Source organism: uncultured Senegalimassilia sp. (genome assembly GCF_934636665.1).
GTDB lineage: Bacteria > Actinomycetota > Coriobacteriia > Coriobacteriales > Eggerthellaceae > Senegalimassilia.
Window position 1 is genome coordinate 1 of the sequence record NZ_CAKUAT010000010.1, and the last position, 57,671, is coordinate 57,671.

Annotated in this window: 47 protein-coding genes; 7 read left to right on the top strand and 40 right to left on the bottom strand. The window is 63.6% G+C overall.

Annotated elements, in window-relative coordinates; all coding sequences use genetic code 11:
* The 4 genes from Q0G75_RS09350 to Q0G75_RS05210 form a co-directional block, all read right to left on the bottom strand.
* Positions 1-155: FAD-dependent oxidoreductase (locus Q0G75_RS09350; RefSeq protein ID WP_365900342.1), on the bottom strand; the 155-nt coding region annotated here is incomplete at its 3' end.
* A 207-nt stretch (positions 156-362) separates the two neighbouring features.
* The gene (locus Q0G75_RS05200) at positions 363-1,244 is read right to left on the bottom strand and encodes an electron transfer flavoprotein subunit alpha/FixB family protein (RefSeq protein WP_294415489.1); all 882 of its coding nucleotides are present in this window, start codon (positions 1,242-1,244) and stop codon (positions 363-365) included.
* Between the two features lie 22 nt (positions 1,245-1,266).
* Positions 1,267-2,010: a hypothetical protein gene (locus tag Q0G75_RS05205; protein WP_294415487.1), complete on the bottom strand. Its 744-nt coding sequence runs from the start codon at positions 2,008-2,010 to the stop codon at positions 1,267-1,269.
* Between the two features lie 126 nt (positions 2,011-2,136).
* Positions 2,137-3,291 (bottom strand): acyl-CoA dehydrogenase family protein, encoded by a 1,155-nt coding sequence (locus tag Q0G75_RS05210; RefSeq protein WP_294415485.1) that lies wholly within the window; start codon positions 3,289-3,291, stop codon positions 2,137-2,139.
* Between the two features lie 377 nt (positions 3,292-3,668).
* Between Q0G75_RS05210 and Q0G75_RS05215 the strand changes: the two genes are divergently transcribed.
* Positions 3,669-4,322: a TetR family transcriptional regulator gene (locus Q0G75_RS05215; RefSeq protein WP_294415483.1), complete on the top strand. Its 654-nt coding sequence runs from the start codon at positions 3,669-3,671 to the stop codon at positions 4,320-4,322.
* 189 nt (positions 4,323-4,511) lie between these two features.
* Here Q0G75_RS05215 and Q0G75_RS05220 read toward each other — a convergent pair whose 3' ends face one another.
* The 6 genes from Q0G75_RS05220 to ilvD form a co-directional block, all read right to left on the bottom strand.
* Entirely contained in the window at positions 4,512-6,044 is a 1,533-nt protein-coding gene (locus Q0G75_RS05220; protein WP_294415481.1) for a 2-isopropylmalate synthase, read from the bottom strand.
* Positions 6,045-6,484: 440 nt separating this feature from the next.
* A complete protein-coding gene (gene serA / locus Q0G75_RS05225) occupies positions 6,485-8,068 on the bottom strand; it encodes a phosphoglycerate dehydrogenase (protein ID WP_294415479.1) in 1,584 nt (527 codons plus the stop codon).
* A 404-nt stretch (positions 8,069-8,472) separates the two neighbouring features.
* On the bottom strand, positions 8,473-9,480 hold the full coding sequence (gene ilvC, locus Q0G75_RS05230) for a ketol-acid reductoisomerase (RefSeq protein WP_294415477.1): 1,008 nt from the start codon (positions 9,478-9,480) through the stop codon (positions 8,473-8,475).
* A gap of 178 nt (positions 9,481-9,658) precedes the next feature.
* A complete protein-coding gene (ilvN, locus tag Q0G75_RS05235; RefSeq protein WP_042434435.1) occupies positions 9,659-10,144 on the bottom strand; it encodes an acetolactate synthase small subunit in 486 nt (161 codons plus the stop codon).
* Positions 10,141-12,105 (bottom strand): biosynthetic-type acetolactate synthase large subunit, encoded by a 1,965-nt coding sequence (ilvB, locus tag Q0G75_RS05240; RefSeq protein WP_365910768.1) that lies wholly within the window; start codon positions 12,103-12,105, stop codon positions 10,141-10,143. The genes ilvN and ilvB overlap by 4 nt, the downstream gene beginning before the upstream one ends.
* Positions 12,102-13,778 (bottom strand): dihydroxy-acid dehydratase, encoded by a 1,677-nt coding sequence (gene ilvD, locus Q0G75_RS05245; RefSeq protein WP_294415475.1) that lies wholly within the window; start codon positions 13,776-13,778, stop codon positions 12,102-12,104. The genes ilvB and ilvD overlap by 4 nt, the downstream gene beginning before the upstream one ends.
* A 477-nt stretch (positions 13,779-14,255) precedes the next feature.
* Between ilvD and Q0G75_RS05250 the strand changes: the two genes are divergently transcribed.
* Complete coding sequence (locus tag Q0G75_RS05250) at positions 14,256-14,840, top strand: gamma carbonic anhydrase family protein (protein WP_294415474.1); 585 nt, start codon at positions 14,256-14,258, stop codon at positions 14,838-14,840.
* 329 nt (positions 14,841-15,169) lie between these two features.
* On the opposite strand, the gene Q0G75_RS05255 is transcribed toward Q0G75_RS05250, so the two are convergent.
* The 6 genes from Q0G75_RS05255 to trxA form a co-directional block, all read right to left on the bottom strand.
* Positions 15,170-16,261, bottom strand: a complete 1,092-nt coding sequence (locus tag Q0G75_RS05255) for a HemK/PrmC family methyltransferase (RefSeq protein WP_294415472.1) — start codon at positions 16,259-16,261, stop codon at positions 15,170-15,172.
* A 230-nt stretch (positions 16,262-16,491) separates the two neighbouring features.
* Positions 16,492-17,550 carry a peptide chain release factor 1 gene (gene prfA / locus Q0G75_RS05260; RefSeq protein WP_294415493.1) on the bottom strand — a complete coding sequence of 353 codons (1,059 nt, stop codon included), beginning with the start codon at positions 17,548-17,550 and terminating at the stop codon, positions 16,492-16,494.
* Between the two features lie 126 nt (positions 17,551-17,676).
* Positions 17,677-18,804, bottom strand: coding sequence for a thioredoxin-disulfide reductase (gene trxB, locus Q0G75_RS05265; RefSeq protein WP_294415470.1), 1,128 nt, complete (start codon positions 18,802-18,804; stop codon positions 17,677-17,679).
* 64 nt (positions 18,805-18,868) lie between these two features.
* Complete coding sequence (locus Q0G75_RS05270; protein WP_294415468.1) at positions 18,869-19,204, bottom strand: hypothetical protein; 336 nt, start codon at positions 19,202-19,204, stop codon at positions 18,869-18,871.
* A gap of 180 nt (positions 19,205-19,384) precedes the next feature.
* On the bottom strand, positions 19,385-20,692 hold the full coding sequence (locus Q0G75_RS05275; RefSeq protein WP_294415467.1) for an MATE family efflux transporter: 1,308 nt from the start codon (positions 20,690-20,692) through the stop codon (positions 19,385-19,387).
* Positions 20,693-21,038: 346 nt separating this feature from the next.
* Complete coding sequence (gene trxA / locus Q0G75_RS05280; RefSeq protein WP_294415465.1) at positions 21,039-21,350, bottom strand: thioredoxin; 312 nt, start codon at positions 21,348-21,350, stop codon at positions 21,039-21,041.
* A 246-nt stretch (positions 21,351-21,596) separates the two neighbouring features.
* On the opposite strand from trxA, the gene Q0G75_RS05285 reads away from it, so the two are divergent.
* Together Q0G75_RS05285 and Q0G75_RS05290 are read left to right on the top strand one after the other, a co-directional pair.
* Complete coding sequence (locus tag Q0G75_RS05285; protein ID WP_294415463.1) at positions 21,597-22,694, top strand: patatin family protein; 1,098 nt, start codon at positions 21,597-21,599, stop codon at positions 22,692-22,694.
* 36 nt (positions 22,695-22,730) lie between these two features.
* Complete coding sequence (locus tag Q0G75_RS05290) at positions 22,731-24,377, top strand: cation:proton antiporter (protein WP_294415462.1); 1,647 nt, start codon at positions 22,731-22,733, stop codon at positions 24,375-24,377.
* 247 nt (positions 24,378-24,624) lie between these two features.
* Here Q0G75_RS05290 and panF read toward each other — a convergent pair whose 3' ends face one another.
* The 8 genes from panF to Q0G75_RS05330 form a co-directional block, all read right to left on the bottom strand.
* Positions 24,625-26,112, bottom strand: coding sequence for a sodium/pantothenate symporter (panF, locus tag Q0G75_RS05295; RefSeq protein ID WP_294415460.1), 1,488 nt, complete (start codon positions 26,110-26,112; stop codon positions 24,625-24,627).
* A gap of 3 nt (positions 26,113-26,115) precedes the next feature.
* Positions 26,116-26,511 (bottom strand): YhdT family protein, encoded by a 396-nt coding sequence (locus Q0G75_RS05300; RefSeq protein ID WP_294415458.1) that lies wholly within the window; start codon positions 26,509-26,511, stop codon positions 26,116-26,118.
* Between the two features lie 226 nt (positions 26,512-26,737).
* On the bottom strand, positions 26,738-27,814 hold the full coding sequence (locus Q0G75_RS05305) for a methyltransferase domain-containing protein (protein ID WP_294415456.1): 1,077 nt from the start codon (positions 27,812-27,814) through the stop codon (positions 26,738-26,740).
* A 119-nt stretch (positions 27,815-27,933) separates the two neighbouring features.
* The gene (gene thrS / locus Q0G75_RS05310) at positions 27,934-29,826 is read right to left on the bottom strand and encodes a threonine--tRNA ligase (RefSeq protein WP_294415454.1); all 1,893 of its coding nucleotides are present in this window, start codon (positions 29,824-29,826) and stop codon (positions 27,934-27,936) included.
* 263 nt (positions 29,827-30,089) lie between these two features.
* Complete coding sequence (locus Q0G75_RS05315) at positions 30,090-30,587, bottom strand: zinc ribbon domain-containing protein (RefSeq protein WP_294415452.1); 498 nt, start codon at positions 30,585-30,587, stop codon at positions 30,090-30,092.
* A gap of 395 nt (positions 30,588-30,982) precedes the next feature.
* On the bottom strand, positions 30,983-31,324 hold the full coding sequence (locus tag Q0G75_RS05320; RefSeq protein WP_294415449.1) for an AzlD domain-containing protein: 342 nt from the start codon (positions 31,322-31,324) through the stop codon (positions 30,983-30,985).
* The gene (locus tag Q0G75_RS05325) at positions 31,321-32,073 is read right to left on the bottom strand and encodes an AzlC family ABC transporter permease (protein WP_294415448.1); all 753 of its coding nucleotides are present in this window, start codon (positions 32,071-32,073) and stop codon (positions 31,321-31,323) included. Before Q0G75_RS05325 ends, Q0G75_RS05320 begins: the two co-directional genes overlap by 4 nt.
* Positions 32,074-32,165: 92 nt before the next feature.
* Complete coding sequence (locus tag Q0G75_RS05330) at positions 32,166-33,209, bottom strand: deoxyguanosinetriphosphate triphosphohydrolase (RefSeq protein ID WP_294415446.1); 1,044 nt, start codon at positions 33,207-33,209, stop codon at positions 32,166-32,168.
* A 172-nt stretch (positions 33,210-33,381) separates the two neighbouring features.
* Between Q0G75_RS05330 and Q0G75_RS05335 the strand changes: the two genes are divergently transcribed.
* Positions 33,382-34,374 (top strand): MarR family transcriptional regulator, encoded by a 993-nt coding sequence (locus Q0G75_RS05335; protein ID WP_294415444.1) that lies wholly within the window; start codon positions 33,382-33,384, stop codon positions 34,372-34,374.
* Between the two features lie 11 nt (positions 34,375-34,385).
* On the opposite strand, the gene Q0G75_RS05340 is transcribed toward Q0G75_RS05335, so the two are convergent.
* Positions 34,386-35,918: a helix-turn-helix transcriptional regulator gene (locus tag Q0G75_RS05340; RefSeq protein WP_294415442.1), complete on the bottom strand. Its 1,533-nt coding sequence runs from the start codon at positions 35,916-35,918 to the stop codon at positions 34,386-34,388.
* Positions 35,919-36,237: 319 nt separating this feature from the next.
* Here Q0G75_RS05340 and Q0G75_RS05345 point away from each other — a divergent pair, with 319 nt between their 5' ends.
* Both Q0G75_RS05345 and Q0G75_RS05350 read left to right on the top strand, forming a co-directional pair.
* A complete protein-coding gene (locus Q0G75_RS05345; protein ID WP_294415440.1) occupies positions 36,238-37,890 on the top strand; it encodes an FAD-binding protein in 1,653 nt (550 codons plus the stop codon).
* 145 nt (positions 37,891-38,035) lie between these two features.
* Entirely contained in the window at positions 38,036-38,722 is a 687-nt protein-coding gene (locus Q0G75_RS05350; protein ID WP_294415438.1) for a cytochrome c3 family protein, read from the top strand.
* A gap of 360 nt (positions 38,723-39,082) precedes the next feature.
* Here the strand turns inward: Q0G75_RS05350 and ppdK are convergent, their stop codons facing one another.
* From ppdK to rnc, 15 genes are all read right to left on the bottom strand, one after another.
* Positions 39,083-41,809 (bottom strand): pyruvate, phosphate dikinase, encoded by a 2,727-nt coding sequence (ppdK, locus tag Q0G75_RS05355; RefSeq protein ID WP_294415437.1) that lies wholly within the window; start codon positions 41,807-41,809, stop codon positions 39,083-39,085.
* Between the two features lie 47 nt (positions 41,810-41,856).
* Entirely contained in the window at positions 41,857-42,750 is an 894-nt protein-coding gene (locus Q0G75_RS05360; protein WP_294415435.1) for a pyruvate, water dikinase regulatory protein, read from the bottom strand.
* 154 nt (positions 42,751-42,904) lie between these two features.
* Positions 42,905-44,992 carry a glycine--tRNA ligase subunit beta gene (glyS, locus tag Q0G75_RS05365; RefSeq protein WP_294415434.1) on the bottom strand — a complete coding sequence of 696 codons (2,088 nt, stop codon included), beginning with the start codon at positions 44,990-44,992 and terminating at the stop codon, positions 42,905-42,907.
* A 2-nt stretch (positions 44,993-44,994) separates the two neighbouring features.
* Positions 44,995-45,945: a glycine--tRNA ligase subunit alpha gene (gene glyQ / locus Q0G75_RS05370; protein WP_294415432.1), complete on the bottom strand. Its 951-nt coding sequence runs from the start codon at positions 45,943-45,945 to the stop codon at positions 44,995-44,997.
* 65 nt (positions 45,946-46,010) lie between these two features.
* Positions 46,011-46,577, bottom strand: a complete 567-nt coding sequence (gene lepB, locus Q0G75_RS05375; protein ID WP_294415430.1) for a signal peptidase I — start codon at positions 46,575-46,577, stop codon at positions 46,011-46,013.
* 81 nt (positions 46,578-46,658) lie between these two features.
* Complete coding sequence (gene trmD, locus Q0G75_RS05380; RefSeq protein ID WP_294415429.1) at positions 46,659-47,534, bottom strand: tRNA (guanosine(37)-N1)-methyltransferase TrmD; 876 nt, start codon at positions 47,532-47,534, stop codon at positions 46,659-46,661.
* 15 nt (positions 47,535-47,549) lie between these two features.
* The gene (locus tag Q0G75_RS05385) at positions 47,550-47,912 is read right to left on the bottom strand and encodes a hypothetical protein (RefSeq protein ID WP_294380487.1); all 363 of its coding nucleotides are present in this window, start codon (positions 47,910-47,912) and stop codon (positions 47,550-47,552) included.
* 158 nt (positions 47,913-48,070) lie between these two features.
* Positions 48,071-48,325, bottom strand: a complete 255-nt coding sequence (locus Q0G75_RS05390) for a KH domain-containing protein (RefSeq protein ID WP_294415427.1) — start codon at positions 48,323-48,325, stop codon at positions 48,071-48,073.
* Positions 48,326-48,329: 4 nt separating this feature from the next.
* Positions 48,330-48,572 (bottom strand): 30S ribosomal protein S16, encoded by a 243-nt coding sequence (rpsP, locus tag Q0G75_RS05395; protein ID WP_042434499.1) that lies wholly within the window; start codon positions 48,570-48,572, stop codon positions 48,330-48,332.
* Positions 48,573-48,759: 187 nt separating this feature from the next.
* Positions 48,760-49,266: an N-acetyltransferase gene (locus Q0G75_RS05400; protein ID WP_042434501.1), complete on the bottom strand. Its 507-nt coding sequence runs from the start codon at positions 49,264-49,266 to the stop codon at positions 48,760-48,762.
* Positions 49,267-49,543: 277 nt separating this feature from the next.
* A complete protein-coding gene (gene ffh / locus Q0G75_RS05405; protein WP_294415425.1) occupies positions 49,544-50,956 on the bottom strand; it encodes a signal recognition particle protein in 1,413 nt (470 codons plus the stop codon).
* Positions 50,957-51,118: 162 nt separating this feature from the next.
* A complete protein-coding gene (locus Q0G75_RS05410; protein WP_294415424.1) occupies positions 51,119-52,126 on the bottom strand; it encodes an MBL fold metallo-hydrolase in 1,008 nt (335 codons plus the stop codon).
* A gap of 5 nt (positions 52,127-52,131) precedes the next feature.
* The gene (gene ftsY / locus Q0G75_RS05415; RefSeq protein WP_294415422.1) at positions 52,132-53,055 is read right to left on the bottom strand and encodes a signal recognition particle-docking protein FtsY; all 924 of its coding nucleotides are present in this window, start codon (positions 53,053-53,055) and stop codon (positions 52,132-52,134) included.
* A gap of 196 nt (positions 53,056-53,251) precedes the next feature.
* Positions 53,252-56,821, bottom strand: a complete 3,570-nt coding sequence (smc, locus tag Q0G75_RS05420; RefSeq protein WP_294415420.1) for a chromosome segregation protein SMC — start codon at positions 56,819-56,821, stop codon at positions 53,252-53,254.
* A gap of 3 nt (positions 56,822-56,824) precedes the next feature.
* Complete coding sequence (rnc, locus tag Q0G75_RS05425; RefSeq protein WP_042434513.1) at positions 56,825-57,670, bottom strand: ribonuclease III; 846 nt, start codon at positions 57,668-57,670, stop codon at positions 56,825-56,827.
* Position 57,671: the final 1 nt, after the last annotated feature.

Below are 57,671 nucleotides of genomic sequence, written 5' to 3' on the forward strand. Positions count from 1 at the left end.
TAGATGCGGCCGCCGGTCATGTTCTTGGCGCCGGCGAAGTTGCCGCGCTCGACGACCAGGACGGACTTGCCGGCGGATGCGGCCACGTAAGCCGCCACACCGCCCGCGCAGCCAGATCCCACGACGATGATGTCGAAATCAGCTTCAGCCACCATTCGTCCTTTCTAACGTGTTCTCGTCTTGGGTGACCCGCTTAAGCAGCGGATCGGTCGATGATCGGCGCGGGCGCCCGGCGCCTCAGGACGCCGGACGATCGAAGCAAGGCGCAAACCTTGAATCGATACCTGCAACCGGATGGGACGCCCGGCGCCCGCGCAGCATCGAGAAGAAGCCCGCCCTTGAAGGACGGGCTTTCAAACCTGTTACAGAGCCGCGGTCAGCGCAGGCAGGATCTCGTTGAGATCGCCGACGATGCCGAAGTCGCACTGCTTGAAGATCGGGGCGTTCTTGTCCTTGTTCACCGCGATGACGGTAGCGGAACGGTTGGCGCCGACCATGTGCTGCATCTGGCCGGAGATGCCGGCAGCGATGTAGAGCTTCGGGGTGACGGTGATACCGGACACGCCGACGTAGAGCTCGGTGGGCAGCCAGTTGACGCCCTCGGTCAGAGGACGGGAGCAAGCGATGGCGCCGCCCAGCTTGTCAGCCAGGTCGCGAGCCTTCTGCAGGTCCTCCTCAGCGGCGAAGCCACGGCCGGCGGACACGACGACGTCGGCCTTGGTCGGGTCGGCAGCGGTCTTCTGACGCTCGACGTTGCCGGTGACCTTGGCAGCACGCTCGGGGGCAACCCAGGCCACGTCCTCGGCAGCGCCGGCACCGGCGGCCTTGGAAGCATCGCACACGCCAGCGGCGACGATGTAGACCTGCTTGTCGCCAGCAGCCTTCTGCACGCGCTCGGCGACGCCGCCGAAGTACGTGCCGCGGCCGCCCTCGACGGTCAGCTCGACGGTGGCGCCAGCAGCGGCGGTGCCCAGCTTGGCGGCCAGACGGCCGGCGATGACCTTGCCGCGGCGGGTAGCCTCGACCAGCACCACGTCGGCAGCGTTAGCGGCGTCGACCAGCGCGTAAGCGGCGTCGTCGACCAGCGCGCCAGCCGGCACGGCAACGTTCAGGACCTTGTCGGAAGCACCCTCGACGGCGCCGCCGAAGCAAACCAGGGACACCTCGTCGGCGCCCAGCTCACGAGCACCGCCAGCCAGCTCACGGGCGACGTCTGCGTGCTCAGCGATAACCAATGCCTTCATATAAGACACCTCACCTTTCCGATTACAGAGCGGCCTTGACAGCGGCGGCCAGCTTCTCGATGGCGCCGTCGTCGGCAGCGTCGACGATCTCCAGCTTACGGGCAACCTGCTCAGGAGCCAGGCACTCAACCGTGGTCAGAGCGGCGGCCGGGGCGTTGTCGGCACCGGCGACGTCCATCGGCTTCTTGCCGGCGGCCAGGATGTCCTTCATGCCCGGGATGCGCGGCTCGGCGACGTCGGGCGTGACGGAGATGACGGCGGGCAGCTCGACCTCGACGACCTCGGTGCAATCCTCGAGGGCGCGGGTCACGACGGCGGTGGAGCCGTTGACCTCGACCTTGGCGGCAGCGGTCACGACAGGCCAGCCGAGCTTCTCGGCCAGCTGCACATCGACCTGCTGCAGGTAGTTGTCAGCGGAACCGTCGCCGCAGATGACGGCGTCGACATCGCCGGCCTTGGCCAGCACGTCGGCCAGGGCGGCAGCCGTGGCGGCTGCGTCCAGGTCGGCCAGAGCCTCGTCAGCGGCCATGTACAGATGACCCATGCCGCGAGCCATGACGTCCTTCTTGAGCTTGGAGTTGTCGATGTCCTTGCCGCCAACGGTGATGGCGACGGCCTCATCGGCCAACTGAGCGCCCAGCTCCAGGGCGTTCTTGTCGTACTCGGAGATGGTCAGCTTCGCCTTGGAGAAGTCCAGCGTGCGGTCGCCCGCAACCTGAACGTCCTGGGCGTCGGGAACGGCCTTGAAAGCCACTGCGATCCTCATGGAATCCGTCCTTTCGTAAGACTTAAACGATACATACAGCCCGTTTGCCACGGGCGTTATGCCACGAATCGAAGATGGGGCGACCGGCATTCCGTTGCACGGACGCCCCTGAACAACAAGCGGTGCTTATTCGGCGTACTTCTTCGCAACCTGACGGCCGGCGATGTAAGCCATGACCTCATGGGTGCCGCCGCCGAACATGTTGCCGCGCATGTCAGCCCACAGACGACCGACGCGGACCTCGGTGGTATAACCCAGACCGGCGTAGATCTGCAGAGCGGAATCGGCGACCTCCCAGCATGCCTTGCAACCGTAGCGCTTCAGCATGGCGGACTCGAGCTGGACGGGCTGATCGTTGTCCATCATCCACAGCGTCTTGTACAGCATGTTGCGGGTGTTCTGGACCTTGATCTCCATGTCGGCGAGCAGCTCCTGGATCATCTGCAGGCGCGTGATCGGCTTGCCGAAGGCGATGCGCTGGTTAGCGTACTTGGCGGCGTCCTCGAGAGCAGCCTGAGCAAGGCCGACCTGCTCGGCGACGATGTAGGAACGCTCGACCTCGAAGTTCTTCATGAGCATCATGAAGCCCTTGCCCGGCTCGCCCATGCGCTGGTCCTCGGTCAGGACGACGTCGTCCAGGTACACCTCGCAGAACGGGATGCACTGCTGGCCGATCTTGTGCAGCGGAGCGGTGGAGACGCCGGGGGTGTCCATCTTGACGAACCACAGGGACATGTTGCCGTTGTCGTGGCTGGGATCCTCGTCCTTGGCGACGACGATGGTGTAGGGCAGCTTCTCGCCCATGGTCACCCAGGTCTTCTGGCCGGACAGCTTGTAGGTGCCGTCAGCCTGCTTCTTGGCGACCGTGGTCATGGAGCGGTTGTCGGAACCGGCGCCGGGCTCGGAGATGGAGAGGGAAGCGATCGGCCAGCCGGTGTCCATGTAGTGGTCCATGGCTTCCTGCTTCTGGGCCTCGGTGCCGAACTCCATGATGTCGAACATGGACAGGGAGTTCTGGTACAGGATGTGCATGCAGCCGCTCTTCTGGTACAGACGCTCGATCATCAGGCCGATGGTCACGCGATCCATGGGGATTCCACCGTACTCCTCGGGAATGCCCATCAAACCGAAACCAGCGTCGCGATAAGCCTCGGCGATCTCCTGCGGCATGCCGTGATCCTCGTACATCTTCTTCACGACGTCCTCGGTGAAGTAGCGCTCGCAGAACTCATCCACGCTCTCGAGCAGCATCTGCTGCTCATCGGTCAAATTGAAGTCCATCTTATCTCCTTGGCTCGAGTTTTGCCGGACCTCCGGGATTTACCCGGTTTCCTTGAGCTGAACTATACGCGCTTGCAAAACAGCCGGAACCGGTCACTATGCCGGTTTTGAGTGATTTTTCGCCAATTTGGGCTGTCATAGCGAATACCTATTGAATCATGGGTTGATTGATAACTTCCGTTCATAATTTCGCTGACCTGCGGTTTTACAGAATATTTAAAACTTTTTACTCGAAACATCGCACAAAGGTACGCTATTTCTTAATCCCCCCATTTGTTGCCTGTTGTCCATCTGATGTATACTGCAAACCAGCTAGAGAGAACGCATAAAAGGCCTATCGGCGCTTTGGCGGTTGCTTCGAAGAAAGGATGCACACCATGGGTTCGTTAGACACTATGGGGCTTTTGGGGAACTCGTTCATTGAGCTGGCAGAGCATCAGCCAATAGAGAAGATCTCGGTTTCCGACATCGTCGCAGCATCCGGGAAGAACCGTAAAACGTTCTACTATCATTTCGAAAGCAAGGAGCACCTGATCCGATGGGTGTTCCGACGCGATCTTGCCGATGTGCTGAAAGCCAATGTCGCCGACGACGACCTGCTCTTCGAGCCCGAAAGCGACGATTCCTTCCCTTCCCTGCCTTATTACGTGCATAAGAAGGTAGGCGTGCGCAGCTTGGACGGGTCGGTGTTCTTCGACATGCTGGCCGAGTGCTTTCAGTATCGCCGCTCATTCTATGCCAAAACGCTGCGCATGAGCGGACCCGACAGCCTGCAAGCCTATCTGTATCGACTCTACGTCCCGGCGATGGCGGCGGATATCCGCTTCATCCTGTCGAACCGTTATCTATCGGAAGGGAACGTCCGATTCCTGTCGGAGTTCTATACCGGGGCGATCCTTTCCTATCTCCAGCATAAGGTGTGCGACCCCACTTGCGCCGACCTTGTCGCAGACGTGAAGCCGTTCCAAAACATCGTGCATTCCTCGCTTGAGAGCGAAATCAAAAAACAGCAGCTGCGACGCGTGCTGTGATCGTCGTGAGGCAATTGCAGCGACTCTCGCAATCTGCATCCCATGCGATTCGTTGCAGAAAGCGCTGAACGGCATACGTATGCATGACCTGCTTGTTTCGCCCTGCATACCTCCTCTCAACCGAAACGGCCTGCGAACCATCCGTTCGCAGGCCGTTTTCGTTGCTATAAGCTCATGTTTCGCTGCACCCTATTTCGCGTGCTCCGCCTTGTCGTTCAGAAGGCGGTTCAAGGCGTTCAGGTACGCCTTGGTGGAGGACACGACGATGTCGCCATCGGCGCCGCGGCCCGTGTACACCTCGCCGTCGGGAGCGGTCACGCGGATGGTGACCTCGCCCAGAGCGTCGATGCCGCGCGTGACGGCCTGCACCGAGAACTCGGTCAGGTCGTTGTCCACCTGCACGATCTTGTTGACCGCCTTGTACACGGCGTCGATCGGACCCGTACCGAAATCGCAAGCCGTGACGACCTGGTCTGCGGGGTTGCGCAGCGTGACGGTGGCCGTGGGCTTGAGCGGGAAGCCGCAGGAGATCTGCACGGACTCCAGCGAGTACAGCGCAGCCTCGTTGCGATGGCTCTCGTTCATAAGCGACTCGAGATCCTCGTCGTAGATCTCCTTCTTCTTGTCCGCCAGATCAAGGAAGGCATCGTACATCTTGTCGAGCTTTTCCTTGTCGAGCTCATAGCCGAGCTCCTCCAGACGATGCTTCAAAGCCGCATGGCCCGAACGCGCGGTGAGCACGATCTGGGACTTGCCGGCTCCGACCTCTTCCGGATCGATGATCTCGTAGGTGTCGCGCTTCTTCAGCACGCCGTCCTGATGGATGCCGGAGGAATGCGCGAACGCATTGGCGCCGACGATGGCCTTGTTCACCTGGACGTTGATGCCGGTGATGGACGAAACCAGGCGGGAGGCCTTGAGGAACTCGCGGGTATTGATGTCTGTGTGGGCGTCAAGCTCCTCACCGTGCATCTTGATGCCCATGACCACTTCCTCCATGGCCGTGTTGCCCGCGCGCTCGCCCAAGCCGTTGATGGTGCACTCGATCTGCGAGGCGCCGTTTTCCACGCCGGCCAGCGACAAGGCCGTGGCCATGCCCAGGTCGTTGTGGCAATGGACCGAGACGGTGACGTTCTCGATGCCGCGGACGTTCTCCATGAGGTACCTGATGCGGCGCCCGAACTCGTCGGGCAGGCTGTAGCCGGTGGTATCGGGGATGTTCACGACGGTTGCGCCGGCATCCACGACAGCCTGGATGACCTTCGCGAGGAACGCATAGTCGGCGCGGCCGGCGTCCTCGGCGTAGAACTGGACGTCCTCAACGTAGCTTTTCGCATGCTTGACGGCGGCCACCGCGCGCTCGATGCACTGGTCCTCGGTGATGCGGAGCTTGTCGTGGATATGGCTGGGGCTCACGCCGATGCCCGTGTGGATACGGGGACGCTTGGCGTACTTGAGCGCTTCCGCGGCGCGGTCGATGTCCTTAGCAACGGCACGGGTCAGGCCGACGACGGTGGCGTCATCGCCTGCCAGCTCCGCGATGCGGCGAACGCTCTCGAAATCGCCGGGGCTCGAGATCGGGAAACCTGCTTCGATGACGTCAACGTTCAAACGTAGCAGCTGACGCGCCACAACAAGCTTTTCCTCGGTGTTCATGGAAGCGCCCGGCGATTGCTCGCCGTCGCGCAGCGTTGTGTCGAAAATTGCGATCTTGCGCGTCATTTCCGTTCCTTTCGGCTCTATTTACAAAACGTGAATCATTCTAATACACCTAGCGCAACGGTCGAGTTAAAACTACGTTCAACAAGTTACCCACATGTTAATTCTTGTCCTAATCAAGCGGTTGCGGAACGCCCTTGCGACGTAGAGCACGTTTGCGAGTCGACACGCAAATGATTTTCGAACGCCGAAACGCGAAAAAGCATCGAGCCGATAGGTCGGAGGGTCGCCCGGCAGCCAGGACGCAAGGGAGGCGTTCAGCGAACACCCCCCTTGCATCAGCGGACGCGATAACAAACCGGAACGCAGAGCCCCCCTTTGCCGCCGGAATGCAAGGGAGATCTGCAGCCAACGGAGCAGACCCCCCCCCTTCGGCCGCCTGAACGCAAAAACGCCCGCCGCGACTTCACGCGACGGGCGCATAACGATATGCGGCTGTTCGGCTACAGCTTCACGTACCAGAGGTTCTTCAGGTCCTCAAGGTTCTCGCGCAGCTGGGCCAGCACGCCGTCGTCAAGCTCGCCTTCGACGTTCATGTACACGATGGCCTGGCCTGCCTCGGGGTCGTTGACGATCTGCATGGTGGTGATGTTGATGCCGGCGTCGCCGAGGATGGAGCCGATGGTGCCGACGCGGCCGGGGCGGTCCTCATACTGGAAGATGAGCGCCTGCGGGCCGGGAGCGATATCGACCTTGTAGCCCAAAAGCGAGATGAGGCGCACGTGCTGGTCCTCGCCGGAAAGCGTGCAGCCGATCTCACGGCCATCGGCGACCACCGTCACCGAAGAGGAGTACGCGCCAGCGGACGCGTGCGCGCCGGTGTCCACGCGGATGCCGTGACGACGGGCCACGGCCTCGGCGTTGACGGGCGTGACGACCGTAGCCAGGTTCTTGTAGGAAAGCAGGCCTTGAAGGGTGCCGGCCATAAGGATGGTGGCATCGGCGGGAGCGGCCTTGCCCGATGCGGTGAGCGACAGGCGCTTGGGCACTTCCCCGCCCAGCTGGGCCAACATGCTGCCCATCATCTGGCAGGCGGGCACGTACGGACCCACGGCGTCCATGACCTCGGGCGGCACGGGCGCCATGTTGAGCGCGGTGGGAACGACGCTGCCCTCAAGGCCGGCGGCGATGTAATCGGCGATCTGCACGCCCGCGCGCCTTTGCGCCTCGTAGGTATAGGCGCCCAGATGGGGCGTAAGGATGGCGTTGGGGAACTCGTGCAGCGGGCTTTGCGTGCAGGGCTCTTCCTCGAACACGTCGATGCCCGCGGCGCCGATCTTGCCGGCGGCAAGGAAGTCGGCCAGCGAGTCGACGTTGTAGATGCCGCCGCGCGCCACGTTGACCAGGATGACGCCGTCTTTCATAGCGGCGTACTGCTCGGGGCCGAACATGCCGATGGTCTCGTCGGTCTTCGGCAGATGCACCGTGATGAAATCGGCCAGGGGAAGAAGCTCGTCCATGTTGTCGTAGAGCGCCACGCCCAGCTGCTCGGCGCGCTCGGGGCTGCAGTACGGGTCGTAGCCCACCAGGTGCATGCCGAAGGCGCGGGCGCGCTCGGCCACCAGGCCGCCGATGCGGCCCAGGCCGAAGATGGCCAGCGTCTTCTCATACAGCTCGCTGCCGCAGAACTTGCCGCGGGACCACTCCCCCGCGTGCATGCTGGCGTTTGCCTGGGCGGTGTTGCGTGCGCAGGCCAGCATCAGGCACATGGTCTGCTCGGCGGCCGAGACGATATTGGAGGTGGGGGCGTTGCACACGATGATGCCGGCCTCGGTGGCGGCCTCGACGTCGACGTTGTCCACGCCCACGCCGGCGCGGCCGATGATGCGCAGCTTCGAAGCCGCGGCGATGACCTCGCGCGTGACGTGCGTGGCGGAGCGCACCACGAGCGCATCGTAGTCGGGGATGGCCTCGATGAGCTCATCCGTGGACATCTTCAGCTTGACATCTACCTGCAAGCCTTTTTCCGCAAGGCGGTCCAAACCGGCCTGCGCCAGCTTCTCGGTAACCAGGACCTTCTTCGTCATGCGCAATAACCACCCTTCGTGTTGTGTTCGCATATGCCTTCATACTACACAACGCGCGTCGGCGCGGCGCATCCGAGATGCAAATATCCGGAGAAAGGCCGATAGTCGTAATCGAATGCGCGAAAACCAGATGCGTCGACGGGATGCGCGAGGAGTCCCCGGGGGCAGCCACCCGCTGCATGCAAGGGCGCCCCGAGCAGCAAACCGAAACATGTGCAAAGCGCTTCAAAGCCGCGCCGACGAACGAGCGCGAACTCCGCCTGCACCCATCTATGCTTCGGGACCCCGGCATGGCCGCAAACAGCGAAGGGGCCGGGCGTTATGCCCGGCCCCTTGAGGGAAGCCGATTCGAGTGACGGCCGGTAGCCTTTTATGGCTACGCGGCCAAAGCCGAAGCGTTCGCCTTATTCGGCCTCGTCGGACTTGACCCAGGAGAACATACCGCGGATCTTGGCACCGGTCTGCTCGATCTCGTGGTTGTTGATGGCCTCGCGCTGCTCGAAGAGCCACTTGTGGCCGTTCTTGCAGTCGGCGACGAACTCGCGAGCGAAGTCGCCGTTCTGGATGCGATGCAGGATCTCCTTCATGGCCTCGCGGGACTGCTCGTTGATGACCTTCGGGCCGGCGTAGTACTCGCCGTACTCGGCGGTATTGGAGATGGAGTAGTTCATGAAGTGGATGCCGGACTCGTACATAAGGTCGACGATCATCTTCATCTCATGGTAGCACTCGAAGTAAGCCAGCTCGGGCGGGTAACCGGCCTCAGTCAGGGTCTCGAAACCGGCCTTGACCAGCTCCACCAGACCGCCGCACAGGACTGCCTGCTCGCCGAAGAGGTCCTCCTCGGTCTCCTGGGCGAACGTGGCCTTGATGATGCCGGAACGGGCACCGCCGACGCCCCAGCAGTAGGACATGATGATGTCCCAAGCGTCACCGGTGGCATCCTGGTACACGCAAGCCAGATCCGGCACGCCGGAACCCTCGGTGTACTGACGGCGCACGATGTGGCCCGGGCCCTTCGGGGCGCACATGACGACGTTGACGTCCTCGGGAGCCTTGATGTAGCCGTAGTGGATGTTGAAGCCGTGGGCGAAGGCCAGGGTGTCGCCGGCCTTCAGGTGAGCGGCGATGTGCTGCTCGTAGACCTCGGGCTGCAGCTCGTCGGGAACGAGGATCATGACGACGTCGGCTTCCTCGGCGGCCTGGTCCATGGTGGTGACCTTCAGGCCGGCCTCTTCGGCCTTAGCCCAGCTCTTGGAACCCTCGCGCAGGCCGACGCGCACGTCGACGCCGGAGTCCATAAGGTTCAAGGCATGGGCATGGCCCTGGGAGCCGTAACCGATGATGGCGACCTTCTTGCCCTGGATGATCTTCGGATCGACGTCGTTTTCGTAGTAGATCGTAACAGCCATGGTGGTATTTCCTTTCTTCTTGGCTGATGTACCCGGAAGTATAGCGTGTGCGAAATCGTTTCAGCATGGGGCCGGCAGCGGCGAAACGCGTACGCCGCATACCGCGCTCATACCGATCACGGCATCGCCCACATGCGCAGCCTGCGCTGCCACAACGTATTGCGAGAAGCCATGACGCCTACGACTCCTTCGAGGCACGCGACATGGCGATCTTGCCGGTGCGCGTAATCTCCTTGATGCCGTATGCGCGGAACAGGTCCTCCATGCCCTTGAGCTTCGACTCGTCGCCCGTGGCCTCGATGGTGAGGCTGGAGCGGCCGACGTCGACGATCTTGGCGCGGAACACGTTGGCGATCTCGATGATCTCGTTGCGGCGGTCGGGCGCGGCATTGACCTTGAACAGCACCAGCTCGCGCTCGATGGCCGACGTGTCGGTGAGGTCGGTGATCTTGAACACGCTCACCAGCTTGTTGAGCTGCTTAGTGAGCTGCTCGTAGGCAAGCTCGTCGGCCTTCACGATGATGGTGATGCGCGACATGGTGGGATCCTCGGTGGGACCGACCGACAGCGAATCGATGTTGAAACCGCGGCGCGAGACCATGCCCGTGACGCGCGAGAGCACGCCGGGCTTGTTCTCAACCAAAACGGACAGGATGTGCTTCATCGGGACTCCCCTTCCACGTCCGCGTCCTCGGGCTGCTCGCCCTCGCGCGGTCCTTTGTCTTCGGGATCGCTTTCCCATCGGCCGCCGAACTGCGCATCAATCTTGGCGCAGGGGCTTTTCTCCGGCTCGGGCGCAGGCGCCGGCTGGCCGGGCACGTCGGTGCGCACGGCGCCGACGGCCACGTCGATGGCGCCGAGCACGTCGGACATGGCAGCGCCGGGGGCCACCATCGGGAAGACGTTCTGGTCATCGGGGATGGCCACGTCGAGCAGGAAGGGGCCGTCGCAGGCCAGCATCTCGTCAAGCGCGGCGTCGACCTCCTCGGGGGCCGTGATGCGGCGGGACTTCCAGCTGTAGGCATCGGCGAGCTTGCAGAAGTCGGGGTTGGCCGACAGCTCCGTGAAGCTGTAGCGCTCGTTGTAGAAGAGCTTCTGCCACTGATGCACCATGCCAAGCGCGCGGTTGTCCAGGATGAGCACCTTAACCGGCACGCCGTTGATGGCGGCCGTGGCCATCTCCTGGGAGTTCATCTGGAACGAACCGTCGCCGGCGACGCAGACCACCTGGTCGTCGGGGCAGCCGAAGGCCGCGCCGATGGCCGCCGGGAAACCGAATCCCATGGTGCCCAGGCCGCCGGAGGAGATGAACGTGCGCGGCTTCTCGCGATCGATGAACTGCGCAGCCCACATCTGGTGCTGGCCGACCTCGGTCACCACGATGGAATGCTCGGCGTCAAGCTTGCGCGAAAGCTTCTGCATGACCGTCTCCGGCACGATGCGGCCGGGATCCTCCACCAGGTCGGAGTGGTAGAACGGGTAACGACGGCGCCACTCGGCGATTTGCTCGAGCCACGGGCCGGTGATGGGCTTGGCGCCGGCCTTGGCCACCGCCTCGTTGATGCCGGCGAGCACGCCGCGAAGGTCGCCGACGATGGGGATCTGCACCTTGCGGATCTTGCCGATCTCGGCCGGGTCGATGTCGATATGGATGACTTCGGCGTGCGGGGCGAACTCGGAGAGCTTGCCCGTCACGCGGTCGGAGAAGCGCGCGCCGCATGCGATGATCAGGTCGGACTCGGTCATGGCAAGGTTTGCGTACTTCGAGCCGTGCATGCCCACCGGGCCGATGTTGAGCGGGTTGGAAGCGGGGAACGCGCCCTTGCCCATAAGCGTGGTGACCACGGGCAGCTGCAGCGCATTAGCCAGTTCGACCAGCTCATCGGCGGCACCGGAGCTGACCACGCCGCCGCCGACGTAGAGCACGGGGCGCTCGGCGCGCTGGATGCGCTGGACCGCCGCGCGGATCTGCTTGGCGTTGCCGCGGTAGGTGGGTCGATACGAGGGCAGGTTGACCTTATCGGGATAGTTGAACACCATCTTCTCCGACAGGATATCGGAGGGGATGTCGATCAACACCGGGCCGGGACGGCCGGATGCGGCGATATGGAACGCCTCGCGGAAGGTGGACGTCAGCTCATCGGTGGACTGCAGCAGGAAGGAGTGCTTGACCACGGGCATGGTGATGCCGACGATGTCGGACTCCTGGAAGCTGTCGGTGCCGATGACGCCGCGCGGCACTTGGCCGGTGATGACCACGAGCGGCACGCTGTCCATATAGGCGGTGGCGATGCCGGTGACCGTGTTGGTGGCGCCGGGGCCGGAGGTCACGATGACCACGCCGACGTTGCCCGTGGCGCGCGCATAGCCATCGGCCTCGTGCACCGCGCCCTGCTCGTGGCGGGAAAGCACATGATGCAGCTGCTTGCTATCGTAGAGCGCGTCGTAGATCTTGATGGCCTGGCCGCCCGGGTAGCCGAACACCAGGTCGACGCCCTCGGCCTCGAGGGAGGCCACCACGGCCTGCGCGCCGATCATCTCCTGGCCCTGTTTGGGGTTTTTGCTGCCCAAGCCGCGGGGCTGGCCTGCGGTGGACGCGTGCTTATCTTGCTTGCGTTCGCTCATGACACATACGCTCCCTTGTCTGCGGAGGAAACCAGCTTGGCGTACTTGGCCAGCACGCCATGGTTGTGCTTGGGGGCCGGCGCGACGAAGGCCGCGCGGCGGGCCGCCAGCTCGTCATCGTCGACGTGCAGCGTGATGGCGCCGCCCTCGATGTCGACGGTGATCTGATCGCCGTCCTGGATCAGCGCGATCGGGCCGCCGGCCGCGGCCTCGGGACTGATGTGGCCGACGCACGGGCCCTTGGAGGCGCCGGAGAAGCGGCCGTCGGTGAGCAGCGCCACCGACTTGGAAAGGCCCATGCCTACAATGGCGCTGGTGGGCGTGAGCATCTCGCGCATGCCCGGTCCGCCGGCGGGGCCTTCGTAGCGGATGACCACCACGTCGCCAGGGTTGATCTTGCCGGCGAAGATGGCCTCGCAGGCCTGCTCCTCGGAGTCGAAGCAGCGGGCAGGGCCGGTGTGCGTGAGCATGGACGGGTCGACCGCCGACTTCTTCACGATGCCGCCGTTGGGGGCCACGTTGCCATGGAGCACGCGCAGGGCGCCCACCTTGGAGAAGGGGTTGTCGTGCGTGCGGCACACCTCGCCGTCGGCGGGCTTGGTGCAGTTGGCCAGGTACTCGTCCATGGTGCCCATGATCGTGAGCGCGCTGCGGTCGAGCAGGCCCGCCTCGCCCAGCTCGTGCATGACCACCGGCACGCCGCCCACGGCGTACAGGTCGATGAGCGGGCGCGGACCGGAGGGCTGCAGCTTCACCAGGTGCGGGGTACGGGCGCTTGCCGCGTCCCAATCGTCCATGGTGATGGGATGGCCGGCCTCCTGCGCGATGGCGGTGAGGTGCAGCACCGTGTTCGTGGAACCGCCGAAGGCCATGTCGCACTCCATGGCGTTATGGATGGCGGCCTCGGTGATGATGTCCTTGATGCAGATGCCCTTCTCAAGAAGCTCCATGACCTTCATGCCGGCATGCTTGGCCAGGCGCAGGCGCTCGGAGTACACGGCGGGGATGGTGCCGTTGCCGGGAAGCGCGATGCCCAATGCCTCGCACAGGCAGTTCATGGAGTTGGCGGTGAACATGCCGGAGCAGGAACCGCACGTGGGGCACGCGGTGTCCTCGAAGTACTTGAGCTCCTCTTCGGTCATGGTGCCCGCCGCAACCTGGCCGGCGCCGTCGAAGAGCGTGTTCAGGTCGGTGGTGGTGCCCTGCGAGCAACCGGGCTGATGGCCGGGAAGCATGGGACCGCCGGAGACGAACACCGTGGGGATGTTCACGCGCAGCGCGCCGAGCAGCATGCCGGGGACGATCTTGTCGCAGTTGGGGATGCACACGGCGGCGTCGAAGGCATGGCCCTGGACGGCGCACTCGAAGCTGTCGGCGATGGCCTCGCGCGACACGAGCGAGTAGTGCATGCCGTCGTGGTTCATGGCGATGCCGTCGCACACGCCGATGGTGGAGATCTCGAACGGCACGCCGCCGGCCATGTAGATGCCGGCCTTCACGGCTTCGCAGATCTTATCGAGGTTGTTGTGACCGGGGATGATATCGTTGCGGGAGTTGAACACCGCGACAAGCGGGCGCTTCAGCTCCTCGTCGGTCAGGCCGTCGGCCTTGAGCAGGCTGCGGTGAGGGGCGCGCGGAATGCCGCATCTGACGGCGTCGCTGCGAAGTTGCATGCCAATCCTTCTTCCTTCTTCTGCCCTTTTGGGGCATAAAAAAATCCTGCTGCAAGCAACCTGCACCAGGACCTCAAAAGAGAAGGCATACACATGAATGCATATGCGACGCATAACGGAGTCACCGGTTCAGATTACTTGCACCGGCCTTGCGCGAATGTTCCTCGCCTGGGGCCGAGCGTTCGTCGGAACTGCTCGGAGGGGTTTTCGAGCCCGCCCAACACCGGCTCGCAGCAACCGCCGGCTTGCTTGAAGATGGGTTCGTCTCTACTATCCTCGTCAAAGCATTTCGTTTATGAACTTGTGGGCGTAAGTATAGCGCCGGACGTGCGGATGGCAACTGTTTCTCACCGATTTTTTTCAAAATGCGGACGAAGTGGCGAAATTGACCGGATTGCGGCATGCCATACGTGCGAAGATGCAGGTAACAGGGACGGAATCGCCACCCAAACCGCAAGCCGTACAAGGAGGCTTCCCATGAACAGCCATGAGAACCTGGTACCCGCCGAAGGGTATCGCCATGTGAAGATGCACCCCGAAGCGCGAGTCGCCCTGAACGCCACCGTCATCGGCGACGTGGAGCTGGCACGCGACGCCACCGTGCTGCCCGAGGCCGCGATCCGGGCCGATTACGGCGAGCGGATCGTCATCGGCGAGGGCAGCGACGTCCAGGAAGGATGCAGCCTGCACGTCGACGCCGGCTTCCCGCTGACGGTGGGCCGCAACGTGATCATCGGCCACAACGCCACCGTGCACGGGTGCACCGTCGAGGACGGCGTGCTGATCGGCATGGGGGCCATCGTGATGAACGGCGTGCGCGTGGGCACCGAAGCGCTCATCGGAGCCGGGGCGCTGGTGCCCGAAGGCCGCGAAGTGCCGCCTCGCGCCGTGATGGTGGGCGTTCCCGCAAAGCAGATCCGCACGCTCACCGACGAGGAGGTGGCCCAGAACGCCGCCGACGCGGCCTTGTACGTGGAGATCGGCAAGCAGATGGAACGCGACGGCATCGTGGTCGCCGGAGCGAACATGCCGCGCAACATCCCCGCCATCGGCATCGAGTAAGCCCGCCTGCTACCCCCAGCTCGCGAACAGGGGACGGAGGCGTGTTCACCGGGAAGAGGCGTTCAGTCGCCTCGGCTGCACCCAAGGTCCGCACCCGCTCCCGCGCAAAACGGGCTCTCCTTTAGGATTCGGCCGGCGAACGGGGGACGGGGACGGAGGTGCGTTCACGTCGCGAGCACACCTCCGTCCCCGTTCACATACGTTCGCCCTCTCCCCTGTTCGCATGCGACAACGGCCTCGCTTCCCGGTTTGGGAAGCGAGGCCGTTTCGTAAGCTGCTTCATACGATTTGCGGCCCTTCAAGCCGGAGCGCACGATTCGGTTACCGGTTTACACCGGCTTGACGCCTGTGAGCACGCGGGGCCTGCCGGCCAAGTCGTCGACGATGCGAACCTGTTGAAAGCCCGCCTGCCGCGCCAGCTCCGCCGCTGCCCCAAGGCAGGTCTCGTGCAACTCGAAGGCGAAACCGCCCCCGGGACGAAGCGCTGCCGCCGTCCACGGCAGCAAGCGTCGAAGGATGTCGTTGCCGTCGGCGCCGCCGTCCAAGGCAAGCGAAGGCTCGAAATCGGCCACTTCCCTGGGTATCTCGGCAAGCACCGCCGTGGGAACGTAGGGCGGGTTGGACACCACCAAATCGAGCCGGCCCATAGCGGCGACGGGCACCGGCGACCCAAGGTCGCCTTGCTCGATGCGGACGCGATCGGAAAGCCCCAGCTCAGCGGCATTGTCCTTGGCAAGCGCCACCGCCTCGGGCGCGATGTCGGTGGCGATGACGCGTGTATCGGGGCGCTCGTATGCTATGGAGCACGCAATGCACCCGCTTCCCGTGCAGATATCGGCCACGAGCAAGGGTCGGGGCTTGGACGGCGCGGAGCCCTCGGGGCGCACCTCGCCTTCGCCAGGGGCGTGATCGTGCTGGGCGCCCAAATAGTCGCTAATGGCCTGCTGGGAGCGCTTCAAAACCTCAGGGTCGTCGTCCGATGCAGCCTGCGCCGCCTCAGCCGCTGCGGCCTCGACGGCGATGAGCGCATCCCCTTCCCACGCGTCGATAGTGCTGTCAAGCGCAACGCGCCGGTGCGCCGCGGGCAGAAGCGAGAGCGCCTCGCTGACGAGCACCTCGGTTTCGGGGCGCGGAATGAGCACGCCCGGACGCACCTTCACCTGGATGTGGCGGAAGGGCGCATACCCGGTGATGTACTGCAGCGGCTCGCCCTTGCCGCGACGCGTGACATAGCCGCGCAGGATATCGCGCTCCTCAAGCGACAAGGGGCGATCGAAGCTGACATAGAGCTGGATGCGGGACATGTCGCAAGCCTCTGACAGCAGCCACTCGGCCGAAAGGCGCGGGTTCTCGTCGCCCTTGCGCTCGAGATAGCCCACCGTCCAATCGAGCGCGGCCTTGATCGTCCACATATCGCCCATGTTCCGCTTCCTTCACCTTCCGTCAAGCCCATGCCCCGCATTGTTTGCCGCTCGCAACGCTCGCGCGCGGAGCAGGGCTCTATCCACAAGACCGGCAATCGAACCGGTCGACGCAAAACAACGCCGAAGGCGCGGCACCGTTGCTGCGGTGGCGCGCCTTCGGCGACTGAAGCATCCCGGCGCGGTTCGTTCGCGCCGCGATGCGATTCCCCCTGATGGGATTTCCTAGCCTACACTGCCTCTTCGAGCTTCTGGGCTCGGTCGGCGGCCTGAAGCGCGGCGATGACGTCGTCAAGGCCGTCGCCCTGCAGCACGCTGGTGTAGGTGGAGTTGAAACCGATGCGGTGATCGGTCACGCGGTCCTGCGGGCCGTTGTAGGTGCGGATCTTCTCCGAGCGGTCGCCCGAGCCGATCTGCGCCAGGCGCTTGGCGCCTTCGGCGGCCTGCTGCTCGGCGAGCATCTTCTCGTACAGACGGGCGCGCAGAACGGCCATTGCGGCGATCTTGTTCTGCAGCTGGGACTTCTGGTCCTGGGACTGCACGACCAAACCCGACGGCAGGTGCGTGATGCGCACGGCGGAGTCGGTGGTGTTGACGCACTGGCCACCCGGGCCGCCGGCGCGGTACACGTCGATGCGCAGGTCGTTCTCGTTGATGTCGACCTCGACCTCGTCGGCCTCGGGCAGCACCGCCACCGTTGCGGTGGAGGTGTGGATACGGCCCTGGGACTCGGTCTTGGGGACGCGCTGCACGCGGTGGACGCCGGACTCGAACTTCATGACCGAGTACACCTTGTCGCCCTTGACCTTGAACTGGACCTCTTTGTAGCCGCCCGCGTCGGAGGGGCTGACGTCCATGAGCTCGATCTTCCACTTGCGCGAGGAGCAGAAGCGCTCGTACATCTTGAACAGGTCGCCCGCGAAGATGGCGGCCTCGTCACCGCCGGCCGCGGCGCGGATTTCCACGATAATGTCCTTCTCATCGGCCGGATCGGAGGGGATGAGCAGGAACTTGATGTCCTCTTCCAGGCTGGGAAGCTGCGCCTCTGCGGCGGAGATGGTCTCCTGGGCGAACTCCTTCATGTCGGGATCGCCGAGCATCTCCTTGGCCTCGTCGATATCGGCGCAGGCCTGCAGGTACTCGCGGGACTTCTCCACCAGCTCGCCTTGGTCGGAGTATTCCTTGGCCAGCTTGTTGTATTCCTTTTGATCGGCAAGCACGGCAGGGTCGCTCATCTTGGCCTGCAGCTCCTCGTAGGCCTTGATGATCTTCTCCAGCTTGTCGCGCATTTCGCTATCTTGCATGGTCGGTGCATCCTTCGTCATATGTTGCCGGTGGCCGCGGACGGACCCGCGGCATGGGCCCTGCGTGCGCGTTAGGCGCGGGCAAGGCCGTTGTCGAACCGTAAAATCTTATCAGATTGCAACATGGTTTGCAGCCTGCTCCGCACAGACTGCACCATCGGATACCGCCGTGACCACCTGGCGAAGGGTTTTCGCGCGCACATCGCCCGCCGCGAACACGCCGGGGATGGAGGTTTCGCCGGTCTCGGACGCCGAGATGTAACCGCCCGTGTCAAGGGGCAAGGCGTCTGCGAGGAACTCGGTGTTGGGCTGCGTGCCCACCGCCACGAAGACGCCGTCGACGGGCACGGTCTCCAGGGCGCCGTTCCCGAGATGCTCCACCTGGGCCGAAACCAGCTTGCCGTCCTCCCCGTGCAGGGCGCGCACCTCGGTGCTCCACATGAAGGAGACGTTTTCGAGCTTTGCCAGCTGATCGTGGTAGATGGGCGTCGCGCGCAGCTTGTCGCGGCGATGCACGAGGATGACGCGCTCGGCAAGGCGCGAGAGGTAGATGGCGTCGGCCGCGGCGGTGTTGCCGCCGCCTACCACCATAACGGTTTTCCCGCGGAAGAAGCTGCCGTCGCAGGTGGCGCAATAGGAAACGCCCCGGCCCGTGAGCTCGGCCTCGCCGGGAACGCCGAGCTTGCGCGGACGGGCTCCCGTGGCCACGATGACGCTACGTGCGCCGTAAGAGCCGTACGGCGTGTCCAACCGCTTCACCGGCGCCGTCAGGTCGAGCGCGGAGACCTCCTCGTTGATGATCTGCACGCCGAAACGCTCGGCCTGTTCCTTCATGGACCACGCAAGCTCGAAGCCGCCGGCGCCATCGGCAAAGCCCGGGTAGTTCTCGATACGCTCGGTTTGCGCGAGCTGCCCGCCAGGCGAGAGGCGCTCGAAGACGGCGGCACGCAGCCCTGCGCGCGCAGCGTACAATCCGGCGGTCAAACCCGCCGGACCCGCGCCGATGACGGCGACGTCAAAGGTGTCGCCGCTGGGGGCCTCAGGCGCTGCCGTCGAGACCGATAGCACCGGCTTGCCAAGCGAGACCCGGCCGTCAGGCGCGACCGGGATGTCGGATGCGGTCGGGACGCCAGGCGCAATCGGCACGTCGGGCACGACCGGGGCGTCGGGCGCTCCCAAGGCGCCAGGCGCGACCGGCCCGCCGGTTTCACCGTGCATGTTATTCGGTAGGCTGTTCATAGGTATCCCCCATATCCGCGGCCAAGAAACCGCGTTCGCTTTTGTGTTGCGCTCATTATAGGGGCTAGAGCAGCCTTTCCGAGATATTGTTACTCTGTTGGTACCATTTATACAAAACATAAGCGATGCCATGCGATGCCGACATCGCGCCAAGGCGGTCGCTGCGCGCAAAGCGCATCTTCTGGACGGTTTTGCAGAAATCCAGCCTCGATTTTGACGCCTGTCCGGACATCTGGGTGCTTTGTCGGGCGTTTTTCAGCCTCCAGCCGCCAAAAGCCCAGGTGAAGTTTTGCCAAAGAAGCGATTCTCCCTGCAAAACCGCCCAGAAGATGGCGCTGCCTCGTTCTTGTTCACCATAGGGCGCGTTCCCATCCATAAACAGGAATCGCGGACTCGGCACGCAAGGTCCTTCGCCCGCCACCGGACGCACGCTCAACCACGACCGGGCAAATCAACCACGGCGCGCCCGGCCGCCGCGGGATGCGAACCCCATTCGCAGCCCGGCGCTTCGACAGCCGCACTCCGAGGGATCGCACCTTGCCCGCCGAGGAACAAGCAGCGCACCAAGGCTTTCCCTTCCCTATTCCTTATGCGCCTTATGGCGGCGATACAGCAGGGTGCCGGCAAGGATGCACAGCAGCATTTGCAACACCGTGGGCGAGAACCAGATGCCGTCCACCTGGAACAGCAGGCCCATGACGAACACCACGACGCACACGATGATGGCCTCGGCGATGACGAGCATGTTCGACGAGCGCGAATCGTCGACCGCGTAAAAGAACGAGGTGGTAGTATGCGTGAAGCCGTAGAAGATATAGCAGATGGAGAATACCGGCAGCGCGTACGCGATGACCGGCGTCACGATATCCGAGGCGCCGAACAGCAGCGGAATGGCGTTGCGCACCACGAACATGATGCCAAGGCCCACGAAGCCGAACGTGATGGCCACCAAGTAGTTGGTGTTGCGCAGCCTTCGCACCGCATCGGCATCGCCGGCGCCGCGGTACACGCTGATGAGCGGCTGGCTGCCGTCGCCGACGCTTTGGATCATGATCTGCACGAAGAAGGCCACGTAGGCGATGACGGCATATGCGGCCAGCGCCGTCTCGCCGCCATAGTAGGACAGCGAGATGTTGTTGACGACCGTGGACACCTCGGGCAGAAGCGTCAAGCCGAACGGGGCCGCGCCGAGCTTGAGGATGTGCGCGCAAATGGAGCCGTCGGGGACAAGATCGCGCAGCGGCACGCGGTTGTTCCGGTGCAGGAAGAAACCGAGCACGAACACAAAGGCAACCGCTTGGGAAACCACCGTCGCCTCGGCGGCACCGGCCGTTCCGCGTCCCCAGACCATGACGAACAGGTAATCGAGCAGCACGTTCACCAAACCCGCGAACACTTGCACGCACATGGCGAAGGCGACCATACCCTTGTTGCGGATAAGCGGCGTGCAGCCTGTGACGAGCACCTGGAACGGCGCGCCGATGGCGATGACCTTCAGATAGTAGACCGCCTGCGAAAGCGTTTCGCCTTGGCCTCCCAGCACCCGACACAGCTGCTCGGCGAACAGGGAATACAACACCAGGATGGGAAGAGAAGCCACCACGAGCATGAACAAGGTGACGCCGACGACGCGCTGCGAGCGCTCCGTCTCGCCCCTGCCGCGAGCGATGGAGCTGATCACGCCGCCGCCCATGCCAAGGCCCGTTCCCGCCGCCAAGATAAGGCACACGAGCGGGTATGCCACGTTGACGCCCGCAAGCCCGGCGTCGCCTACGGCATGGCCGACGAAGACGCCGTCGATGACGCCGTAGATGCCCGCCATCGTGAACGTGAGCATGGTGGGAAGGATGTACTTCAGGTACTCGGGGACCATCGAGCGCGTGATCACGCGTTTCCTCCAATCTTAGGGCCCTGAACCGACGAGCTGGGAAAGGACCGGGGGTGCCTGAACCGAAGCCGGCCGCCCGCGCCTTGCCGCACAAAGGGCAAGAGGCGCACGGCGGGTCTTCGCCGCTATCGTAAACGAAGGCGCCGTCCCATACGGGGCGACGCCTTTCGCTTGATTTCAGCCGAAAATGATATCACAGGGTTATGGAGACCCTTTGAGTTCGGGACTTATTAGCCACGGTTCGATTATCGCCGGTTCAGGTTGGAGGTAATGCAACCGGTGCGCAATCACGGCACGCCTGCATGCGTCGCAGCATGCTCGCACGCAACGCGGCCCGAGCAGCGCCCTACATACCGAGCAAGCCCATGATGGCGGGCTTAGGCTGCACGCCCACAGCCTGGTTCACCAGCTTGCCGTCCTTGAACACCGCAAGCGTGGGCACGCTCATAACGCCGAACCGCTGCGCCAGGTCGGGGCTTGCGTCGATGTCGACCTTGACCACCTTGGCGCGGCCGGCGACCTCTGCGGCCACCTGGTCGAGCGTGGGGGCGAGCATCTTGCACGGCCCGCACCACGTGGCGAAGAAATCGACGAGCACGGGAACGTCTGCGCCTTCCACTTCGGTGGCGAACTGGGAAGAAGAGATGATCTGGGACATGATGGACCTCCTATGGTCGCTCCGAGGGGCCGGAAGTTCGCGCCTGGCCGCCTCAACTGTTTCATGCCCCCATTGTAGTCAACGAAACCGCCGAGGGAAGGGCTTCGACGCCTTCGTCACATATTTGTTACTATTTTAGTGCCATTGCGAAGGAAGGCGTTACGAAACGGTGACGCTGTGAAGGTATGGGAAGGCGTGCGTGCGCTCGGGCTATACTTGAAGCAGAACACGAGAAAGGCCACGCCCATGAACGAAACGCTCCCCTCCGAACCGCATAACGCCGCCGAACGAACCACCTTGGCGCAACCCGAGCACGCAGCCGAAGCGAAGGACGCGAAGCAGGCGAACCCATCCCCTTCCGAAGAGCACCGCGCTCCTGAGCATGCCAGCTCGACGCAGCCCGGGAACACGCCGGATGGCGAAAGCACGTTCACAGCGGGCCCGGCATCTTCCCCCGTCGCCTTAAAACCCGCCTGGGAGGGAAAGGAAGCCACGCCCGTCAACCTGGTGCTCGAAGGCGGCGCCATGCGCGGGCAGTTCACCGCCGGCGTGCTCGATTACTTCTTGGAGCACGGCCTGTTCTGCGATCAGGTGATCGGTGTATCGGCGGGTGCGCTGAACGGATACTGCTACGTGTCGGGCGAAATCGGGCGAACATGCTTCCTTAACATGAAGTACTGCAACGACCCGCGCTACCTTTCCATGAAAAGCTTCGTGCATACCGGCAACGCCTGCGGAAGGGAGTTCGCCTTCCACGAGGTGCCGGAAAAGCTCGACCCGTTCGACTTCCAGGCGTTCACGAACAGCCCCATCACGCTGACGGCCGTGTCGAGCGACCTTGAGCTTGGCGAAGCGGACTACCACGCCGTGCGCGATCTGGGCCGCGACGCCGACCTTCCCTACCTGATCGCGTCGTCGTCGATGCCCTTGGTCAGCCAGATCGTCGAGGTTGACGGCAAGAAGCTGCTCGACGGCGGCACCTGCGACAGCGTCCCTATCATGCACAGCCTGCTGACGGGGCGCAAAAAGCACATCGTGGTGCTCACGCAAGACGCGACCTACGAGAAAGGCCCCAACAAGCTGATGCCCGTGCTCTCCCAGATGTACGCAGACTTCCCGCACTATCTCGAGCGCCTGCGCTATCGCCACATCGAGTACAACCGCACCTACCGCCAGGTAGCGCGCATGCACAAGGCGGGCGAGCTGTTCGCCATACAGCCCCAGCGCCCCGTTGAGGTGCGCAGCATGGAGCACGACCAGGACAAGCTGCTCGACCTGTACGCGCAAGGCTATGCCGAGGCCGCTCGCACCTGGAACGACCTGCAGGAATACCTGGCGAAATAGACGCCCGGCGCTTCACACCCCTTCAAAGGAAGCAACATGCCAACCGATTTCATCTCGCTTTTCACCGCGTGCCTGATCGCCGCATGCGCGCCCATCGTCGCGCGCATCATCCCGCGCGGGCTTGTCCCGGAAACCGTCATCTTGCTGTTGGCGGGCGCGCTACTCGGCCCGCATATGGCCGGCTTGATCGAGCTGACCGACTCCATGAACATGATCTCCGAGCTTGGCTTGGCGTTTCTGTTCCTGCTGGCAGGCTACGAGATCGACCCCAAGAGCCTATCGGGCTCGCAAGGCAAGAAGGGCCTTGCCACCTGGGCCGTATCCATGGTGCTCGCGTGCACGGCGGTGTACTTCTCCCCCAACTTCTCCATCAGCCACATCGACGGGCTGGCCGTCGCCATCGCGCTGACCACCACGGCGCTTGGAACCCTTATGCCCATTCTGAAGGAACGGAACCTGGAAGGCACGCAAGTGGGCAATAGCATCTTGGCGTTCGGCACCTGGGGCGAGCTGTGCCCCGTGCTTGCCATGGCGTTGCTGCTTTCCGCGCGCAAAACCTGGCAGACGCTGTTGATTCTAGCGTTGTTCGGCGCGTTGTGCGTGGTCATGGCCGTGGTGCCTTCGAAGGCGCGCAAGGCGGGCCACGGCGTGTACGGTTTCCTGCATCGCAGGCGCAATTCGACGTCGCAGACGTTCGTCCGCGTGACGGTGGTGCTGCTCATCGGCCTGGTCACCGTTTCGGCGGTCTTCGACCTCGACATCGTGCTCGGCGCGTTCGCCGCCGGCTTCGTGCTGCGCTACATCATCCCCGAAGGCGACCACGAGCTGGAATCGAAGCTCGACGCCATCGGCTACGGGTTCCTCACGCCCGTGTTCTTCGTGGTTTCCGGCGCTAAGATCGATCTGGCGGGCGTGGGCGCGCAGCCGGGACTATTGATCACGTTCATCTGCGCGTTGCTGCTCATCCGCGCCGTGCCCATCGTGGTTGCGCTGTCCATAGGCCGCGACGGAAAGACGCTGTCCATGCACAACCGCATCACCGTGGCCCTGTACTGCACCACAGCCCTGCCCATCATCGTAGCCGTGACCAGCCTGGCCGTGAAATCCGGCGCCATGGCCCAGGACACCGCCGGCGTGTTGGTGGCAGCCGGCGCCATCACCGTGTTCCTCATGCCGTTGCTGGCATCGCTGACCTACCGTGTGGTGGATGCGAAGCCCATCGAGGCCGTGCATGAGATCGTGGAGAACCCCCAGGACATCCGTTCCATTCTGCACGAGCACTTGGAGCTGGAGCGCATGATGGCGCGCCAGGAGATAGCCGCGCGCATGGCCGCGAAGGCGCGCCGCGACGCGGGCGAAGAAGCTGCCTGGGAAGATGTTGCCTTCGCGCTGCAGCGCCAAAGCCAGCGCAAGCGCGCCATGGACGAGATGCTCGACTTCGCCCGACGCGAGTACGCCGCGCATGAGGACGAGCTGCAGGAGATCGGAGAGAAGGCGGGGTTGACGCGCGAAGCCGCCGCCGAGCGAACCGCAAAAGCCGCGAAGGCGTTCGCGCAGCACCTCAAAGACGGCGATTGGGAGGAAGAGCGCCGCATCGCCGAGCGCGCCGTGCGCGAGTACCGCCGCCATATGCACGAGCTGGGAAAGCACCTCGACGATCACCACCAAGACGACGGAAGGTAGGTCGACGTCGCAAGGCAACGCGTCGACGCAACCGCTCAGGCCCTGCAGCGAGGGCTGCCTGCCGGCGCAGAACAACCGCCGAAAACGCGTCGTCGCGCGCTCTCGCAGGCCGGTTCGGCCGCAAGCCGACCAAACCGGCCTCAACCTACCAGCAAAACGCCTCCTGCTTCCCTGGTGACCTTGATGCCGGGGAAGCAGGAGGCATTCATGATTCCAGCGCTCTACGCGCTGCTATAAGTTCCTCAAACTATTCCGGGAAGAACACCTGGTCGATGCGCTGCTGCTCAGCTTGCGAGCGTTTCTCGATAAGGCTGCCCACCACCATGAGCGCGCCTGCCACGGTGATACCGATGACGATCTGGTGCAGGCCCATCACCTTGAACCCGAGCGCCATGCACGCGCAATATGCCGCCGTGCCGCCGACCATGGACAGCAGGGCGCCCAGCTTACCGGCGCGCTTCCAGAACAGGCCGCACACCATCACCCAGAAAAACGCCGTCTCCAAGCCGCCGAAGGCGAACATGTTGATCTTCCAGATGACGTCGGGCGGCACCACGGCCAAGGCGAACACGATGGCGCCGACGCACAGCGTGACCGCCTGCGAACCGCGTGAGATGCCGCGCTCGGAAGGCTGCTTGTCGCGAGCCTCGCAGCTGTGCAAGTACACGTCTTTGATGATGGCCGAAGAAGACGCGATCAACAGCGACGACACTGTGGAAATGGACGCCGCAATAGGGCCGATGATGGCTACGCCCGCCGCCCAAGAAGGCAGCGTCTGCGCAATGGCGCGCGGGATGATGTTGTCCACGCTTGAGCCGTAATCGGCAAGGCTGCCCGTCAACACGCCGGCCGACAGCACGCCCAGAGCCGTGACGCCGATCATCATAAGACCGATGATCACGGTGCCGGTGATCATGGCGCCGTGCAGGGCCTTCGTGTCCTTGAAGCCCATGCAGCGCACCATGGATTGCGGCAGGACGAAGGTGAACACGCCCACGAGCAGCCACTGGGTGAAGTACAGCGTGCCCGGCATGGCGCCGCCGCCGAAGGGCTCAAGCATAGCGGGATGGTTCGCCTTGATGGTGTCCATGATGTTCTCGTACCCGCCGCCTGCGGTCAGGATGCCGGCGGCCAGCACGCCGATGCCAACGAGCATGATGATGCCGCACAGCGCATCGGTGAACGCCACGCCGCGGAAACCGCCGATGGTGGTGAACAGGATGACCGCCGCGCCGAACAGCACGAGGCCCACCATGTACGAATAGCCGGTGACCGCTTCGAACAGCTTCGCACCGCCCACGAACTGGGCGACCATTGTGGCGGCGAAGAACAGCACCACGATCACGGCGCTGATGTTGGCAAGCGCGTTGGAGTTGTAACGGGCGCGTACGACGTCGATGACGGTGACAGCATCAAGCTTGCGCGCCACGAGCGCCAGCTTCTTGCCCATGATGCCGTAGAGCAGCACGAGCGCCGTGACCTGCACGACGGCCATGTACACCCAACCCCAGCCGATCAGCCATGCCTGCCCGGGGCCGCCCACGAAGCTGCTGACCGAGCCGTAGGTGGCGATGGTGGTCATGGCCAGCACGAAGCCGCCGAGCGTGCGGTTGCCGATGAAGTACTCCTTGACGAAGCCGCCCTCGCCCACGCTGCGGCGCCGTGCGACGAAGCTGATGCCAAGCGCCACGGCCAGGAACAGGACGAGCGGGATGAGCGCCACCAAGTTACCCATATGCTACTCACCGCTTTCGTTCGCATCGCAAGGGGTGCCGACAGCCGCACTCTGCTCCGCTGCGGCACCATTGCAAGCAACGGCATCGGCGCCACGGGCGCCACCGGGCGCATCGACGGTGCCGATCGTGCAGCTGCCCGCCACCTCGTCAAGATCGAAGTCGGCGAACACGCGGTGGCTGAGCGCCACCGCGGCCACGACCGCCGCGATCCACGGCGCAACACATCCGCCAATGACCCACAACGGCGTATGGAACAACCAGATATCGGTGCCAGCCAAGCCGAAACCGCCCACGAGCCACACGACGATGATGCACGCAAGCGCCGCCACCGTAGCGCGCGCCTCCTTGTTCGCCTGCCGCATAGCCTGGGCATACGTGCGAATATCGCTTTGGGACACTGCCCTTCCCCTTCCCGCGAAGTTACTTTGCGGGAAGATGCTACCACGCTTACCGCAATGCCGGGTTTCGAAACCCCATCCCAAACCGCGAAAGCGCAAACCCGCAAGACGGCAGGTTACGTGATCGGAAACCGGGATTGACGTCGAATATCGCGCAAAACGGCTCAGGAAGGCCCTCTAGCGACGCGAATAACTCGGACGGTTTGGGGGCGCAGATGACTGCCCATTACATCACCGGCGGGCGGAATTCCTTTTTGCCTCGGGCACGCTCGCGGGCGTTGCGGTTACGCAGGTTCTCCACGCAGCCCTGCATGCCGTGCGGGACGTACTCGAGCCGATCGAGATCGCCAGGCAGATAGCTGACAAGCGAAAGCGGCGCCGTCTGCTCCACGTGCTCGGGCGCAGGCCCGGGGCATGCCGCGATGCCGAACGCGCAGGCGCCCTGCTCGGTGAGCTTGCGCTCATAGGCGCTCCAAGGCTCGTCGGGGAACTCGGACCGAACGTCATCGCTTCGCCACGTGACCTCATAGCCCGCCAACTCAAGCTGCGTGAGGGTGAAATCGCGCAGCGGCTGGCTATCGGTGCGCAAGCGCATGCCCGCACCCTGCGCGAGCAGCGAACGATACCCCATTAGACGATCGAGGTAGGTCAGCCGCAGATGCGCCTTCTTCTTTTTCGGGAACGGCGTGGGGAAGTTCATGAGCAGCGCCGAAAGCTCACCCGAGACGAACACGGTCGACAAGTCGATTTCGGCGGGCGCGCCCGAACGGGCGGCCTTACCCTCGGACGCACGGGAAGCGTGCGCCTGATCGACGCGCTTGGCAAACGCCCGCGCGCCACCCTGCGCATCGCAGGCGCCCGATGCGTCATCGTGCTGGCGATCGGCCGACGCGATGGCCTCGCCTCGCAGGAGGTCCTTGCCGTTGCCGGCGCCACTGTCGGCAATCCCCGCTTCGATCCCATCGCCAAACGACGGCACACCATCCATCAGGAACACCGCGTTATCCACGCCGGCAGCAGCAGCGGCCTCGGCGGCGCGAAGCGTGCACACCGCATCCACGTCGAAACCGACGAACAGCACGTCGGGGCGCATCTTCGCGCAGGCCACGGTGTACTCGCCCTTGCCACAGCCCAAATCCAGCACCACACGCGAGAACGGCTGATCGCGCACCGCCCCACCCGGGGCCCACTGCGCCCAGCGTCCAGCCCATGCAGCACCATCGCAGCAAATCCAATCGCTGCATTCCCGAAAGCGCTTCGCGAACGAGAACCCTTTATGCAACCTGGAAGCAGCCGAGCGCATGCCTTCCCCTTTCGTGCGCGAAACGGCTTCCGCGCCATATACTTGAACAGCCCCGCAAAGCAAACCTTGCGGGGCTGCGATCTAACATGCCGAGCAGACGATGCTGCCGCTATGCCGCGTTATGCGCGGGTGCGGATCTCCTCGCACACCTTCGCGATGAAGTCGGCCGTCTCGAACGGATGCGTCTCGTTGGAGCGGTCGCGCACGGCGATGTTGCCCTCCTCGGCCTCCTTCTCGCCGACGACGATCATGTAGGGCACGCGATCGATGCTGCGGGCCTCGCGGATCTTGTAGCCGATCTTCGCGTCGCGATCGTCCACCGCCACGCGGATACCCGCGTCCTCCAGCTGCGCCGCAACCTGATGCGCGTAATCGCGGGACTTCTCGGACACGCACAGGACCTTGACCTGCGTGGGAGCCAGCCACACGGGGAACTTGCCCGCATAGTGCTCGATGAGGATGCCGATGAAGCGCTCGACGGAGCCAAAGCACACGCGATGCAGCATGATGGGGCGCTTCTTCGAGCCATCGTGATCCACGAACTCCAGGCCGAAGTTGAGCGGCATCTGGAAGTCGAGCTGCACGGTGCCGCACTGCCACGTACGGCCGAGCGAATCCTCCAGGTGGAAGTCGATCTTCGGGCCGTAGAACGCGCCGTCGCCCTCGTTGAGCTCGTAGTCCATGCCAAGCTCGGCCAGAGCCGTCTTCAGGCCGCTCTCCGCAGCCTCCCAATCCTCATCGGAGCCCATGGAGTCGTCGGGGCGGGTGGAAAGCTCCACATGGTACTTGAAGCCGAACTGCTGGTACACCGAATCGATAAGGCGCACGACGCCCACGATCTCGTCGGTGAGCTGGTCGGGGCGCACGAACAGGTGCGCATCGTCCTGGTTGAAGCAGCGCACGCGGAACAGGCCGTGCAGCGCGCCGCGCATCTCGTGACGATGCACGGTGCCGATCTCGCCGGCGCGGATGGGCAGGTCGCGATAGCTGCGCGGCTGGGACGCGTACACGAGCACGCCGCCGGGGCAGTTCATCGGCTTGATGCAATACTCCTCGTCATCGATGACGGTGGAGTACATGTTGTCCTTATAGTGATCCCAGTGGCCGGAGGTCATCCACAGCTGCTTGTTCATGATCATGGGCGTGGAGATCTCGACGTAGCCGGCCTTGCGATGGATCTCGCGCCAGTAGTCGAGCAGCGTGTTCTTCAGCACCATGCCGTTGGGCAGGAAGAACGGGAAGCCCGGGGCCTCCTCGCGCATCATGAACAGGTCCATCTCGCGGCCGATCTTGCGGTGGTCGCGCTTCTCGGCCTCTTCCAGGTTGTGCAGGTACTCGTCAAGCTCGGCCTTCTTGAAGAACGCCGTGCCGTAGAGGCGCTGCAGCTGCTCGCGGCTTGCGTCGGCGCGCCAGTAGGCGCCCGCCAGCTTCATGAGCTTGATGGCGCCGATCTTGCCGGCGGACGGGATGTGCGGGCCGGAGCACAGGTCCACGAAGGAACCGTGACGATAGATGGTGATCTGCTCGTCGGTGAGGTCGTCGATGTGCTCGAGCTTGAAGCGCTGGTCGGCGAAAATCTCCTTCGCCTGGTCGATGGTGACCACCTCGCGGACGAAGGGCTCGTTGGCCTTGATGATCTGCTGCATCTTCTTCTCGATAGCGCCGAAGTCGTCGGAGGAGATGTTCTCGGGCAGCAGGAAGTCGTAGAAGTAGCCGTCATCGGTTGCAGGGCCGAAGGCGATCTGCGTGCCGGGGAACAACTCCTGCACGGCCTCGGCCATGATATGGGCGCAGGAATGGCGCAGGATATGCAGCGCCTCGGGGCTTTTCGCCGTGATGATCTCGACGGCGGCGCCATCGTGAACGGGGGTGGTCAGGTCGACGAGCTTGCCGTCGATCTTACCGGCAAGCGCGGCCTTCGCAAGGCCCGCGCCGATGGAAGCCGCCACGTCGGCAACGGTTGCCCCGGCGTCCAGCGTTTTCTTCGAGCCGTCGGGCAAAACGATTTCCATGATACGTTCCTTTCTTCAGCCGGGCAGGTGCATACCGCCTGCGCATCGGTTTTACGGGATTATAGAAAGATAGCATGCAGACGCACACCATGCTAGCGCATAGACCGGCGAATCCCAAATGAAGGTCCGCCGCATGCATAGGAGTTTCACGCGCCGCCGCCTGCACTGCATTCACGGCACGCCCGCAACGGATGCGGCCTTGCGCGCCGAAAAGCAAAACGAGCCGTCCGATCGGACGGCTCGTGCGTACGACAAGGGTCAACCTATTCCTCGGGGCGCGCCGGTCGCTGCGGGCGCTGCTGGCGCGGGGCGCGGCGAGCCGCCTGACGCTGACCGCTGACCGGGCTTGCGCAGTACGGGCACACCGTCCATGCCGGCTCAAGGGCGTGGCCGCAATGGCCGCACAGGTTCTTCAGGCGCTGATGGCAGTTCGGGCACAGCACGTAATCGGACTCAACGGGGTAACCGCAGTTGGCGCATTCGCCATAGTGCATGAGCTGGCGCTGCTTGAGGGCCACCTCGAGCTCCTGCTCGTCACGGTCGATCTGCAGCAGGGGCGGACGCAGCAGGCAGTACGCTACAACGCCCACGAGCGGGACGAGGGCGACGATACCCCACACATACCAATAGGTGCCGCGCATATAAGCATCGCGGGCAACCCACACGATAGACAGGATGTACAAGATGGCAAGCAGCACGACCACGACGGAAAACGCCGCTTGGATCTCAGGCGTGATCAGCTGCGAAAGCAGTTCGCTCATAATGTCCCCATTCTTTCCTTCGATCGGCGCTTCGGCCGCTTCGCCAGTGCGAACGCTTATGGTCCCCATTAGCACATATACGATGCGGGATTATATCAAACCAGGCAAAACAAGGGCGTTTTGCCAACTAATTTCCGCAACCGAGGCCAAAAGGGCAGCTTCTGCTTGAATCGCAAGTTCATCTGAACACCTTGGTTTCAATATCGAACTCAGCCGGACATGTACGGCTGAGTCTGGGAAAGCGCCTTTCTGAAGACGGGGCCGCAAGCGCACCTGATTGCTTCGGTTTTGTCAGCGAACCGAGAACCCCCTTCCGGAGGCTAAGGCCCATTCAAGAGAGGAAAAGCGCCATGGAGGGAACAGGCGCCCACCCGGAAAAACGGGAATGCCCTTCCCTACACCGCGCCCGGGGCGAAGCAGAACGCTAACAGCGCATAGCTGGCGCAACCGGCGAGGGCGCACCATAGGAGCGACTTGGTCTTGCGCGCGACCACGACCACCACCGCTGCGGCGACAAGCGGCATGGCGGCGGGCCACACGCCCGCATCGAACATGCCGGGCGAGAGCAGGTCATTGGCCACAAGCGCTGCGAACGCCGCAGGCGGGATGAACCCGAGCGCGCGAGCCAGGCCCTCGGGGAGCTTACGGCCCTTCAGCACGAACAGCGGCAGGCAACGACACAGCAGCATGGTAACCAGGCACGTGCCGAAGATGATGAAGAAGTCGGTCATGCTCATCGCGCATCATCCCCTTCCCCGGCGGCCTTCGCGATCTTCTCCTCGAGCGCGGCGTCCTCGGCCCTGCGGCCACGACGCACCTGGGAGACGAGCATAGCGGCGACCACGCCCAGGATGGCGCCCACCAGGATGGCGGGACCGGCCAGGCCCACGGCCTTGCACGTGAACACGCCCACGATAGCCACCACGGCGGCGACCACGTTCTCGAACGTGATGTTCTGCGTGACCAGCAGGCAAATGAAGATGCTGGTCATGGCGAAACTGGCGATGGCGAGCGGGATGCCGAGCGCGCCTCCGATGAGCACGCCGGCCACGTTGGACAGCGTCCAGGAGCTGCACGAGCAGATATTGACGATGGTGGCGCGCGGCACGTTCCACGTTCCCGTGGCGAAGTTCGCCATGTTCACGCCGAAGCTCTCGTCGGTGACCGTGGCGGAGAACAAAAACGAGAGCCGTTTGCGCTCATTGGCGCACATAGGTGCGAAAGACGCCGAATACAGCATCTGGCGCGTGTTCACGAGAGACACGCTGGCGATGATGGAAGCCAGGGGGCTTCCCGCCAGCCACATGTTGGGGATCATGAACTGACCCGCTCCGGAATAGAACATGCATGAAAGGAAGAACACCTGCACGGCGTTCATGCCGATGGAATCTTCCAATATGCCGCAGGGGATGCCGATGGCCACATAGCCCAGCATGATGGGGATGGCGGCCTGCACCGCCGGTTGTATGTCGCTTCTCTGTATCATAACCGCACGATTATAGCCCGAAGCGAATCGGGAAAACAGGGCTTGCTTTTCGCGCGAAAGAGGGGGAATCGACAAATCCGGCAGGCGGCAAGCTACCTCATGAAATCGCGCGGCACGAACAGGCGCTTGAAGGTAGCCGTGGCATACCGGTCCGTCATGCCGGCGATGTAGTCGGTAACGGCCTGCAGGCGGTCGCCCTCGGCGATGGCGCGGTATTCCTCGGGAACCTCTTCGATGTTGTCCACGTAATAGTCGAACAGCTGAGAGACCAGGTACTTGGCCTTGTTCACCTCGGCAAGCACCTGCGGCGCGGTGTAAACGTTGGCGAACAGGAAGCTGCGCAGCTCGCTCATGGCATCCCGCACCGGCTCCGATAGCGCGATGTCGTCGACGGCCGCCGAGGTTTGCACCATATCGCGCACCAGAAGCTCGATGCGGCTGGAATGATCGGGCCCGAGCACCTCGTGCGTGCTTGCGGGCAGCGCGTCCTCGGTGAGCAGGCCGGCACGGATGGCGTCGTCGATGTCGTGGTTGACGTAGGCGATGCGGTCGGCGGTGGCCACGATGCGGCCCTCGAGCGTTTCCGCGCGGATGGCCCCGGTATGGTGCAGGATGCCGTCGCGCACCTCGGCGGTAAGGTTCAGGCCCCGCCCGTCGTTCTCGATGCGCTCCACTACGCGAAGGCTCTGCTCGTTATGCCGATACTGGGCGGCTACCTGGGCGGACGCCACGTCGATGCCGCGGTGACGGGCCAAGCATCCCGCCAAGGCGGCCTCGCCCGTATGGCCGAAGGGAGTATGCCCCAAGTCGTGACCGAGCGAGATGGCCTCTGCCAGGTCCTCATTGAGCCCGAGGGCGCGGGCGATGGTGCGCGCTATCTGCGCAACCTCAAGGGTATGGGTAAGCCGCGTACGGAAATGATCGCCTTCGGCGGCCAGGAACACCTGGGTTTTATGCGACAGGCGGCGAAAGCTCTTGCAATGCAAGATCTTATCGCGATCGCGTTGGAATTCGGTTCGCAGGAAATCCGGCTCGCCCGAGCGCGCACGGCCCTCGGACTCGTCGGACTTGGCCGCATCCGCGCTCAAGAGCGCATGCTCGCGCAGCTGCTGGTCCTCGCGATGGACGATGTTCATGGCTACCCTCCCGACCATCAAGTTTCAGGCATGCAACCAGTATACCGCGCCACAGGCGCCCCGCGGCTCGGAGCGTAAAGCTTGGCGGCCGACGAACTCCGTGGCGACGAATTGTGGAAAGGTTGATGCGGACATGAAACGAATAAGCCACAGACGGGGAGAAAGAAGTATCATGGTTCACCAGTGCAACGATTTGATGACACGAAAGGCCGTCATGAGCGATACCTCGACCGAATACCGTAAACCCGGGAAGTATCTTCTGGATTCAACGTTTTTCGTAGCGTTCGAGCTTGCCCACGAGGGCCTGAAGGAAGGCCTTCGCGAAGCTAGCTGCCTGAACTGCACGCAGTATCGCGTGCTCGTGAAGCTTGCCGCCGCCGAGCCCGAGCCCATCGGACAGAAGAATCTGGGCATCATATTGGATTTGAAGCCCAACGTGATCACCCATGCGGTCAATACGCTAGAGGACGCCGGCTTCGTCGAGCGCATCCACACGCCCGGGAAACGAGGAAGCCGCGTGCGCGTGCTCGAATCCGGCATCAAGCACATCGAACAGGCCAACCCCGCCATCATCGCCCAGCTCTACCGCATCTTCCCCACCCAAACCGCGCCGTTCCGCTCGATCTGCGAGGCCGCCGTCATGGCCGGCGCCACCATCGAGCCGCCGCTGTCCCGCGAGATGTCGCGCAAGTTCTTCGCCTCCCGCGCCCTGGCTTCCTTCGAAGTGCTGCGAAAGCGCATAGAGAAGGCCTTGGAGGAATCCTGCGACGGCGCCACCTTCAGCGAATGCCGCGTGCTGCAGCGCTTGGGCGAGGTGGGCTATCCCATGCGCATCGTAGACCTGGCGCGGCAGCTAAAGCTCACAAGCGCCACCGCCGTGCGCGCGACCGACCGCCTGGCCGAACGCGGCTGGGTCGAGCGCATGAGCGCCCCCGACGACCGCAAGGCAGTGTACGTGGCCTGCACCGACGAGGGGCGCCATATGCAGGACGTGGTGATCGCGGGCGTGGACCGCATTGCCACGCAGTACCTGTGGAGCCGCCTTGCCCCCGAGAAGTGCCGCGATATCGCCATGGCCGGGCACGTGGTGATGGCCGACCTGCAGCAACGCGAAGAGGCCGAGCGTCTGAGCACCCTCACGCAGCTGCGCCCCATCGAGCGATAGCGCAGCGCCGATCAGGCGCGCTTGCCCGCGGAGAGCTCTTCGGCCGGAACGTCCACGTTGCTTTGCAGCCCATCGATACCGATCAGGTCGAACAGCTCCTCACGCGAATGGATATCGAACTTCTGATACACGTGGCGCACGTGCGCTTTCGCCGTACCGTTAGCGATGAACAGCTCGCGCTCGATCTGCCCGACGGTCTTACGTTGCGCCAGGAGCATAAGCACCTCAGTCTCGCGCGACGTCAGCCCGAACCGCTTCGCTAAAAGCTCGCAGCGATCGACGGTCTCCTGCTTGCGCACCGCCTGACCATCCGCCTGCGGACCATCGAGAAACGTCGCGCCCCATTTACTGGAAAGCTCCTTTTGAGACAGCAGCACAAACGTTCCCATGATCACAGCAACGATAGCTATGCCGATGGCGATAGTGGTGCCGCGCACACCGCCGACATCGACCATCGACCCGTATTCATACACGCACCGACCCAGAAACATGAATGAAAGGCGAAGGCTGCGCTCTATTCCGAACAGCCATATCGCCGACACGCCATAGCGATAGCACAGGTTCGAGCACAGCACCATGATCAGGATGGTGAACGCGGTGTAGCCACCTGCCACGCAATACCCGCCGAACACGTCATCGGCGAAACCGAACACGGAAATGGAGAACAGCGCAACCACCGTCAGCGGCAACGCGATGCGGCAAAGCACGTTGAAATCAAATTTGTCGCGTTGCACCAACACGCCGATAACCACGAGCACGGCCACGATAAACGTTCCCGGCGACGAATGCGGTCCGAACGCGCCCCGGTAAGCGCTCGATTCGATAATGCCGTACGAAAACGCGAAGAAGCCCATGAGCAGCATGATCTTCCACGGCACGGAGACGCTCACCCACGTTTTCTGCGGCCGTTCGCCTTCGGGCAGCAACTCGAAACCGTGTCGAGCGCACAGCAGGGCCGCTACGGGAAGCAACGTCGTCATAGCAAACAACCACGGCATCTTAAAGCCCATGTACACATATACGATCAGCGCACCGAATGCCAGGGACGATGCGTAATACAGCGTCACGCGAATAGGGTTCAAGCATCCATACAACTCGCTGAAGATCAAGATGATCAAGCCCAGGCCCAAACCGCCGAGAACCGAACTCGCAACGCCAAGCTGCGACGCGAGCGATGGCATGAAATACGACGCAAACAGCAGCACGGTGGACGACAGCATGAAACAGCCGCAAAGGATATACACCCGGCTTCTGCTGAACAGCGGGCCGATTCTACGCGCAAGCGCCACGCACGCCAGCATTTCGACGATAGCGGTGAAATCGAACAAATCGCGCGTGGAAACGGAAAAAGCCGGGAAGCTGACGAACGACCCCACGAAGGTAATCTCTATCCAGGCGCGGTAGATGCCCAACCCTAGAAATGCCAACGGGATAGGCACCAGCACATCACGCAAAGGACGGTGCGCCTTCTTCTCTTGCACCTGATCGCCGCTCGATGGCTTCGCCTGCGCCACATTCTGCGCCGCTACATTCGAACCATGCACAGCTATCCCCCATCACCTCATCCAATGGGGTTATATATCTATATAACCCCCTCTCCCTTCCTCAATTGTATACGACCTCTTAGGTGCAACGCTAATGCAGGCGGAAACGATAGCGCGAGTATTGCCTGTTCAGGAGCGGGTTATTCGGAGGGGTTATGGAAATAGTCCCCCCGATTTCCCAAGAGGCTGATGAATCGACGCGTTTGTGAAGATATTGTGCAGGGCACAGCAACGAGTTTTGGAGGGCGAAGGGATCGTTGCTCTGCCCCGTTGAGCATGCAAGCAAGATGCGGGGCTCGCATACCGAAAGGAGTTTCTCATGTCCAAGGAAATGTCGCGTCGCGATCTGCTCAAGATGAGCGGGCTGGCGGCAGCAGGCGTCGCGGGAGCATCGCTTCTGGGCGGCTGCGCACCGAAAGCGGCATCGAGCGCATCCGATTCAGGCAAGGCGGCAAACGGCGGCTCGACCGCCGCAACCACCGCGGCGGGCCACGAGCGCGCAGGGCTTCCGAGCTTCCTGAGCGCGCCCGAGCCGATCAAGGACGTGAAAACCACGAAGGACTACGACGTCGTGATCGTGGGCGCTGGCGCCGCAGGCGTCCCTGCCGCCATCACCGCCAAGGAAGCGGGCGCAAGCGTCGCCGTCATCCAGAAGGAAAGCACCGCCATCTCGCAAGGCAACACCGCAACGGGCATCCTGCTCGACAAGTCCGATCCCGCCGGCGTCGAAGCCGTGGTTTCTAAACTGATTTCCGAGCATGATTTCCGCGCTAAGCGTGAACAGGTGGAGCTGTGGGCGAAGAACTCCGGCGAGGCCATCACATGGTTGTTCAACCTGGCACAGCAATGCGGCGCGCAGGTCTCCGACACCACGAAGAAGTGGACGTCGAGCATTGCAAAGGTCAACGACTACGAGATGAACTACTTGTCCATCGACTTCGGTCCGAAGCCCTACAATACCGGCGAAGGCATGAAGACGTTGGCCGAGTACGCGGAAAAGCAGGGCGTCGACTTCTTCTACTCCACCGAAGCGAAGCAGCTGGTGGGCGACGCATCGGGCATCACGGGCGTTATCGCCAAGGGCGCCGAGGGCAACATCCAGTTCAACGCGAAAAAGGGCGTTATCCTGGCTGCCGGCGATTACCAAAACGACGATGAGATGGTGAACTACTATCTTCCGGACCTGAAGCACCTCGGCCGCAAGCAGACGAACAAGACCGGCGACGGACACAAGATGGCCATTTGGGCCGGCGGCGCGATGGAGGACCTCGGTCATACCAAGATGCTGCACGACTTCGACGGCGGTCCGGGCTCCATGTGCGATATGCCGTTTTTGGCTGTGAAGATGGACGGCACGCGCTTCTGCGATGAAACCTGCGGCATGTCGCTTATGAACAACTTCCTGCGCAGCGACGCCGATCAAGGCAACTACTGCCAGATCTTCGACAACAACTACACCGAGACGGCTGCAAACTGGCCGGGCAAGCTGTTCGATCAGGAGGCCATCAAGGCATACATGCCCGAAGAGCCTGGCGAGAAAAAGGGCGTTTACGAGGGGCAAATCGCAACGTTTAAGGCAGATACGCTTGATGAGCTTGCCAAGAAGCTGGGCATCACCGACGCCGCCGCATTCAAGAAGGCCGTCGAGCGCTACAACGAGCTGGTTGCGAAGGGCAGCGACGAGGACTTCGGCAAGCAAGCGAAGTGGCTCACGCCCATCGATACCCCGCCGTTCTACGGCATCCATCGCCACGTTCGCGTATCGGCCATCGTGTCCGGCGTGAACGTCGATAAGCACATGCAGGTGCTCAAGGATGGCACCGAGGAGCCGATTCCCGGCCTGTTCGCCATCGGCAACGTTGCCGGCAACTTCTTCGCCGGCGTCGACTACACCATGTGGATGCCGGGCTTGTCCCTTGGCCGTGCCCACACGCAGGGCTACGTGATCGGCAAGTACGTGGCCGAACTGTAAAAACTCATTACCTTCGGGTAGGCGTTGAAAGCAACCGTTCTCGTTGAAACGCCGCCGGACGGATCATTCCCCCACTCAGCTGAGCGCCCTCCACTCCCTCCGGGCGCTCAGCGTCTCATTTGAACCGAGACAAAAGGAGCACACCATGGAGAAGCCGACGAACAGCGCAGACGCGCGCGGCAAGAAGAACAATAAACCGCTGATCGCGGGTATCGTCGTTGCAGTTGTGGTGCTGGCGGGCATCGGTTTTTGGACATGGCACAACACGCCGGGTTTTTGCGGCGTGTGCCATACGCCCATGAGCACGTACGTGGCAACGTACGAAGCGCAACCTAACACGCAAGCGGCGGACAAATGGGGCAACGACGTGACGAACTCGAACGCCATGTTGGTGGTCACGCATAAAGAAGCCGGCGTGGAATGCCTGTCGTGCCACGTACCGAGCATCACTCAGCAAATCGGAGAGGTGACCGAGACTATCACAGGCGATTATTACTACCCGCTTTCCGAAGCCAGCATTTCCACTTTGCAGGAGAATTCCGGGCAGAACGCAAGCGACGAAGCCGCCTTCTGCCTGAAAAGCGGCTGCCATACCGATGCGAGCGGCACCGAGATCTCCACGCGCGAGGACTTGATGAAGGCAACTGCAGACAAAGCGTTCAACCCGCATAGCAACCATCACGGCGAAGCAAACTGCAGCGATTGCCATAAATCGCATCGCGCATCGGTGATGCAGTGCACGCAGTGCCATAACGATGCCGCGGCAAGCATGCCGGAGGGCTGGGTTGATTACAAGACCGGAAAGCAGATCGCAGAATCCGCCGTCAAGTAAACCCGCCGCTCAGCACGACGCGCATGATCGAGAACGACAAGCGAGCCAAAACGTTGTGAAGACGGCGTGGCTCATCGCGAAACGAAGGGAGCTCCCATATGGGAGCTCCCTTCGTTTCCCAGGAAGAACCTACGCTTGCCGGAAGCAGGAACATCCTACACTTGCTGGAAGAAAGAGAAATTGCGCCTGCCGGAAGAAATAGGGAGCTCCCTTATCAGGAGCTCCCTTCGCATTTCGTGATCTTGCTCGTGGCGGAACCCCCTTCGTTTCACAGGTACACCCCGCTCACATCTGACAAAAAAAGGGAGTTCCCGCATGCGGGAGCTCCCTTCATGATGCGACTATTGCGCAAACGCTAGCCTACTGGGCCTTCTTGGCCTCGATGGCAGCCTGGCCGGCGGCCAGACGGGCCAGCGGCACGCGGTAGGGGCTGCAGGACACGTAGTCAAGGCCGATGGCGTTGAACGTGTGGATGGAGTCCGGATCGCCGCCGTGCTCGCCGCACACGCCGCAGGTCAGGTCGGGGTTGCCCTGGTGACCCAGCTCGACGCCCATCTTCACCAGCTTGGCAACGCCGGGGTCGACCGTTGCGAACGGGTTGAAGGGCAGCAGGCGCTCCTGCAGGTACTGCGGGATGAACTCGGCCTCGACGTCGTCGCGGCTGAAGCCGAACGTCGTCTGGGTGAGGTCGTTGGTGCCGAAGGAGAAGAAGTCCGCCTTCGTGGCGATCTCGTCAGCAGTGACGGCCGCACGCGGCAGCTCGATCATGGTGCCGATCTGGATGTTCAGCTCGACGCCCTGCTCGGCGGCAACCTCGGCGATGGTCTGCTCGGCGACCTCGCGCAGCTTGGCCAGCTCGGGAACCACGGACACCAGCGGGATCATGATCTCGGGCTGCGGGTCCAGGCCCTCCTTCTTCAGCTGAGCGGCGGCGGTTGCGATGGCGCGCACCTGCATCACAGGGAGGATGGGGTACACGATGCCCAGGCGGCAGCCGCGAAGACCCAGCATGGGGTTGGCCTCGGCCATGGCGTCGATCTGCTCCATGAGGGCGCGCTTTTCGGCGATGACGCCCTTGTCGCCGCCGGTTGCCTCGAGGCGGGCGATCTCGACGTCGAGGGCACGCGGGCTCTCCAGGAACTCATGCAGCGGCGGATCGAGCAGACGCACGATGACCGGCAGGCCGTCCATGGCCTTGAACATGCCGTAGAAGTCGCCGGTCTGAGCCTCGAACAGCTGGTCGACGGCCTTCTGGCGGATGTCCTCGTCCTCGTTGAGGATGAAGGTCTGGATGATCTGCTTGCGATCGCCCAGGAACATGTGCTCGGTACGGCACAAGCCGATGCCCTGCGCACCGAAATCGCGGGACAGCTGAGCGTCCTCGGGGTTGTCGGCGTTGGCGCGCACACCCAGGGTGCGGAACTCGTCGGCCCACTCCAGGATGGTGTCCAGGTCGCCGGTGAGCTCGGGAAGCACCAGCTCGACGGCGCCGAGCACCACGATGCCGGTGGTGCCGTCCAGCGAGATCATATCGCCTTCCTTGATGACCACATCGGTGCCGGTGACGACGGCCTGCTTCTTCTCAGCGTCGATCTTGAGGGCCTCGACGCCGCACACGCACGGTGCGCCCATGCCGCGGGCGATAACGGCAGCATGGGAGGTCTTGCCGCCATGGCTGGTCAGGATGCCCTCGGCGGCGATCATGCCGGCCAGGTCGTCGGGGTTGGTCTCCCAGCGGACGAGCACGCACTTGCGGCCGGCCTCTGCGGCGGCCACGGCGTCGGCAGCGGAGAACACGGCCTCGCCGACGGCAGCGCCCGGGGAGGCGTTCAGGCCGCGGGCCAGCACGTCGTACTCGGCGTTCTTGTCGAACTGCGGGTGCAGCAGCTGGTCGAGCTGCTCGGGCTCGACGCGCATGACGGCCTCCTCCTTGGAGATGAGGCCCTCCTTCTCCATCTCGATGGCGATGTGCAGCGCGGCGGCGGCGGTGCGCTTGCCGACGCGGGTCTGCAGCATGTACAGCTTGCCCTGTTCGATGGTGAACTCGATGTCGCACATGTCGCGGAAGTGGTTCTCGAGGACGACGAAGATCTCCTCGAGCTGCTTGCCGGCCTCTTCAAGGCCTTCGACGTGCTTCAGCTCGGCAATGGGGCTGGTGTTGCGGATGCCTGCCACGACGTCCTCGCCCTGGGCGTTGACCAGGTAGTCGCCGTAGAACTCCTTCTGGCCGTTGGCGGGGTTGCGCGTGAACGCGACGCCGGTGGCCGAGGAGTTGCCCTTGTTGCCGAACACCATGCACTGCACGTTGACGGCGGTGCCCAGGTCGTCGGCGATCTTGTTCTTCTTGCGGTACAGGACGGCGCGGGGGTTGTTCCAGCTGCCGAACACGGCCTCGATGGCGAGCTTCAGCTGCACCATGGGGTCCTGCGGGAAGGCGACGACGCCGTCGACCAGCAGGCTGGGATACTCGACGCCGGAGACGTTCTCGGAGAAGATCTTCTTGAACTCGGCAACGAGCTCCTGCAGGTCCTCTGCGGTCAGGTCGGTGTCGGAAGCGGCGTTGCGGCTGTTCTTCATGACGTTGATGGCGTTCTCGAACAGATCGCCGTCCAGGCCCATGACCACGTTGGAGAACATCTGGATGAAGCGGCGATAGGAGTCCCATGCGAAGCGCGGGTTCTCAGTCTGCTTGATCAGGCCGTTGATGGACTGATCGTTCAGGCCCAGGTTCAAAACCGTGTCCATCATGCCCGGCATGGACATGGGAGCGCCGGAGCGCACGGAGACCAGCAACGGGTCCTCGGCGTCGCCGATCTTCTTGCCGATACGCTTTTCCAGGTCAAGACGATACTCGTGAATGGTGTCGAGCGCGCCCTCGGGCCAGGTGTTGTCTGCGTTGGCATACTCCATGCAGGTTTGGCACGTGATGGTGAATCCCGGAGGCACCGGCAGGCCGATGTTGGCCATCTCGGCCAGGTTGGCGCCCTTGCCGCCAAGGATGGCCTTCATATTGGTATTGCCCTCGGTGACGTTGTTGCCCTCGGCGTCCTTGCCGAAAGCGTACACACGCTTGACTTCTGCAGTCACTTTCTTACTCCTAACGTAAGGTCGTCCGAAAACGGGACTTAGTTCAATCAGGACCGTATTACTATATCAGCACCTTGCGGGTGAGCCCGTTCGTAGTACCGCAAAATCTCTTGAGCGGTTTCCTCAACGGCGCGATTTTCGGTGTGAATGACGATGGCCCCCAGTTTTCGCATGAGCGCACGGGCGCGGTCGAGGTCCTCGTAAACGTATTCGGGGTCGGCGTATTTCGATGCCGCCACAGCGGCGTTGCCCAGACGGCGCTGTCGGATCCCTACCAAAACGTCGGCGGTGGTCATCAAGCCGAACAGGCGCGAACGATCGACCTCGAACACCTCCTTGGGCGGCTCGGTGGACGGGTCGAGGGGTATGTTGGAAACCTTATAGCCCTGCTGGGCCAGGTAGATGGAGGTTGGCGTCTTCGACGAGCGCGACACGCCGAGCAGCACGATATCGGCCTGCGTCATCTCCTGCGGGTTGCGGCCGTCGTCGTGGGCGATGGTGAACTCGATGGCCTCGATGCGGCGGAAGTAGTGCTGGTCAGCCACATGCAGGCCGCCAGGGCGCTTCGATGGGGTCTGCCCCGACAGCTTGGCGATGGCGTTCATGGCGTCGGTCATGAGGTCGACCGCCACCACGTTGGGCAGACTCTCGCAATAATCCGACAGGCTGCGGCGCAGGTCGCCGTCGACGAGCGTATAGAAGATGAGCAGGTTCTCGTCACCTTTTAGGCGCTTGTGCAGCTCGCCGTGCTCGGCGATGAACTGCTTGACCTCCTCGAACGAGCGCACATGGGGAAGCACCTCGATGTTGGGGTTCGTGACGCCGAACTGGGCGGCTGCGGCGCGGGCCAGGGCCTGGGCGGTAAGCCCCACCGAGTCGCTGACGACATGGATGGTGGGCAGCGGCGTGGTGTTCTCATGCACGATGAACTCGCCTTGCATGGGCGTCCTCCTTTAAGACGGTGCCTTGCGGGCATGGAAAAGGGCGGCAGGCCGTATCGGCCGCCGCCCTTGAAGTGTACACGCTTTCGCGTTGCGGGGTGCGCGAAGTTGCCCTCGCCTCCCCTTCGCTACCGGTTGAAACCGGTGACCGAGGTTATTTGGATTTCGCCATCTTGCCGAAGTCGGCCACGTTGGCGAACACCGCGACGAAGCGGTTGAGCAGGCGCAGGCGGTTGTCGCGCAGAGTCGCATCCTCGTCCATGACCATGACGTCGGCGAAGAAGCCGTCGATGGGAGCACGCAGGGCAGCCAGCTGGGACAGCGCGGCTGCGAAGTCATCGGACGCAAGCGCGGCTGCCACGGCCTGCTCGGCGGTTGTCACGGCGCCCGCGAGCGCACGCTCGGGCTCGGTGAGCAGGGCGTCGTCCACGTCTTCGCCCAGTTCCGGCTTGCGCAGGTTGTTCGCACGAGCGTAGGCCGTGGCCAGGTTGTCGAACGTTTCGGCATCGTTGGCGCGCGCGTCCTCGAGCGCATGGGCGCGCTGGCTGATGACGGCCGGCTCCTCCACGCCCGCGGCCAGCACAGCGTCGATGGTGTCGGCGTTGATGCCGGCGTCGCGCAGCATGACCTTGGTACGGGTGACGAAGAAGTCGACCACCTCGGCGCGCACGGCGGCCGCGTCGAAGGCGACGCCCTGGGCGGCGAAGCTGGCAAGGGACTCGTCGATGGCGGCGGCAAGCGAGATAGGCAGGCCCGCCTCGAGCATGTTCACGATGCCGATGGCGCTACGGCGCAGCGCGAACGGGTCGGAAGAGCCGGTGGGACCCTGGCCGACCGCGAACAGGCCGCAGATGGTGTCGAGCTTGTCAGCCAAGGCGACCAGCTTGCCCACCGTGGTGTCGGGCAGCGCATCGCCGGCGAAGCGCGGCTGATAGTGCTGGCCGATGGCCTGGGCGACCTGCGGGGTTTCCCCGGAGGCGGCGGCGTAGTAGCTGCCCATGACGCCCTGAACGCTGGTGAACTCGATGACGGCATTGGTGACCAGGTCGGCCTTGCACAGGCGCGCGGCGCGCTTCGCATCGGCTGCGTCGGCGGCGTCAAGCTGGGCGTCGGCGGAAAGGGCACAGGCCAGCTTCTCCAGGCGCTCGGCCTTCTGACGCACCGTGCCCAGGGACTCCTGGAACACCACCTTGTCGAGTTTCTCGATATAGGACTCCAGCGGATGCTTGAGGTCCTCCTCATAGAAGAACTTCGCGTCGTCGAGACGGGCGCGCACCACGCGCTCGTTGCCGTCGATGATGGTTGCGGCGCATTCGGGGTTGCCGTTGGAGACGATGATGAACTTGTTCGTCAGCTTTCCGTCAGCATCGTAGAGCGGGAAGTAACGCTGATGCATGAGCATGGCGTCGACGATGATCTCCTCGGGCACCTGCAAGAACTCCTCGTCGAAGGTGGAGACGAGCGGCTGCGGGTACTCGGAGAGGTTGACCACCTCGAGCAGCGTCTTCGCGGGAAGGTCGGCGGTGAAACCGGTTTCGGCCTCGATGGCGGCAACGCCCTCGCGGATGATGCGCTCGCGCTCGGCCTGCGTGGGGATCACGTAGGCTGCGCGGATGACGTCGAGCAGGTTCGCGGCGGTGTCGACCGCGTGCTTGCCGGGAGCCAGCACGCGATGGCCCATGGTGAAGTTGGAGGACTCGGCGCCGGCGTAGCTGACGGGCAGCACGACGTCGTCGAGCATGGCCACGATCCAACGCACCGGGCGCACGAAGTACTCGCGATATGCGGCCCAGCGGCAGGAGCGGGGCCACTTGATGGCGGTGATGAAGCCCGCCAGGACATCGGGCAGCAGGTCGGCCACAGGCGTTGCCGGGATGTTCTTGGTGGCGAACACGTACTCGGTGCCGTTGACCTCGCGGCGCTCGAGGTTCTCAGGATCAAGACCCTTGCCGCGGGCGAAGCCGATGGCCGCCTTGGTGGGGTTGCCGTCGGCATCGAAGGCGATCTTGGCCGCAGGGCCCTTGTACTCCTCCACCAGCGCCTCGGTGGCGTCGGCCACGCCGTATGCCATGACGATCAGGCGGCGGGGGCTGGAGTGGATCTCGATGGATTCGTAGGGGATGCGCGCATCGGCGAACGCCGCGGGCACCATCTTCTCCAGCTGCTTGTTGGCGGAATCAAGGTCGAACGCGGGGATCTCCTCAACGCCGATCTCGAACGCGAGAGTGTGCTTATCGGCCATGGTTACTCCCCTTTCTCATTCTGATCGTCCTGATCGTCGCCGACGACGGTGGCGATGTAGGAGGCGCAGCATTCCTTGACCATGGAGCGCACGCGCAGGATGTAGGCCATGCGCTCGGTTGCGGAGATGACGCCGCGAGCGTCGAGCAGGTTGAACGTATGGCAGCACTTCAGCACCCAGTCGTAAGCGGGCAGCGGCAGGTTGTGCTCCAGGCACAGGCCGGCCTCGCGCTCATACTGGTTGAAGGCCTCGAACAGAAACTCGGTGTTGCCCACCTCGAAGTTGTACGTGGAGAATTCGCGCTCGTTCTCCAGGTACACGTCGCCGTAGGTGAACTCCACGCCGTCGTCGCCGCGTGCCCAGATGATGTCGTAGACGCTGTCGACGCCCTGGATGTACATGGTCAGGCGCTCAAGGCCGTATGCGATCTCCACGGGCACGGGAGTGCACTCGAAGCCGCCCACCTGCTGGAAGTAGGTGAACTGCGTGACCTCCATGCCGTTGAGCCACACCTCCCAGCCAAGACCCCATGCGCCGAGCGTGGGCGACTCCCAGTCGTCCTCGACGAAGCGCACGTCATGCTTGTCCGGATCGATGCCGATGGCGCGGAGGCTCCCCAGATACAGGTCCTGGATGTTGTCCGGGCTGGGCTTCATGAGCACCTGGAACTGGTAGTAGTACTGCAGACGGTTGGGGTTCTCGCCGTAGCGGCCGTCGGTGGGACGGCGGCAGCCCTGCACGTAGCAGGTGCGCCACGTGTCGGGACCCAACGAACGCAGCGTGGTGGCCGTGTGGTTGGTGCCAGCGCCCACGGCGCCGTCGTAAGGCTGCAAAACGACGCAGCCCTGGGCGGCCCAGTAGTGCTGCAGGTTCATGACGATGTCCTGGAACGTGGGCGGCTGCGAGCCGGCACATCCCGTTGTCGCGTTCGCGGCGAAGGTTTCGGTTGACATGGTTCTCCTTGTCTGGTTCCGCTGGTCCTTGCTTGCCTACTTGAAAACTATCGGGCGACGCGCCCCTACTCCAGCAAGCCGAAGTCGGGCACGGGCCAATATACCAGCACGCCCCTGCCCGTTACCGAGCTTGCGGGGACCGCGCCGAAGTATCGCGAATCCTGTGAGTTGGTGCGATTATCGCCCATCACCCAGATGTAACCGGAAGGAACGGTGTACGGGAAGGTGATGGTGGAATTGGTGAGCGGCAACGTGGGCTTGCCGTGGGTGTAGGTTTCGGTTTGAGCCACGCCGTCGATGTAGAGGAAACCGTCGCCGTCGATGTTAATGGTCTGGCCGGCGGTGGCTATGCAGCGCTTGATGAGCGTGCGACCCGGGATCTCGGGGTCGGAAAACGTGACGATGTCGCCGGGTTGCGGGTCGCGGAAATAGTAGCTGACCTTTTCGGCAAACACCATGTCGCCGGTCATGATGGTCTCCTCCATGGAGCCGGAGGGGATCTCGTAAGCGGTGAAGACGTACGTGCGCAGCGCCCAGGAAAGGCCCAGGACGAACGCGATCATGATGAGAAGGCTCAAAAACGAGCGCAGTATTCCGCCCTTTTCCCCGTTGGCGTGCTGACCTGCGGCCATGATGGTGTACGTTTCCTTTCTACAGGGCCCGCGCAAGCGGCGCCCGATAAGCGCTTAGCTGCCTATGATACCGCGCTACGGCTACTGCTGCTCTTCGGTTGATAAAGATTGCAGAAATGCCCGGTCGGCGTCGGGCAGCTCCATGCCCTCAAGCAGGTCGGGGCGCAGCCGCAAGGTGCGCTCGAGGCTTTGCTCGCGACGCCAACGATCGACCGCGCCGTGGTTGCCGGACAGCAGAACCGCCGGCACTTCCATGCCGTTGAAGTTGGCAGGGCGCGTGTACTGGGGATACTCCAACAAGCCGTCGGCGAAGCTTTCGCCCAAGGCACCCGTTTCGGCGCCCAGGACGCCGGGGAGTTTGCGCACCACGGCGTCGATGACCACCATGGATGCCAGCTCGCCGCTGGTGAGCACGTAATCGCCTAGCGAGATGACCTCATCGGCCAACGTGTAGGCGCGCTCGTCGATGCCCTCGTAGTGGCCGCAGATGAACAACAGGCGGTCCTGCTTGGCAAGCTCGCAGGCGCACGCGTCGTCGAAGCGGCGGCCCTGCGGGGCCAGGAAGATGGTGTAGGGCTTGGAAGACGCCTGCTCGGCAGTGGCGGAGCTGTCGCTAAGCGCTTGCTCGACAGCGGCGGAGTCGGAGCCTTCGAAAGGCGCCTGTTCGACGGGAGCAGCAGCGCCCGGCTGCGATGCCGGATCGACCGCATCGGCGCCGCCGCAAGGCGATGCGCACAGCGATTCGTAGGCCTCGAAGATAGGAGCGCACTTCATGACCAGGCCGTCACCGCCGCCGTAGGGCTCGTCGTCGGTGGTGCGATGGCGGTCGTGCGTCCAATCGCGCAGGTCGTGCGCCTTGAAATCCAGGATGCCCTTCTCCTGGGCGATGCGCATCATGGAAGCGCCCATGACGGATTCGTACATATCGGGAAACGTGGACAACGTTTCGATGATCATGGGTACCTCCACAGGTTACAGATCGAGCAGGCCTTGCGGCACGTTGACGTATATGCAGCGCGTCTGCTCATCCACCCCTTCGAGAAACTCGTCCACAACGGGAATGAGCACGGTGCCTTCCTGGCCCTCGCGCGCGACTTCCAGCAGATGCTGGCCGGGCATTTCGTTGATGGCCACGGCAGTGCCGATGGTGCCGGCTTCGGCATCCACCACCGTGAAGCCCTCGATGCCGCCTTCCTGCAACTCGAGCACGTCATCGGGAAGGTCTTCCCGACGTGCAAGAACATAGCAGCCCACCAGGGCGTCTGCCTGGTTGGCGTCGACGACGGTATCGAAGAACACCGTAGCGCCGCCCCGGGCCTCAGGACGAACCTCCACCACGGTGCCTTGACGCGGAACATCGATCACCGGAGGCACGAAAGCGCAAAAGAGGCCCTCTTCAAGCAAAAAAGGGAGACCCGCCACGCTACGCGCGACGAGCCCTCCCTTCAAGTGCTTAGCTTTCGTGAATTCGGCTACGCGAACCCAAGCGCCCATTAATCGAGCAGCTCCACGTCGACATGGGTGTTCGCGGAAGAAGCCGCGGCACGCGCAAGCGTGCGGATGGCCTTGATCACGCGGCCCTGACGGCCGATGACCTTGCCCGCGTCCTCCTCGTTGACACGAACCTCGACGAAGATGGAGCCATCTTCGGTTTCGCGCGCATCGATGACCAAGTCGTCCGGGTTATCGATGAGCGGACGGATCACGGACTCTACGAGCCCAGCGATTTCCTCGGTCTGCGCTGCCATAAGCTTACGCCTGCTCGCGGAACTTCTTGATGAGGGCGGCAACCGTGTCGGTGGGCTGAGCGCCGTTGGCCAGCCACTTGTCGCACTTCTCCAGGTCGATCTTGATCATTGCGGGCTCGGTCAGCGGGTTGTAACGGCCGATGTCGTCGATGAACTTGCCGTCGCGCGGGCAACGGGCATCGGCAACGACGATACGGTAGTACGGGCGCTTCTTGGCGCCGTGACGGGCCAGGCGAATCTTAACCATGAAGAGTAACTCCTTCTTGTTCTTACTTGAATCCTCTTTGCCAGCCCGCAAAAAAGCGCGCAGCAAAACAGCAGTTGTTTATGATAAGGCGAAACGCCTCGATTGACAAGCCTTCGGTTCGGTTATCACCAGGTGTTCACGAATAAAGCGGACACGCAACGGCCAGACCGGCTGCAAACGGCTAACCTCAGCAGGGCTGGGCGGTGTCGAGCGTGTCGATGTAGTAGATGAACATGTCCTCGTAGCCGCCGAGGCCGTTGATGAAGCCGCCGGGGATCATGCCGACCTTCGTGAAGCCCATGGATTCGTACAGATGCTGGGCCGCCTCGTTGGAGGCCACCACGGCGTTGAACTGCAGGCCGCGGAAACCCTTCTTGCCGCAGGTCTCGATGCAGTTCTCCACCAGCTTGCGGCCAAGGCCGAGGCCTCGCGAGGCGGATGCCACGGCGAAGCTGGCGTTGGCGATGTGCGCGCAGCGCCCGATGCCGTTGGGATGCAGGATGTACATGCCGAAGATGATGCCGTTGACATCGGCCACCATGGTAGCGGTCTGGGCGGAGAAGAACTCGTCGGCGTTCTGCTCGGTCAGCGGCGTGACCTGCGGGAACGCATCGCCCGCTTCCACGACCTCGTTCCAGATGCGCACCATGGCCTTGATATCGTCTGCGGTGTACGGACGGATCTGCAGCTCCATTGGTTTCCCCTTTCGTTTTCAGGCGCTCCCCTATTGCGCCTATTAGGTTTCAGTTTCGCAGATTAAGCGAGGCTCGGCAGTTAACGTTGCCGAAAGCGCCCCTATCGACGGCCGCCGGAAACATCATGGAGCCGGCAAAACCGGCGCAGGACCGGCAATGCACCGCGCTCGCCCAACGCGAGCGGGATAAGCCTTGCCGATCATGTCCACGAAGCTGCTGCCGAAGACTGCGCGCCTTCGGCAGCAGCAGGGTTGAACGATTCCGGCTGCCGGCAGGCTACTTGATGTCGCCCATCATGTCCTGGATCTTCTTCAAGTCCGACATCTTCATGCCGCCCATGCCCGGGATGCCGTGGCGGCGCTTGCCCTTCTTGCCCTTCTTACCCTTGCCGCCCATCTCCTCGACGGCCGGCATCATGCGCTTCATCATCTTCTTCGTCTCATTGAACTTCTTCATGAGCTGGTTGACCTCGGTGACCGACACGCCGGCGCCGGCGGCGATGCGGGCGCGGCGGCTGCCGTTGAGCAGGTCGGGCTTCTCGCGCTCGGCTTTGGTCATGGAGTTGATGATGACCTCCATGCGATCGAGCGCGCCCTCGTCGACCTGGCCTTGGCCTAAGGCCTTGTCGCCGCCGGGAAGGGCGCTGATGAGCTTGGAGACGCCGCCCATCTTGCGGATCTGGCGGTTCATGGTGACAAAGTCGTTGAGCGTGAGCTGGCTTTTCATGAGACGCTCGGTCTCGGCCTGCTCCTCTTCCTGCTGCTGAACCTTCACGGCAGACTCGATGAGGCTGAGCATGTCGCCCATGCCCAGGATACGGCGGGCCATGCGGTCGGGATGGAACTCCTCGAGCGAATCGGGCTTCTCGCCGGCGCTGATGAACTTGATTGGCTTGCCCGTGACCTCGCGGATGGAAAGCGCGCCGCCGCCGCGGGCGTCGCCGTCCATCTTCGACATGATGACGCCGTCGAAATCGACGCGTTCGGAGAAGGCCGCGGCCACGTTGACCACGTCCTGGCCGGTCATGGCGTCGACGACCATGAGGATCTGGTCGGGTTTGACCGCCGACTTGATGGCCTGGGCCTCTTCCATCATCTGCTCGTCTACGTGCAAGCGGCCCGCCGTGTCGACGATGACCACGTCGCGCAGGTTGTCGATGGCGTCCTGCACGCCGCCCTTGGCGATGGCCACCGGGTCCTTGCCGTCGCCGCGGAACACGCGCACGCCGATTTCGTTGCCGAGCGTTTCCAGCTGATCGGCTGCAGCGGGGCGGTAAACGTCGCAAGCAGCCAGCAGCGGGCTGTGGCCTTCCTGCTTCAGACGGTACGCCAGCTTAGCGGCCGCGGTGGTTTTACCAGAGCCCTGCAGGCCCACCAACATGATGACGTTGGGGATGCGGCTGGAGAGCACCAGCTTGCTATCGGTGCGGCCGAGCAACTCGGTGAGCTCGTCGGTGACGATCTTGATGACGTTTTGCGTCGGGGACAGGGAGTCGAGCACCTCGGCGTCAAGGCAGCGCTCCTTCGTGCGCGCCACGAACTGCTTGACCACCTTGAAGTTGACGTCGGCTTCGAGCATGGCCATGCGCACCTCGCGCATGGCGGTGTTGATGTCGTCCTCGGTCAGGCGGCCCTTGCCGCGCAGGCCCGAGAAGATGCCTTGCAGGCGATCGGAAAGGTTATCGAACATGAAGCGCCTCTTCTGCGTGTCACGTGTGCTTACAATCTTTTGGATTATAGCCGAAGGGCGGCAGGCGGAAACCTTCGGCCGGCAAAACAGCGAAGCGAGCCCATAAGGGCCCGCTTAATACCGTGTGCGTGAACAGGAGACGGAGATCACGAGAGCTGCGCTTTACTTTGCGGATTCGTAAAGTTGGACGCCGTCGCCGTAGGTTTTCGCCTTGATGCTGCCGTCGGCTACGAGGTGCTTGAGATACACGATGCCCTGAGTGACGATGCACCACCGCTGCAGGAACGAGATGTCCTCCCAGTCGTCGAAGGGCACGTTCCACCTGATAGCGCGGATGATCTGATATCCCGACAAGCGGGGGTTGCGCGCGACGATGCCGCGCACCTCGTCGAGGCGCTTGAGGTGGTGCTGCGCCAGCCAATCAAGACGCTGTTCGAAATCGGGGCGGATGGGGCCGTGCGAATGGAACAGCTGCGAGATATGCAGGTCTTGCACGCGCTTGATGCTGTCAAGGTATGCCTGCAGCCCGTCGCCTTCGCGCGGGAACAGCGCGATGGAGGGGCTAATGACGAACAGCGCGTGATCGCCGCCGAACAGGATGCGGCTTTGCGGCTCGAACAGCGACAGATGCCCGGGCGTGTGGCCGGGCGTTTCCACGACCTGCAGCTCATAGCGGCCGACCGTCACCGTATCGCCGCCGCGCACGAAAGCCGTCCGCAGGCGCTGCGGGTCGAACAGGGGCTGCTCGACGCCAAGGCGCGCGGCGGTGGTGGCGTCCGACAGGGCCACTCCCTGCTGGCGGTACGTCCGCGTAAGCGCATCAAGGAACACGCCGGTGCGCGTGACGCGCGCCTCGCCCAGCTCGACGCCGCCCACGAACAGCGGCGCGCCCTCGGGGACCACGCGATCGATCAGGCCGGCATGGTCCAAATGGAAGTGCGTGAGGAACCACTTGGCGCGGCCGCGGTCCACGCCCAGCTCGTCGAGGGCGTCCGACAGCACCTTCGCGCCCTCATCGGAAGGCGCGCCGGTATCCACCACAAGCGCTTCGCCTTGGTCCATGATGACGTAGCAATTGGTGGCGGAGGTGGAGATGTTCTCGAAGGGCACCTGCACAAGATACACGTCGGGCGCGTGGAACACCTGCTCGATGCAAGCCGAGGTATCCATGGCAGCTATGCCTGACGCTGATCGAACGCGCCGACGAGAGCGCGAGCGAAATCATGGGCGTCGAAGTCACGCAGGTCGTCAAGGCCCTCGCCCACCCCGATTTTGATGATGGGCAGCTCAAGCTCGTGGCTGACGGCAAGCGCGATGCCGCCCTTGGCCGTGCCGTCGAGCTTCGTGACGATAAGCGCGTCAAGCTCCAGCTCGCGGTTGAACTCGCGCGCCTGCTGCAAGCCGTTCTGACCGGTGGTGGCGTCGATGACGAGCACGGTGTAGACAGGCAGCTTCGAGCGCTTGCGCACCACGTTGACCACCTTCGCCAGCTCGCGCATGAGGTCTGCCGAGGTGTGCAGGCGACCGGCGGTGTCGATGAGCACCAGGTCGGCATCTTCGGCCTCGGCGCGCTCGATGGTGTCGTAGCACACGCTTGCCGGATCGGCGCCGCGCTCGCGCGTGACCATCTCAACGTCGGCGCGCTTCGCCCACACCTCGAGCTGCTCGATGGCGGCGGCGCGGAACGTGTCGGCGCTGCCCAGGATGACCTTGCGGCCAGCGTCGTGCGCTTCCTTGGAAAGCTTGCCCACCGTGGTGGTCTTGCCCGTGCCGTTGATGCCGACGAACAGCACGCACGCCGGGTCGCCGCCGAAGATCTCCTGGCCGCCTTCGGTGAAGGTGTCGGCAATCTGGTCGTTGAGCATGTCGAGCACGGCATAGGCGTCGGGAAGCGCCTTGCGCGTGGCCTGGTCGCGCAGGTTCTCCACGATGTCGCATGCCGCCGCTCCGCCGATGTCAGCCAGGATGAGCGTTTCCTCCAAGCCGTCCCAGAACTCCTCATCAAGGTCGGGACCGCGGTCGAGGAGGACGTTCATCTCCTCCTTGAACTTGTCGCGAGAACGTTGCAGCCCCTGGCTGATGCGGTCGAAAAATCCCATGTTGCTCCCCTTGCGTCGCAAACCGTCGAATAGTGCGCGATGCCCGGCGGCGCCGTCGGGTATCGGGCGTTTGATTCGGGAAGAAGTATACCCTGCCGCAGCGGACAAGGCATCCCGAGCAGCAGGCGAACATGAATTACACGGGGAAGGCCCCGGTTACAACCGGTAACCGGGGCCTTCCTACGCGATACCTTCCCTATTCCGCGTACTTCAGGGCGTGATCAAGCTTCTGGCTGATCACCTTGGTGACGCCGTCGGATTGCATGGACACGCCGAACAGCACATCGGACATTTCCATGGTGCGGCGCTGATGCGTGATCATGATGAGCTGCGTATCGTTGCGGATGGACTGCAGATATGCCGTGAGCCTGCGCAGGTTGCTATCGTCGAGCGCCGCCTCCACCTCGTCAAGGATGTAGAACGGCGCGCTGCGGATGCGGTAAACCGCGAACAGCAGCGCAAGCGCCGTGAGCGACTTCTCGCCGCCGGACATGAGCATCATCTTCGTGATGCGCTTGCCCGCCGGCTGCGCGCTGACCTCCACACCGGTGTTCTCCAGGTCGTCGGGGTCGGTGAGGATAAGCTCGGCCGAGCCGCCTGGGAACAAGGTGGCGAAGATGCTGCGGAAGTTGTCGTTGACCGCGTTGAACGTGCTGACGAAATCGTCTTTCATGCGCGCATCGATGACGCGGACGATCTTGGCCAGGCTGCGCCGCGCGCCGTCGAGGTCTGCCAGCTGGGCCGCCAGATAGTCGTAGCGGCTTCGCAGCTGCTCGTATTCCTGAGCGGCATCGGGGTTGATGGCGCCCATGTTGGCGATGCGGCGGCGCAGCTTGTACGCACTCTCCTCGGCGGCCCCGCGGTTTTCAAGCTCCGGCAGCGCGAGCGCCGTCTCAAGCGGCACTCCCATATCCTGAACGATGGAGTTGACGGCGGCGTCGACGCGCACCTCCAGACGACCCTTTTCCACGCGGGCGGCAGACAAGCGCGCGTTTACTTCATCGTAAGCGTCATGAGCCGCTTTTGCCTGCTCACGCGCAGCGGTAACCTGCGCATGCAGCCCGGCGGATGAATCCTGCGCCTGCTGGGCCTGCTGCTCAAGGTCATGCGTCCAACGACGGGCGCTTGCAGTGAGCTCCTCGAACACCGCCAGAAGCGGCACGATACGGCGCTGCGCCACGATCTTGCGCGCCAGCTGGCTTTTCAGCTCGTTCTCGGCGGCGTCCACCGCGGCAACGTCGCGGCCGCGGGCGTCCACGATGCGCGCGGTATAGGTGTCGCGCTCGCGAAGGGTGGCGGCCGAAAGCTTGGCCTCGGACAGACCGTCGCGCAGCTGCGCCGCCTCCTTGCGAAGCGGCACCACTTTGGCCTCAAGCTCCTCGGTGCGCACGGCGCGCGCCTGCGCTGCTTGCGCAAGCTCAGCCAACTGCGCCTCAAGCTTGTCCACGTTGGGGCGCGCCTCGGCGACGGTTTTATCCGCCTGCTGGCGCTGACGCTCAACATCGGCGAACTCGCGACGCGTGGAAGCGAGCGCATCGGCTGCGCGCTTCGCTTCGGCCGATGCCGCCTGCGCAGCGCCACGACGCTCGGCCAGCCGCTGGGAGAGCTGCAGGCTTTCCGCCTGAGCGGCGCGCAACGCCTCCTCGGCTTCACGTTCCGTCTGCTCGGCGTCCTTATGCTGTTCGGATGCGGCGCGAAGCGATGCGCGCAGTTCATCGAGCTGTCGCGCGCGGGCTAAGGCGCCCTCGGCGCCGGCGTCCACCGTTCCCACCGTGAGTTTGCCGCTGGGCCAGGCGATGCATCCATCGGCCGACACGAAGCGCACAGCGGCAGCCTCACCTTCCTGCACGCGCACGGACTGAGCCTGACGCGCCGTTTCGAAGGTGTCGCATACCACCACGTCGCCGAGCAGGGCCTCCACCGTGGGCGCAGCCTGCTCGGGGTATTCCAACATGTCCACAAGCGCCGTGCCGCCGCAGGCCCGCGCGGCTTGGCGTGCAGGGGCGCCGGGGCGCATGCCGCCGGCGGGAAGCAGCGAAACCTGGCCATCGCGGCCGCTTTCCAGCACGCTGCCCGCAAGGCCGGCCGCCGCATCGACCGAAGGGGCCATAAGCGCCTCAGCATCGCCGGAGAGCAGATGCTCCACAAGCGCCTCGAAGCCACGCGGCGCGCGCACGGTGCGGGCCAGCGGCTCAAGCTGCTGGCCGGATATGCGCGCATGCTCGATGAGCCATGCGCGGGCAGGCCCGGCTGCAGCCGATGCGCGCTCTACCTCCTCGAGCGCGGAAATGCGGCTTTCGAGCGAGGTGACTTGGCGATGCGCCTGGTCGAGCGCGGCGCGGGCGGCATCGCGCTCCTTAATGGCCGCGGCAACGGCGCCGCGCGCCTGCGATTCGGCCTGCTGAGCCTCATCGAGCGAGCGCTGAGCTGCGACGCGGGCGTCCTCGATTTTTTGAGCCTGCTCCTCGGCATGGCCGAGCGCCAGCTCGAGCTCCTTGGCGCGCCCCTCCACCAGCTTGGCATGGGCCAGGCCGTTAGCCAGCGCCTCCTGGGTTTGCGACAGGCGGCGCCGCGCGTCCTCGGAAGCGCGATCGTCGGCGCGACCCTGGCGCTTGAGCTGATCGAGCTCGTCCTCTACGCTGCGGCGGGCCTGGGCGTTTTCACGGCGGGAAGCGTCAAGGCACTCGACGGCGGCCTGCGCTTCGGCAAGGTCGCGACGAACCGCCTCGAGCTGCGCCGCCGCCTGCTCGCGCTCGGCAACGGCCTCGGCGCGCTTGGCGCGGCCCGACTCCAGCTTCACGCGCACATCGGCCTCAAGGCCCTGCGCCCCGCGGCGCTTCTCATGCAACAGCAGCACGGCGCCGTCGAAGCGCTCGACGGCAGACGATGCACGCTGGTAGCTGCGCGACAAGTCGCCAGCATCCTGGGTTTGCTTGCGGATCTGCTCCTGCAACGCCTCGGCAGCGGCTTCGGCCGAGGAAATATCCTGATGGCGTGCCTGAAGATCCTCCACCAGCTGATGCTCGCCGGCGCAGGCCGCATCCCAGCTTTGGCGCAGGCAGCGCAGGTCGTCGACCGCCAACGCAAGGCTGACATCGGTAAGCTGCCCGGAAAGCTCCTGGTAGGCGCGGGCCTTCTTCGCCTTGCGCTCGAGCGGGCCGAGCTGGCGGCCAACCTCGCCCGCTACATCGCGCACGCGTGCGAGCGTGGCGTCCATGGCTGCCAGCTTGCGCTCGCTTTTCGCCTTGCGCTGCTTGTGTTTGAGCACGCCGGCGGCCTCCTCGATGAGCGCGCGGCGGTCCTCGGGCTTGGATTGCAGGATGGAGTCCAGGCTTCCCTGGCCGATGATCGAATGCGTGCCAGTGCCCAGACCGGAATCGTGCAAGATGTCGAGCACGTCCATGCGGCGCGCGACGCTGCCGTTGATGAGGTACTCGCTTTCACCGCTGCGATACATGCGGCGCGTGATGGAAACCTCGTTGAAGTCGACCGGCAGCTTGCCGTCGGAGTTGTCGAGCACCAGCTCAACCTCGGCAAGGCCCGTGGCCTTTCGGGCCGACGAGCCTGCGAAGATGACGTCTTCCATAGCCTGACCGCGCAGGTGCTTGGCATTGCGCTCGCCAAGCACCCACAGCACGGCATCGGAGATATTGGATTTGCCGGAGCCGTTCGGACCCACCACGGCAGTGATGCCCGGCTCCAAGGAAAGCGCGCTTCTGTCGGCGAACGACTTGAAGCCCTTGAGCACGAGCGACTTCAAGTACATGCGTTAGCCCTGTTTCATGCTCTTATGCAGCTCGCGCTCGTGCTTTTTGCGCGCCTTCTCCTCGGCACGGGCCGCAGCCTTGTCGGCTTTGGCCTGCTTGGCCGCGGCGGCCTTCTCGGCGCGGGCCTGCTCGTCCATGCCCAAACCGAAAAACTCGCCGAGACGCGACAGCGTGGACTTCGCCGCCTGGCTTTCCGCTTCCTTCTTCGTACGGCCCGTTCCGCGTGCCAGGCCCTGATTGCCTGCGAACACCTGCGCCACGAACGTGCGGTCATGCGGGGGGCCCTGCGTTTCCACCAGCTTGTAGGTGGGCGTGATGCCGTCTTCCTGCAGGCGCTCCTGCAGCGCGCTCTTGGGGTTTTCGGGCTCAAGCGCCATATCCTCGGACATGCGCGGGATGAGCGTGCGGTAGATGAAATCGCGCGCCGCCTCCACGCCGCCGTCCAGGTACAATGCGGCCACCACGGCCTCGTAGACGTTTTCAAGCGCGGAATGCAGGCCGCGCTTGCCCGTGCCCGTCTCCGAGGACCCGAACACGATGATGTCGGCGAAACCAAGGCCCGACGCCACATCGGACAGGCTTGCGCCCGACACGAGCGCCACCTTGATGCGCGTCAAGCCGCCTTCGTCGAGCTCGTGGAAGCGCTCGAAGGCGACGTCGGCGACGATGGCGCCCAAGATGGAGTCGCCCAGAAACTCCAGGCGCTCGTAGGAATACTTCACCGCACGGCCTTCGGTGGCCGATGGGTGCGTGATGGCGGACAAGATGAGCTGCTTGTTGGAAAACGAGTAGCCCAGAACCTCCTCCGCCCTCTGCAGTTTTGAGGCTTGTTCTTCTGTAAAGGTCATG

Bases quoted from the DNA above. Each gene is read 5' to 3' on its own strand.
- glyQ (WP_294415432.1), bottom strand. From the start codon at position 45,945: ATGTCAACCGAAACCTTCGCCGCGAACGCGACAACGGGATGTGCCGGC.
- Q0G75_RS05250 (WP_294415474.1), top strand. From the start codon at position 14,256: ATGAACAGCCATGAGAACCTGGTACCCGCCGAAGGGTATCGCCATGTG.
- Q0G75_RS05360 (WP_294415435.1), bottom strand. From the start codon at position 42,750: ATGCAAGGCGAGTTCATCGTGCATGAGAACACCACGCCGCTGCCCACC.
- Q0G75_RS05290 (WP_294415462.1), top strand. From the start codon at position 22,731: ATGCCAACCGATTTCATCTCGCTTTTCACCGCGTGCCTGATCGCCGCA.
- Q0G75_RS05345 (WP_294415440.1), top strand. From the start codon at position 36,238: ATGTCCAAGGAAATGTCGCGTCGCGATCTGCTCAAGATGAGCGGGCTG.
- lepB (WP_294415430.1), bottom strand. From the start codon at position 46,577: ATGGCCGCAGGTCAGCACGCCAACGGGGAAAAGGGCGGAATACTGCGC.
- Q0G75_RS05200 (WP_294415489.1), bottom strand. From the start codon at position 1,244: ATGAAGGCATTGGTTATCGCTGAGCACGCAGACGTCGCCCGTGAGCTG.
- Q0G75_RS05305 (WP_294415456.1), bottom strand. From the start codon at position 27,814: ATGCGCTCGGCTGCTTCCAGGTTGCATAAAGGGTTCTCGTTCGCGAAG.
- prfA (WP_294415493.1), bottom strand. From the start codon at position 17,550: ATGCGCGACAAGCTGGAGAAGATCATCAAGGCCTACGAGGAGCTGCAG.
- Q0G75_RS05315 (WP_294415452.1), bottom strand. From the start codon at position 30,587: ATGAGCGAACTGCTTTCGCAGCTGATCACGCCTGAGATCCAAGCGGCG.
- Q0G75_RS05205 (WP_294415487.1), bottom strand. From the start codon at position 2,010: ATGAGGATCGCAGTGGCTTTCAAGGCCGTTCCCGACGCCCAGGACGTT.
- Q0G75_RS05330 (WP_294415446.1), bottom strand. From the start codon at position 33,209: ATGAACATCGTCCATCGCGAGGACCAGCAGCTGCGCGAGCATGCGCTC.
- trxB (WP_294415470.1), bottom strand. From the start codon at position 18,804: ATGAACAGCCTACCGAATAACATGCACGGTGAAACCGGCGGGCCGGTC.
- Q0G75_RS05255 (WP_294415472.1), bottom strand. From the start codon at position 16,261: ATGGGCGATATGTGGACGATCAAGGCCGCGCTCGATTGGACGGTGGGC.
- serA (WP_294415479.1), bottom strand. From the start codon at position 8,068: ATGACGAAGAAGGTCCTGGTTACCGAGAAGCTGGCGCAGGCCGGTTTG.
- Q0G75_RS05350 (WP_294415438.1), top strand. From the start codon at position 38,036: ATGGAGAAGCCGACGAACAGCGCAGACGCGCGCGGCAAGAAGAACAAT.
- ilvB (WP_365910768.1), bottom strand. From the start codon at position 12,105: ATGAGCGAACGCAAGCAAGATAAGCACGCGTCCACCGCAGGCCAGCCC.
- Q0G75_RS05335 (WP_294415444.1), top strand. From the start codon at position 33,382: ATGGTTCACCAGTGCAACGATTTGATGACACGAAAGGCCGTCATGAGC.
- Q0G75_RS05390 (WP_294415427.1), bottom strand. From the start codon at position 48,325: ATGGCAGCGCAGACCGAGGAAATCGCTGGGCTCGTAGAGTCCGTGATC.
- smc (WP_294415420.1), bottom strand. From the start codon at position 56,821: ATGTACTTGAAGTCGCTCGTGCTCAAGGGCTTCAAGTCGTTCGCCGAC.
- Q0G75_RS05325 (WP_294415448.1), bottom strand. From the start codon at position 32,073: ATGATACAGAGAAGCGACATACAACCGGCGGTGCAGGCCGCCATCCCC.
- Q0G75_RS05320 (WP_294415449.1), bottom strand. From the start codon at position 31,324: ATGAGCATGACCGACTTCTTCATCATCTTCGGCACGTGCCTGGTTACC.
- ftsY (WP_294415422.1), bottom strand. From the start codon at position 53,055: ATGGGATTTTTCGACCGCATCAGCCAGGGGCTGCAACGTTCTCGCGAC.
- ilvD (WP_294415475.1), bottom strand. From the start codon at position 13,778: ATGCAACTTCGCAGCGACGCCGTCAGATGCGGCATTCCGCGCGCCCCT.
- Q0G75_RS05285 (WP_294415463.1), top strand. From the start codon at position 21,597: ATGAACGAAACGCTCCCCTCCGAACCGCATAACGCCGCCGAACGAACC.
- ffh (WP_294415425.1), bottom strand. From the start codon at position 50,956: ATGTTCGATAACCTTTCCGATCGCCTGCAAGGCATCTTCTCGGGCCTG.
- thrS (WP_294415454.1), bottom strand. From the start codon at position 29,826: ATGGAAATCGTTTTGCCCGACGGCTCGAAGAAAACGCTGGACGCCGGG.
- trmD (WP_294415429.1), bottom strand. From the start codon at position 47,534: ATGATCATCGAAACGTTGTCCACGTTTCCCGATATGTACGAATCCGTC.
- Q0G75_RS05220 (WP_294415481.1), bottom strand. From the start codon at position 6,044: ATGACGCGCAAGATCGCAATTTTCGACACAACGCTGCGCGACGGCGAG.
- Q0G75_RS05215 (WP_294415483.1), top strand. From the start codon at position 3,669: ATGGGTTCGTTAGACACTATGGGGCTTTTGGGGAACTCGTTCATTGAG.
- rpsP (WP_042434499.1), bottom strand. From the start codon at position 48,572: ATGGTTAAGATTCGCCTGGCCCGTCACGGCGCCAAGAAGCGCCCGTAC.
- panF (WP_294415460.1), bottom strand. From the start codon at position 26,112: ATGGGTAACTTGGTGGCGCTCATCCCGCTCGTCCTGTTCCTGGCCGTG.
- trxA (WP_294415465.1), bottom strand. From the start codon at position 21,350: ATGTCCCAGATCATCTCTTCTTCCCAGTTCGCCACCGAAGTGGAAGGC.
- rnc (WP_042434513.1), bottom strand. From the start codon at position 57,670: ATGACCTTTACAGAAGAACAAGCCTCAAAACTGCAGAGGGCGGAGGAG.
- Q0G75_RS05400 (WP_042434501.1), bottom strand. From the start codon at position 49,266: ATGGAGCTGCAGATCCGTCCGTACACCGCAGACGATATCAAGGCCATG.
- ilvN (WP_042434435.1), bottom strand. From the start codon at position 10,144: ATGAAGCACATCCTGTCCGTTTTGGTTGAGAACAAGCCCGGCGTGCTC.
- Q0G75_RS05210 (WP_294415485.1), bottom strand. From the start codon at position 3,291: ATGGACTTCAATTTGACCGATGAGCAGCAGATGCTGCTCGAGAGCGTG.
- Q0G75_RS05410 (WP_294415424.1), bottom strand. From the start codon at position 52,126: ATGGATACCTCGGCTTGCATCGAGCAGGTGTTCCACGCGCCCGACGTG.
- glyS (WP_294415434.1), bottom strand. From the start codon at position 44,992: ATGGCCGATAAGCACACTCTCGCGTTCGAGATCGGCGTTGAGGAGATC.
- ilvC (WP_294415477.1), bottom strand. From the start codon at position 9,480: ATGGCTGTTACGATCTACTACGAAAACGACGTCGATCCGAAGATCATC.